Source organism: Rubrivivax sp. JA1026 (assembly GCF_011065555.1).
Taxonomy (GTDB): Bacteria; Pseudomonadota; Gammaproteobacteria; order Burkholderiales; family Burkholderiaceae_C; genus Rubrivivax; species Rubrivivax benzoatilyticus.
In genome coordinates, this window is the sequence record NZ_JAALCQ010000011.1 from 111,546 (window position 1) to 167,836 (window position 56,291).

Annotated in this window: 49 protein-coding genes and 1 tRNA gene (1 of these 50 only partly in view); 32 read left to right on the forward strand and 18 right to left on the reverse strand. The window is 73.0% G+C overall.

Going from position 1 to position 56,291, the window contains the following annotated elements:
- Positions 1-492 carry the 5' portion of a 5'-methylthioadenosine/adenosylhomocysteine nucleosidase gene (locus G5B56_RS17660; RefSeq protein ID WP_164964075.1) on the reverse strand. It extends 297 nt beyond the left edge of the window, so 492 of the gene's 789 nt are visible here — the first part of the coding sequence; it begins with the start codon at positions 490-492; the stop codon falls past the left edge of the window.
- Positions 493-582: 90 nt separating this feature from the next.
- Here G5B56_RS17660 and G5B56_RS17665 point away from each other — a divergent pair, with 90 nt between their 5' ends.
- Entirely contained in the window at positions 583-1,278 is a 696-nt protein-coding gene (locus tag G5B56_RS17665; protein ID WP_164964076.1) for a Crp/Fnr family transcriptional regulator, read from the forward strand.
- Here G5B56_RS17665 and G5B56_RS17670 read toward each other — a convergent pair whose 3' ends face one another.
- Both G5B56_RS17670 and G5B56_RS17675 read right to left on the reverse strand, forming a co-directional pair.
- Complete coding sequence (locus G5B56_RS17670) at positions 1,279-3,033, reverse strand: thiamine pyrophosphate-binding protein (protein ID WP_164964077.1); 1,755 nt, start codon at positions 3,031-3,033, stop codon at positions 1,279-1,281.
- Positions 3,034-3,045: 12 nt separating this feature from the next.
- Positions 3,046-4,632 carry an FAD-dependent oxidoreductase gene (locus tag G5B56_RS17675; RefSeq protein ID WP_164964078.1) on the reverse strand — a complete coding sequence of 529 codons (1,587 nt, stop codon included), beginning with the start codon at positions 4,630-4,632 and terminating at the stop codon, positions 3,046-3,048.
- A gap of 200 nt (positions 4,633-4,832) precedes the next feature.
- Between G5B56_RS17675 and G5B56_RS17680 the strand changes: the two genes are divergently transcribed.
- From G5B56_RS17680 to G5B56_RS17735, 12 genes are all read left to right on the forward strand, one after another.
- Positions 4,833-6,050, forward strand: coding sequence for a 2Fe-2S iron-sulfur cluster-binding protein (locus G5B56_RS17680; RefSeq protein ID WP_164964079.1), 1,218 nt, complete (start codon positions 4,833-4,835; stop codon positions 6,048-6,050).
- 1 nt (position 6,051) lies between these two features.
- On the forward strand, positions 6,052-6,630 hold the full coding sequence (locus G5B56_RS17685; RefSeq protein WP_164964080.1) for a hypothetical protein: 579 nt from the start codon (positions 6,052-6,054) through the stop codon (positions 6,628-6,630).
- Positions 6,627-7,514 carry a cytochrome c3 family protein gene (locus G5B56_RS17690; RefSeq protein ID WP_240920836.1) on the forward strand — a complete coding sequence of 296 codons (888 nt, stop codon included), beginning with the start codon at positions 6,627-6,629 and terminating at the stop codon, positions 7,512-7,514. The genes G5B56_RS17685 and G5B56_RS17690 overlap by 4 nt, the downstream gene beginning before the upstream one ends.
- 28 nt (positions 7,515-7,542) lie before the next feature.
- Entirely contained in the window at positions 7,543-7,938 is a 396-nt protein-coding gene (locus tag G5B56_RS17695; protein WP_164964081.1) for a copper chaperone PCu(A)C, read from the forward strand.
- 172 nt (positions 7,939-8,110) lie between these two features.
- A complete protein-coding gene (locus tag G5B56_RS17700; RefSeq protein WP_206023547.1) occupies positions 8,111-9,598 on the forward strand; it encodes a hypothetical protein in 1,488 nt (495 codons plus the stop codon).
- 44 nt (positions 9,599-9,642) lie between these two features.
- Entirely contained in the window at positions 9,643-9,894 is a 252-nt protein-coding gene (locus G5B56_RS17705) for a sulfurtransferase TusA family protein (RefSeq protein WP_164964082.1), read from the forward strand.
- Positions 9,873-10,160 (forward strand): hypothetical protein, encoded by a 288-nt coding sequence (locus tag G5B56_RS17710; protein WP_164964083.1) that lies wholly within the window; start codon positions 9,873-9,875, stop codon positions 10,158-10,160. The genes G5B56_RS17705 and G5B56_RS17710 overlap by 22 nt, the downstream gene beginning before the upstream one ends.
- Positions 10,157-10,666, forward strand: coding sequence for a hypothetical protein (locus tag G5B56_RS17715; RefSeq protein WP_164964084.1), 510 nt, complete (start codon positions 10,157-10,159; stop codon positions 10,664-10,666). Before G5B56_RS17710 ends, G5B56_RS17715 begins: the two co-directional genes overlap by 4 nt.
- Positions 10,667-10,679: 13 nt before the next feature.
- Entirely contained in the window at positions 10,680-11,858 is a 1,179-nt protein-coding gene (extI, locus tag G5B56_RS17720; protein ID WP_164964085.1) for a selenite/tellurite reduction operon porin ExtI, read from the forward strand.
- A gap of 8 nt (positions 11,859-11,866) precedes the next feature.
- Positions 11,867-13,300: a YeeE/YedE thiosulfate transporter family protein gene (locus G5B56_RS17725; RefSeq protein WP_206023548.1), complete on the forward strand. Its 1,434-nt coding sequence runs from the start codon at positions 11,867-11,869 to the stop codon at positions 13,298-13,300.
- Positions 13,264-14,502, forward strand: coding sequence for a multiheme c-type cytochrome (locus G5B56_RS17730; RefSeq protein WP_164964086.1), 1,239 nt, complete (start codon positions 13,264-13,266; stop codon positions 14,500-14,502). Before G5B56_RS17725 ends, G5B56_RS17730 begins: the two co-directional genes overlap by 37 nt.
- A gap of 12 nt (positions 14,503-14,514) precedes the next feature.
- The gene (locus G5B56_RS17735; protein ID WP_164964087.1) at positions 14,515-14,895 is read left to right on the forward strand and encodes a beta-lactamase hydrolase domain-containing protein; all 381 of its coding nucleotides are present in this window, start codon (positions 14,515-14,517) and stop codon (positions 14,893-14,895) included.
- 13 nt (positions 14,896-14,908) lie between these two features.
- Here G5B56_RS17735 and G5B56_RS17740 read toward each other — a convergent pair whose 3' ends face one another.
- The 8 genes from G5B56_RS17740 to G5B56_RS17775 all read right to left on the reverse strand — a co-directional run bounded on the left by G5B56_RS17740 (position 14,909) and on the right by G5B56_RS17775 (position 27,355).
- Positions 14,909-15,454: a DUF4124 domain-containing protein gene (locus tag G5B56_RS17740; RefSeq protein WP_240920837.1), complete on the reverse strand. Its 546-nt coding sequence runs from the start codon at positions 15,452-15,454 to the stop codon at positions 14,909-14,911.
- A gap of 718 nt (positions 15,455-16,172) precedes the next feature.
- Positions 16,173-16,247, reverse strand: a tRNA-Arg gene (locus tag G5B56_RS17745).
- Positions 16,248-16,284: 37 nt separating this feature from the next.
- The gene (locus G5B56_RS17750) at positions 16,285-20,586 is read right to left on the reverse strand and encodes a translocation/assembly module TamB domain-containing protein (RefSeq protein ID WP_164964088.1); all 4,302 of its coding nucleotides are present in this window, start codon (positions 20,584-20,586) and stop codon (positions 16,285-16,287) included.
- 210 nt (positions 20,587-20,796) lie between these two features.
- On the reverse strand, positions 20,797-22,608 hold the full coding sequence (locus G5B56_RS17755) for an autotransporter assembly complex family protein (RefSeq protein WP_029718708.1): 1,812 nt from the start codon (positions 22,606-22,608) through the stop codon (positions 20,797-20,799).
- Complete coding sequence (locus G5B56_RS17760) at positions 22,605-23,777, reverse strand: VWA domain-containing protein (protein ID WP_009856835.1); 1,173 nt, start codon at positions 23,775-23,777, stop codon at positions 22,605-22,607. Before G5B56_RS17760 ends, G5B56_RS17755 begins: the two co-directional genes overlap by 4 nt.
- 82 nt (positions 23,778-23,859) lie before the next feature.
- Positions 23,860-25,899, reverse strand: coding sequence for a S9 family peptidase (locus tag G5B56_RS17765; RefSeq protein ID WP_164964089.1), 2,040 nt, complete (start codon positions 25,897-25,899; stop codon positions 23,860-23,862).
- Entirely contained in the window at positions 25,896-26,486 is a 591-nt protein-coding gene (locus tag G5B56_RS17770) for a GNAT family N-acetyltransferase (RefSeq protein WP_164964090.1), read from the reverse strand. Before G5B56_RS17770 ends, G5B56_RS17765 begins: the two co-directional genes overlap by 4 nt.
- A 14-nt stretch (positions 26,487-26,500) precedes the next feature.
- Positions 26,501-27,355: a MoxR family ATPase gene (locus tag G5B56_RS17775; protein WP_164964129.1), complete on the reverse strand. Its 855-nt coding sequence runs from the start codon at positions 27,353-27,355 to the stop codon at positions 26,501-26,503.
- 301 nt (positions 27,356-27,656) lie between these two features.
- Between G5B56_RS17775 and G5B56_RS17780 the strand changes: the two genes are divergently transcribed.
- From G5B56_RS17780 to G5B56_RS17790, 3 genes are all read left to right on the forward strand, one after another.
- Positions 27,657-28,904, forward strand: coding sequence for an HD-GYP domain-containing protein (locus G5B56_RS17780; protein ID WP_164964091.1), 1,248 nt, complete (start codon positions 27,657-27,659; stop codon positions 28,902-28,904).
- Positions 28,905-28,986: 82 nt separating this feature from the next.
- A complete protein-coding gene (locus tag G5B56_RS17785) occupies positions 28,987-29,178 on the forward strand; it encodes a heavy-metal-associated domain-containing protein (RefSeq protein WP_009857498.1) in 192 nt (63 codons plus the stop codon).
- Positions 29,179-29,233: 55 nt separating this feature from the next.
- Entirely contained in the window at positions 29,234-30,808 is a 1,575-nt protein-coding gene (locus G5B56_RS17790; protein ID WP_009857497.1) for an ABC transporter substrate-binding protein, read from the forward strand.
- Positions 30,809-30,839: 31 nt separating this feature from the next.
- On the opposite strand, the gene G5B56_RS17795 is transcribed toward G5B56_RS17790, so the two are convergent.
- On the reverse strand, positions 30,840-31,271 hold the full coding sequence (locus G5B56_RS17795; protein ID WP_164964092.1) for a DUF1841 family protein: 432 nt from the start codon (positions 31,269-31,271) through the stop codon (positions 30,840-30,842).
- Between the two features lie 46 nt (positions 31,272-31,317).
- On the opposite strand from G5B56_RS17795, the gene G5B56_RS17800 reads away from it, so the two are divergent.
- From G5B56_RS17800 to G5B56_RS17815, 4 genes are all read left to right on the forward strand, one after another.
- Positions 31,318-31,893 carry a malonic semialdehyde reductase gene (locus G5B56_RS17800; RefSeq protein WP_164964093.1) on the forward strand — a complete coding sequence of 192 codons (576 nt, stop codon included), beginning with the start codon at positions 31,318-31,320 and terminating at the stop codon, positions 31,891-31,893.
- A gap of 58 nt (positions 31,894-31,951) precedes the next feature.
- Positions 31,952-32,569 (forward strand): ParA family protein, encoded by a 618-nt coding sequence (locus tag G5B56_RS17805; protein WP_164964094.1) that lies wholly within the window; start codon positions 31,952-31,954, stop codon positions 32,567-32,569.
- Positions 32,570-32,697: 128 nt separating this feature from the next.
- Positions 32,698-33,444 carry a response regulator transcription factor gene (locus tag G5B56_RS17810; RefSeq protein ID WP_164964095.1) on the forward strand — a complete coding sequence of 249 codons (747 nt, stop codon included), beginning with the start codon at positions 32,698-32,700 and terminating at the stop codon, positions 33,442-33,444.
- On the forward strand, positions 33,441-34,835 hold the full coding sequence (locus G5B56_RS17815) for a HAMP domain-containing sensor histidine kinase (protein ID WP_164964096.1): 1,395 nt from the start codon (positions 33,441-33,443) through the stop codon (positions 34,833-34,835). The genes G5B56_RS17810 and G5B56_RS17815 overlap by 4 nt, the downstream gene beginning before the upstream one ends.
- Here G5B56_RS17815 and G5B56_RS17820 read toward each other — a convergent pair.
- Positions 34,820-35,677, reverse strand: coding sequence for a ScpA family protein (locus G5B56_RS17820; protein ID WP_164964097.1), 858 nt, complete (start codon positions 35,675-35,677; stop codon positions 34,820-34,822). The genes G5B56_RS17815 and G5B56_RS17820 overlap by 16 nt on opposite strands.
- Before the next feature lie 7 nt (positions 35,678-35,684).
- Positions 35,685-35,891 carry a DUF3460 family protein gene (locus tag G5B56_RS17825; protein ID WP_009857490.1) on the reverse strand — a complete coding sequence of 69 codons (207 nt, stop codon included), beginning with the start codon at positions 35,889-35,891 and terminating at the stop codon, positions 35,685-35,687.
- A gap of 83 nt (positions 35,892-35,974) precedes the next feature.
- On the opposite strand from G5B56_RS17825, the gene G5B56_RS17830 reads away from it, so the two are divergent.
- The gene (locus G5B56_RS17830) at positions 35,975-37,441 is read left to right on the forward strand and encodes a CYTH and CHAD domain-containing protein (RefSeq protein ID WP_164964098.1); all 1,467 of its coding nucleotides are present in this window, start codon (positions 35,975-35,977) and stop codon (positions 37,439-37,441) included.
- The gene (locus tag G5B56_RS17835) at positions 37,438-37,713 is read left to right on the forward strand and encodes a sodium/substrate symporter small subunit (protein ID WP_009858690.1); all 276 of its coding nucleotides are present in this window, start codon (positions 37,438-37,440) and stop codon (positions 37,711-37,713) included. Before G5B56_RS17830 ends, G5B56_RS17835 begins: the two co-directional genes overlap by 4 nt.
- On the opposite strand, the gene G5B56_RS17840 is transcribed toward G5B56_RS17835, so the two are convergent.
- Positions 37,714-39,405, reverse strand: coding sequence for a SulP family inorganic anion transporter (locus G5B56_RS17840; RefSeq protein ID WP_009858691.1), 1,692 nt, complete (start codon positions 39,403-39,405; stop codon positions 37,714-37,716). It abuts the gene before it with no gap.
- A 278-nt stretch (positions 39,406-39,683) separates the two neighbouring features.
- On the opposite strand from G5B56_RS17840, the gene G5B56_RS17845 reads away from it, so the two are divergent.
- Genes G5B56_RS17845 through G5B56_RS17855 form a run of 3 tightly spaced genes read left to right on the forward strand, consistent with a single transcriptional unit; the run spans position 39,684 to position 42,591 of the window.
- Positions 39,684-40,070: a response regulator gene (locus tag G5B56_RS17845; protein WP_240920838.1), complete on the forward strand. Its 387-nt coding sequence runs from the start codon at positions 39,684-39,686 to the stop codon at positions 40,068-40,070.
- Positions 40,071-40,075: 5 nt separating this feature from the next.
- On the forward strand, positions 40,076-41,011 hold the full coding sequence (locus G5B56_RS17850; protein ID WP_230246581.1) for a transporter substrate-binding domain-containing protein: 936 nt from the start codon (positions 40,076-40,078) through the stop codon (positions 41,009-41,011).
- The gene (locus tag G5B56_RS17855; RefSeq protein WP_164964100.1) at positions 41,008-42,591 is read left to right on the forward strand and encodes an ATP-binding protein; all 1,584 of its coding nucleotides are present in this window, start codon (positions 41,008-41,010) and stop codon (positions 42,589-42,591) included. Before G5B56_RS17850 ends, G5B56_RS17855 begins: the two co-directional genes overlap by 4 nt.
- Here G5B56_RS17855 and metG read toward each other — a convergent pair whose 3' ends face one another.
- Positions 42,592-44,649 carry a methionine--tRNA ligase gene (gene metG, locus G5B56_RS17860; protein WP_164964101.1) on the reverse strand — a complete coding sequence of 686 codons (2,058 nt, stop codon included), beginning with the start codon at positions 44,647-44,649 and terminating at the stop codon, positions 42,592-42,594.
- Positions 44,650-44,816: 167 nt separating this feature from the next.
- Between metG and apbC the strand changes: the two genes are divergently transcribed.
- The 7 genes from apbC (at position 44,817) to G5B56_RS17895 (ending at position 53,828) form a co-directional block, all read left to right on the forward strand.
- On the forward strand, positions 44,817-45,914 hold the full coding sequence (apbC, locus tag G5B56_RS17865; RefSeq protein WP_164964102.1) for an iron-sulfur cluster carrier protein ApbC: 1,098 nt from the start codon (positions 44,817-44,819) through the stop codon (positions 45,912-45,914).
- Positions 45,915-46,031: 117 nt separating this feature from the next.
- Complete coding sequence (locus G5B56_RS17870; RefSeq protein WP_164964103.1) at positions 46,032-47,690, forward strand: OFA family MFS transporter; 1,659 nt, start codon at positions 46,032-46,034, stop codon at positions 47,688-47,690.
- 16 nt (positions 47,691-47,706) lie between these two features.
- Positions 47,707-48,666 (forward strand): LysR family transcriptional regulator, encoded by a 960-nt coding sequence (locus G5B56_RS17875; protein ID WP_164964104.1) that lies wholly within the window; start codon positions 47,707-47,709, stop codon positions 48,664-48,666.
- Between the two features lie 182 nt (positions 48,667-48,848).
- A complete protein-coding gene (locus G5B56_RS17880; protein WP_164964105.1) occupies positions 48,849-49,259 on the forward strand; it encodes an NAD(P)H-dependent oxidoreductase subunit E in 411 nt (136 codons plus the stop codon).
- On the forward strand, positions 49,256-50,728 hold the full coding sequence (locus G5B56_RS17885) for an NADH-ubiquinone oxidoreductase-F iron-sulfur binding region domain-containing protein (protein ID WP_164964106.1): 1,473 nt from the start codon (positions 49,256-49,258) through the stop codon (positions 50,726-50,728). Before G5B56_RS17880 ends, G5B56_RS17885 begins: the two co-directional genes overlap by 4 nt.
- Positions 50,725-53,589 carry a formate dehydrogenase subunit alpha gene (fdhF, locus tag G5B56_RS17890; protein WP_164964107.1) on the forward strand — a complete coding sequence of 955 codons (2,865 nt, stop codon included), beginning with the start codon at positions 50,725-50,727 and terminating at the stop codon, positions 53,587-53,589. Before G5B56_RS17885 ends, fdhF begins: the two co-directional genes overlap by 4 nt.
- A 17-nt stretch (positions 53,590-53,606) precedes the next feature.
- On the forward strand, positions 53,607-53,828 hold the full coding sequence (locus G5B56_RS17895; protein WP_164964108.1) for a formate dehydrogenase subunit delta: 222 nt from the start codon (positions 53,607-53,609) through the stop codon (positions 53,826-53,828).
- 5 nt (positions 53,829-53,833) lie between these two features.
- Here the strand turns inward: G5B56_RS17895 and G5B56_RS17900 are convergent, their stop codons facing one another.
- Both G5B56_RS17900 and G5B56_RS17905 read right to left on the reverse strand, forming a co-directional pair.
- Complete coding sequence (locus G5B56_RS17900; protein WP_164964109.1) at positions 53,834-54,481, reverse strand: hypothetical protein; 648 nt, start codon at positions 54,479-54,481, stop codon at positions 53,834-53,836.
- 63 nt (positions 54,482-54,544) lie between these two features.
- A complete protein-coding gene (locus G5B56_RS17905; RefSeq protein ID WP_009858704.1) occupies positions 54,545-56,095 on the reverse strand; it encodes a methyl-accepting chemotaxis protein in 1,551 nt (516 codons plus the stop codon).
- Positions 56,096-56,291: the final 196 nt, after the last annotated feature.

Genomic DNA, 56,291 nt, shown 5'->3' on the forward strand with positions numbered 1-56,291 from the left:
CACGGTTGGCGCGTGCAGCGAGAACTCCTGCACCAGCGCCTCGCCGAACAGCGCCAGCGGGTCGGCCAGCGCCGCGCGTGCGGCGGCGGCGGCGCGTTCGGCCAGCACGGTGTCGGCCGGGAAACGCGAGACGCCGGTCAGCGGCACCTCCCAGCGCGGGAAGAAGGGCGAGCCGTCCAGGTCGTGCTGCAGCAGCTCGGCCGAGACGACGACGTCGCCGACCGCGACACCGGGCGCCAGGCCGCCGGCGATGCCGGTCAGCACGACGGCGCCGACGCGGTAGTGCGAGATCAGCGCCGCGGTCGTCGCCGCCGCGGCCACCTTGCCGACACGCGACTGCACCGCGACCACCTCGTGGCCTTCGAGCGTGCCGTGCCAGAACTCGCGCCCGCCGATCGTGCGCGGCCGCGCGTCGGGCATCGCCGCGAGCAGATCGCGCAGTTCACGCTGCAGGGCGGCGACGAGGCCCAGCGGGGCGGGGGTGTCGGACATCGGGCTCGGGGTGGAGGCGGCGCGCCGATTGTCCCGGATGTCGCCCACGCGCCCGGTGCCGCGTGCCGCCTCGTGTACCGTGCGCCGACGATGTCCGAGCCCTCCACCGCCGCCGACTGGGCGCCGACGCTGCGCGCCGGGGCCTGGTTCGCCGCGCTGCCGGCCGACCTGGCCGACCACCTTTTGGCGCACGCCCGGGTGCTGGTGCTGGACGCCGGCACGCGGCTGTTCGCGCGCGGCGACGCACCCGACGGGCTGTACGCGGTGGTGCGCGGCGTCGTGCGCATCGGCGCGGTGGGCGAGGGCGCACGCGAGTCGCTGCTGGCGATGCTGGAGCCGCCGCAGTGGTTCGGCGAGATCGCGCTGTTCGACGGCGCGCCGCGTACCCACGACGCCTGGGCCGAGAGCGACTGCACGCTGCTGCGTGTGGCCCAGGACGATCTGACCCGGCTGCTGGCCGCGCGCCCGCAGCACTGGCAGAGCTTCGGCCGGCTGCTGACGAACAAGCTGCGGCTGACCTTCGCCGCCGTCGAGGAGCTGGCGCTGTTGCCGCCGACACCGCGGCTGGCGCGCCGGCTGGCGGCGATGGCCGGCGGTTACGGCGCCTGGGAGGGCCGCAGCAAGCGTGTGCTCGAGGTCTCGCAGGAGCAGCTCGGCCAGATGCTGGCGCTGTCGCGCCAGACGGTGAACCAGGCGCTGAAGGAGCTGGAAGCGGCCGGCGCCATCCGCCGTGGCCGCGCGACGATCGAGATCGTCGACCCCGGGCGCCTGCTCGCGGTGCGCTGATCAGGCCGGCGCGACGACGCGCCGCCAGGCGGCACGCGCCACCAGCCGCAGCTTGTTGCCGACGCTCATGCGCGCCAGGTTGGTCTTGACGATGCCGCGCGTGAAGCGGGTCTGCTTCGAGTAGTCGACGTGCACGTCGACGACCACCGGCCGGCCGGCGGCGGCCTGCTCGTGGGCGGCCTGCAGCACACGTTCGATGTCGGCATCGGTGTTCATGCGCAGATAGGCGGCACCGGCGGCCATCGCGATGCCTTCGATGCGGATCTCGGGCAGCACGGTGCAGGCCTTGCGGTTGTAGGGCAGTTGCTGGGCCTGCGAGATCTGCGACAGCTCGCCGTCGTTGAAGACGCAGACGACGACGCCCAGGCCGTGTTCGGCGGCGGTGCTGAGCTCGATGCCGGTCATCAGGAAGGCGCCGTCGCCGACGACGGCGACCACCGGCTGCTGCGGGTGCGTCAGCTGGATCGCCACCGCCGCCGGCACGCCGTAGCCCATGCAGTTGAAGTCGGTCGGCGTGACGAGGTGGCGCGCGCGCCGGCTCTGGAAGAGTTCGGCGGTCAGGAAGGTGTGGTTGCCGTCGTCGGTGACGACGAAACCGTCGTCGGGCAGCGTGGCGCGCAAGGCGTCGAAGAAACGCTGCGGGTTGACGCGCCCGCCGCCGTCGTGCGCCAGCCATTCGGCGCGGTAGGCCTGTTTGGCCGCGGCGATGCGGCCGGCCACCGACTCGGCGCGTGCCGCGCGCTTGGCGGCGCCTTCCGTGCCCAGCGCGGCGATCTTCGCCGCCAGCGCCGGCAGCACCTGGCGCGCGTCGCCTTCGATCGTGATCTCGGCCGGGTAGTTGGCGCCGAAGACTTCCGGGTTGATGTCGACGTGCACGAGCTTCCAGGTCGCGCGCAGGCCGTAGCTGCCGGTGGCGATCTCGCCGAAACGCGTGCCGACGGCCAGCAGCACGTCGCAGTCGGCAAACGCCTGCTCGGCCGCCGGCACCGCCGCCGGGCCGATGCCCATGCCGGCGTGCAGCCGGTGCGTGCCGGGGAAGGCGCTCAGCCCTTGCAGCGTCGTCGCCACCGGCGCGCCCAGCGCCTCGGCGATGCGCGCCACCGCGTCGCCGGCGTCGACCGCGCCCCAGCCGACGAAGAGCCCCGGGCGTTCGGCGGCCAGCAGCGCACGCGCGGCACGTTCGATCAGCGCGTCGTCGGGTGCGGCCGGCGGCGCGTCGGGCACGAAGGCCGGCAGCTCGTCGACCTCGCCGGGCAGCATCTGCAGGTCGACCGGGATCTCGACGAAGACCGGGCCGGGCTCGCCGCGTGTCGCGGTGCGCCAGGCTTCGTACAGCGTCGGCACGACGTCGCGGTGGCGCGTGACGCGCCAGGCGCCCTTGGTCACCGGCTTCACCCAGGCGAGCTGGTCGAGCTCGTGCAGCTGGTAGCGGAAACCGTGGCCCGTGTGCGTGCCGCCGGAGATCACCAGCATTGGGATGCCGTCGAGATAGGCCTCGCCGATGCCGGCCATCGCCAGCGCGGTGCCGGCGGCCGGCACGATCAGCAGCGCGCCGACGTGATCGTTGGTGCGGCTCACCGCGTCGGCCATGAAAGCGGCGTTGCCTTCGTGCGTGACGCGGATCGGCGTGACGACGGCCGAGCCGGCCAGCGCGTCGTAAGTCTCGGTGTTGTGCACGCCGGGGATGCCGAAGGTGTGGCGCACGCCCAGTTGCTCCAGCGCGTGGCGCACCAGTTCGGCGGCGGTCTTCTTCATCGTGCTCTCCTTTCAGGTGCCGAGGTGGCGCACGGCGGCGTTGGCGGTCAGCAGGCAGCCGGGCAGGAAAGTGCCTTCGAGCGACTTGCGCCCGCTGGCGTTGCCGCCGCCGAAACCCGCGGCCTCGCCGACCGCGTACAGCCCGGCGATCGGCGTGCCGTTCGTGTCCAGCACCCGGCTGGACAGGTCGGTCTGCAGCCCGCCCATCGACTTGCGTGTCAGCAGCCGGCAGCGGATGGCGATCAGCGGCCCGGCCGCGGGGTCGAGGATGCGCTGGTAGCGGCAGGTGCGCACGCGGTCGCCGCGCCAGCGCCGCAGGTGCTCGATGCGGCGCAGCTGGTCGTCGTCGTGCAGCGCCGGGCCGCGGGTGATCTGGGCGTCGTAGGGCGCGATCTGGGCCTGCAGCGTCGGGGCGTCCAGGCGCTCGTCGCCGGTGAGCGCGTTCATGCGCCGCGCCAGCTCGTCCAGCGTCGCGCCCTGCACGAAGTCCGGGCAGCGTGCGAGCAACTCGTCGACCAGCTCGGGCTGGCCACGCAGCAGCTGGCGCACGAAGCCGAGCACGCGGCGCTCGCGGATCTGCGGGTTGTGCTCGGCGCCCGAGGCGGCGAGCTCCTTGTCGGCGATGCGGCGGTTCAGCAGTTGCCAGGTCCAGGGCCAGCTTTCGCGCGCGATGCGTTCGACCATCGCCGCGGTGTCGTAGCCGGTGACGAACGGCTCGGGGCCGATGCGCCGGCCGTCCGGGCCCAGCCACAGCGCCGAGCGCGTCGGGATCAGGCTCAGGCCGTGGCCGTCGAACTGCGGGTTCGGATGGGCGACGCCGGCGGCGTAGTGCCACATGCGGTCCAGGTGCGCGAGGCGCGCACCGTGGCGCGCCGCGGCGTCGTGCAGCCGGCCGTCGGCATGCGGGTGCGAGCCGTTCAGCAGCTCGGCCGGCGCCGGGCCGGCGGACCACAACGCACGCACACGCGCCAGGTCGCCGGTCAGGCCGCCGGCGGCGACGACGACCGCATCGGCGTCGAAGCGGAACTCGCGGCCGGTGTTCTCGTCGACGCCGCGCACGCCGGTGATGCGGCCGTCGGTGTGCTCGAAGTCGTCGACGCGGTGCTGCAGCCGCCAGTCCAGCCGCGCCGCGTGGCGATGCTCGCGCAGCGCCGCGAGCTGGCTGTTGACGAGGTGGCGCGCCGTGCCCCAGAGCACGTGGTAACGCGGCAGGCTGTTGCCGGGTGTCGCCCAGCCGCGTTCGACCCACTGCACCGCCGGGATGAAACGCAGGCCGCGTGCGCGCAGCGCTTCGTAGACCTCGGGCACGCAGCGTTCGACGTAGTGCTCGGCCCAGCGCCGAGGCCATTCGTCCTCGGGACCGAAGCCGGCGAAGGACAGCCAGTCGGCCAGCGCCACCGCCGGGCCGTCGGGGATGCCGCTGCGGCGCTGCAGCGGCGTGCCGCAGAGCGCCATGCCGCCGAAGGCGTGCAGCCCCAGCCCGCCGGGCGCGGCGGCACGTTCGAGCAGCGTGACGGCATGGCCGGCGTCGAGCAGGCCGAGCGCGGTGGCCAGCCCGGCAGGGCCGACGCCGACGACGAGGCAGCGGGAGGAGGACATCGGCCCGCAGTCTGCGGTGCGGCGGCGGTGGCGTCTGTCCAAAGCACGACACGGCAGCAGCGAGGAGGGCAGGGGTTTCCCGGCCTCGACTTAAGGCCGGCTGAAGGGCGGGCTGCGATCTGTGGCCGGTCAAGCCGTGCCCGTCAGGACGCCCGACGATGGGACCCAACTCCAGCGGCGTCCGCGCGCCGCACCTGCCGATGACCGCTCTCGCCCTGTTCGGATGGATCGTCGCCGCCGCGCTGCTGCAGCTCGGCGTGGCGATCGCCGTCACGCTGTGGCGCCGCGCGCCGGTCACCACGACGGGAGGCGCCGCGACACTGCCGCCCGCCGAGCCGGCTGCGGTCGGCGCCTGGGCCGGCTGGCGCGAGTTCCGTGTCGTGCGCCGTGAGGTCGAGGACGCGGCGGCGCTGCAGTGCTCCTTCTACCTCGCACCGCTGGACGGCCAGCCGCTGCCGCCGTACCGCGCCGGGCAGTTCCTGACCTTCTCGCTGGTGCTCGACGAGCCGGACGGCCCGCGCACGCTGACGCGCTGCTACTCGCTGTCCGACGCGCCCGACCCGGGCCACTACCGCGTGACGATCAAGCGTGTGCCGGCGGCGCACGACGGGCTGTCGCCGGGCCGTGTCTCCAACCACTTCCACGAGTCGGTGCAGGTCGGCGACGTGCTGCGGCTGCGCGCGCCAGCGGGCCACTTCGTCTTCGACGCCGAGCCCGGTTTGCCGGTCGTGCTGGTGGCTGGCGGCATCGGCATCACGCCGCTGCTGGCGATGCTGCACGCCAGCCTGGCCGAGGACTCGGCGCGGCCGGTGCACCTGTTCTACGGCGTGCGCCGCAGCGCCGAGCTGGCTTTCGGCGCCCGGCTCGTGGCGCTGGCCGCCGCGCACCCGGCCTTCGTGTTGCACCGCGTGCTCGGCCAGCCGGCCGAGGGCGAACAGCCGGGCCGCGACTACGAACACGCCGGCCACGTCGACGTCGAGCTGCTGCGGCGCGTGCTGCCGCACGGCCGCCACCGCTTCTACGTCTGCGGCCCGCCGCCGATGATGAACGCGCTGGTGCCGGCGCTGGCCGCCTGGGGCGTGCCCGCCGAGGACCTGCGCTACGAGGCCTTCGGCCCGGCCTCGGTGGCCGCGGTCCCGGCCGCCGCCGCGGCGCCTGCGCCGGCCGTCGAGGTGAAGTTCCGCCGCTCGGGCCGCACGCTGGCGTGGGACGGGCGCGACGCCTCGCTGCTGGACTTCGCCGAGCGCCATGGCGTCGAGGTCGAATCCGGCTGCCGTTCCGGCGGCTGCGGCGCCTGCCAGACGCGGGTCGTCAGCGGCACGGTGCGCTACGCCCGCGAGCCCGACCACGACACCGCGCCCGGCCACTGCCTGCTGTGCGTCGGCAAGCCTTCGTCGGCCCTGGTGCTGGACGCCTGAGATGCAGGCCCGCCTGCTGCAACGCGAGGTGCTGCCGCTGGTCGCCGGGCTGGCCGGCCTGGCGCTGGTCGCGCTGGCCATCGACGCCGTGCTGCACGCGCTGGACGCGGTGTGGATCGGCCGCTATCTCGGCATCCCGGGCACGCTGCTGATCATCGGATCGACGGCCTACTCGCTGCGCAAGCGCCGGCTGATCGTGCGCGGCCAGCCGGCGCAGCTGCTGCGCCTGCACGAGGCGCTGGCCTGGACCGGCTCGCTGTTCGTGCTGGTGCACGCCGGCGTGCACTTCAACTCCGTGCTGGGCTGGCTGGCCGTGGTCGCGATGCTGATCAACGTCGGCAGCGGGCTCACCGGCAAGCTGCTGATCGACCGCTCGCGCCGCCGCCTGGACGAGGCCCGCCGGCGCATGAGCGCGAGCGGCCTGGACGAGGCCGAGCAGAACGAGCGCCTGTACTGGGACAGCCTGACCTTCGACATCGTGCGCCAGTGGCGGGTGGTGCACTTCCCGATCACGCTGGCCTTCACGGTGCTGGCGCTGGCGCACATCGTCGCCGTCTTCCTGTTCTGGGGGTGGGCGTGAAGCACCCGGTCGCGCTGGCCGTCATCGCCGTCAACCTCGTGGTGCTGATCGTGCTGGTCTTCGCCTATCCGCAGCTGATGGTCAGCCCGGGGCCGCTGTCCAAGGGCCACGCCGACCTCGCGACCGACTGCTGGTCCTGCCACGCCCCGTGGCGCGGCACGGCCGCCGCCCGCTGCACCGAGTGCCACGCGCCGGCCGACATCGGCGTGCGTACGACGGAGGGCGTGCCCATCGTCGCCGCGACGCCGCGCATCGCCTTCCACCAGGAGCTGGCGGTGCAGGACTGCGCCGGCTGCCACAGCGACCACCTCGGCCCGCGCCAGACCCGCCGCGACCGCAAGCCTTTCGCCCATGAGCTGCTGCGCCCGGCGGTGCAGCAGCGCTGCGACGGCTGCCACGCGGTGCCCAAAGGCCCGACCCACGACGGCCTGAAAGCGGGCTGCGCCGAGTGCCACGGCACACGCGACTGGACGGTGCGCAGCTTCGACCACGCGCTGCTCGGCCCGCAGGCCGATGCACGCTGCCAGAGCTGCCACACGGCGCCGCGCGACCGGCTGCACGCCCGCCTGGACGGCCGCTGCGCCACCTGCCACGGCACCGAGGCCTGGGAGCCCGCGACCTTCGACCACGACCGCCACTTCGTGCTCGACCGCGACCACGACGCCGAGTGCCGCACCTGCCACGTCGGCCAGGACTACAGCCGCTACACCTGCTACGGCTGCCACGCGCACAGCCCGGCCAGCATCCGCGCCGAGCACGTCAAGGAAGGCATTCGCAACTTCGACGACTGCGTGGAGTGCCACCGCAGCGCCGACGACAAGGGCCACGGCCGAGGCGGGCGCGAGAGCCGCGGCGAACGCCGGCGCGGCGGGGACGACGACTGAGGCGCGCCGCGCTGGACGGAGAACGACGATGCGAGTGTGGGCACGATGGGCCGCTGCGAGCGCGGCCCTGCTGATGGCGGCCGGCGCGGCCGCCGCCGATCTGCGGCTGGCCGACGGCTGGGCGCGCGCCAGCGGCCCGGCCGAGACGGCGACCGAGGCCTATGTCGAGATCACGCCCGACGCGCCGCTGCGCCTGGTCGGCGCGCGCTCGCCCTGGGCGGCCGAGGTGCGCGTGCTCGCGCCCGGCGGCGCGCTGCGGCTGCCGGCGGGGCGCACGACGGCGCTCGCGCCCGGCGGCCCGCGGCTGCGCCTGGACGGCCTGCGCTGGCAGGTGCGCGACGGCGACGTCATCCCGGTGTCGCTGGTTTTCGAGGACGCCGACGGCCGGCGCTTCGTGCGGCATTTCGGCGCGGCGGGGCGTTAGGCGCGCCCGGGGCGGACGCAACCGCCCAATCCGAATTTCGATCGGCGCAAACCGCGCTTCGGGGTCGAGGGGCCCATCCCTAGGATGAAAAAAGGACGGTGTCGCACGACGCCGGCCCGACGCGCCGCCCGCGAGGTCTGCAGGCGGCAGACATCACCGCAACCCCTCGAACATGATCACCGACACCACGACGCGGCGCGCTGCCGCATGGGCGGCTGCCGCGCTGGCCGCCACGCTGGCCGCCTGCGGCGGCGGCGAGAACGGCCTGGACAGCGGCACGAAGACGCTGAGCGTGGGCACGCCGGCGAGCATCGCCACCACCTCGGCCGACAGCTACGACGACAACCGCCACGGGCTGATCACCGCCAGGACGCTGCGCTCCTGGATCGACGACTGGCAGGCCAACAAGCCGGCCGGCATCACCGGCAAGCTGGTGATCCTGCAGGTCACCGCCGGGCCGAGCGGGCGCCAGTACATCAAGGGCGACGATCACGACGTCTTCGTCTACCTCGAGAACGGCTGGACCGAGGACCGCTCCAACGGCGTCATCCGCACGCCGACGATGGTGCTGTCGGGTGCCAAGGTCGACGACCTGCTGGCGCGCTACGCGATCGACCCGCGCAAGGACCTCGTCGTCTGCGCCCAGGGCGCCGGCAGCGCGTCCAACGCGATGAGCCAGGGCCGCTGCTGGTACACGCTGCGCTACTGGGGCGTCGACGCGCGCCACGTCGCGCTGCTCAACGGCGGCAACCAGACGCTGGGCGTGGACGACGGCTCGACCTGGACCGCCGAGCACTTCACCAGCACCGAAGTCAGCCCGCGCCTGAACAAGCGGGTCGCCAGCGTCCAGGATCTGGGCGTCGACAACACCGTGCTGCAGGCCTCGCTGGAGGACCTGATCAACGTGCTGCCGCTGGCCGACCACAACGTGCTCGACGACGGCGTCTTCCTCTGGGACGCACGCAGCCTGGCGCAGTACAGCGCCGGCCTGCGCGGCGCCACCGTCGACGACATCCCGGCCAACGACGCCACGGCGCTGGCGGCCAGCTTCCAGAACGGCGGCTCGCGCCAGGGCCACCCGCGCGGCGCGCTGCAGCTCGGCTACGACCAGCTGATCGGCGCCAGCACCGGCAAGTACAAGACCAAGGCCGAACTCGCGGCGCTGCTGGCCGGCGGCACCACGCCCTCGGGCCAGGGCTTCGTCGACGGCCAGCTGGCGCTGCTCGGCCAGGGCCGGGCCTACCAGCGTGGCGACGTCGTCTACACCTACTGCGAGACGGCGATGCGGGCGATGATCACCGCGGTCGCGTCCTCGGTCGTGCTGGGGCTGCCGACGCGGGTCTACGACGGCTCGATGATCGAGTGGAACTCGCTGACCCGCGCCCAGGACCGCAACGGCACCTGGCTGCTGCCGGCCGACTCGCGCTGGCGCACCGACGTGCTGTCCTGGTCCCGCGCCAACCCGGCCCAGGCCAACGTCGCGCCGCGCACCGACGCCGCGGCCTCGCCGTACATCGTCGACCCCTACGCCGCCGATGCCGGCGCCGCGATCGCCGCCGACAAGGCCTACCTGCGCGCCAAGCTGTCCCCGGGCACCGGCACCGGCGGCGGCGACAGCGGCGGCACGCCGTCGATCCCGTCCAACCCCTGCGGCGGCTGAACCGTCGGGGGCCGCGCGCCCCCGCCTCCGAGGATAGACGTCGCATGACGATCCGTTTCACGCGGCTGGAACCCGGCCGCTACCTGCTGGACGTGAAGGGCTACGTCTGCCCGCATCCGCAGATCTACACCCGCAAGGCGCTGGCGGAGATCGCCGCCGGCGACCGGCTCACCGTCGAGTTCGACAACCCCTCGTCGGGCGAGTCGATCGGCTACCTGTGCGAACAGGAAGGCGCGCGTGTGCTCGAGCGCCAGGAACAACGAGGGACTTTCCGATGGACGCTTCAAAAGGACTGAGGCGCGGGCTTGCCGCCGCGGCGCTGGCCGCCGCCGGCGCGGCACCGGCCTTCGCGGCCGAGGCCGCCCCAGCCCCGGCGCCGGCCGCTTCGGCGCCGGCCCTGCTGGCGGTGCAGATCACGCGCCAGCCGCCACCCGACTCGGGCCGGCTGAAGTTCCGCCAGGGGGTTGCCGCCGCCGGCTGCGGCTGTGCCGACAGCCTGTCGGAGCGCGACATCGCCCGCGGCGCGGCTGCGCCTGCGGCCGGCGAAGGAGCGTCCCGATGAGCCGCACCGTCCTCTTCCTGCGCCGCCCGCGGCCCTGGCTGGTGGTGCTGCTGGTGTTGCTCGGCTGGGCCGCGCTGGCCGAGTGGCGTGCCGCCGCGCCGCGCGAGCCGGTGGCCGCGGAGGCCGAGGCCGGCTGGGGCCACGAGGTGCTGCAGCCGGTGGCCGACGGCCGCGCCGACCGCTTCTCGCCGCTGGGCGTGGCCAACGCCTGCGGCCTGGGCGCGTCGAGCTGCTTCAAGTGCCACAACGGCGTGCGCGCCGCGGCGCCGAACAGCGAGGCCGCCAAGGGCCCGTGGCACCGTGACCACGCCAAGGTCAACTACTCCTGCGTCGGCTGCCATCAGGGCAACCCGCGGCTGCTGAAGCAGGACCTGGCACATGCGCGCCTGGTCGCCAACCCGCTGCAGTCCGACGCCGCCTGCACCGCCTGCCACCAGACCGGCACGCCGGCGCAGTGGCGTGCGCCCTATCTCCGGACGGCCGCGCCGTCCGTCCCCCGGTCCTGACCCCGACCCTGCCATGCAAGCCCACACCTCTTCCTCCTCCGGCGGGGCGCTGCGCGCCGCCGTGCTCGCCGCCGCGCTGGCCGCGGCACCGCTGGCCAGCCAGGCCGGCGTGACGATCGCCGTGCCCGGCAGCGAGGCCTACCTGAGCCTCGACTACGCGCTGCAGCTGTGGTCGCAGGGCCAGAGCTACACCTCGGCCACCGACAACGGCAACACCTGGGACAACTACATCCGCCGCAACCGGCTGACCTTCAGCGGCCAGTACAACGACTACGTCGGCTTCTACGCCCAGATCGAGGCCGGCAACGACGGCAAGGGCGGCAACGAGGACCGCAGCACCTACTTCCGCGACGCCTACGTCACCTTCGACTACAGCGACGCCGTGCGCGTCATCGCCGGCCGCTTCAAGAACGGCTTCTCGCGCGAGAACAACGAGGCCTGCCTGGAGCCGCTGACGCTGGACCGCTCGGGCATCTCGTACACGCCGTTCGCCGGCACGCGCGACAACGGCGTGGCGCTGTGGGGCAACCTCGCCGACGCCCGGCTGCAGTACCGCATCGTGCTGGCCGACGGCCGCGAGGGCGACGTCGTGCCGAAGAAGAAGCCGCGCGTCACCGGCCGCGTGCACTGGAGCCTGCTCGACCCCGAGTCGGACTACGGCTATCGCGGCACCTACCTCGGCACGCGCCGCGTGCTGACCTTCGGCGCCGCGGTCGACTGGCAGGCCGACGTCGCCTATGCCGACGCCGCGGCACGCTCGGACATCGTCGACTACCGCGCCTGGACCGTCGACGTCTTCGGCGAGCTGCCCACGCGCTGGGGCAGCTTCACCGGCTCGGCGGCCTACTTCGACTACGACACCGGCGACGCGATCTCGCGCGCGCCCGACGCGTCGCTGCCGGCGAACTCGCAGCTCAAGGCCTACTACCTGAAGGGCGGCTATCTGCTGCCGCAGAAGGTCGGTCCGGGGCGGCTGCAGTTCTACGGCCGCCGCGACCACGCCGACTACGCGGTCGCCGACGGTGCGCTCGACCACGACACCACCGGCGTCGGCGCCCACTACTACGTCGACGGCCAACGCCTGAAGCTGACGGTCGACTACTCGCGCACCACCTTCGACCGGCCGAGCGCGAGCAACGCGGCGCTGCAGGACAACTGGCAGACGACGCTGGGCCTGCAGCTGCTGTTCTGAACGTGGCCGTGCTCGACACCCCCGGCGCGAACGCCGCGCCGCGCGGGCGGCTCGTGGCGGCGCTGCTGCTCGGGCTGGCCGCGCTCGCCGCCGCGGTGGCCGTCGCCGCCGACGGCCACCTCGTCTACCTCGCCGTCTACGGCGCCTTCGGCCTGGCCTACGGCGCGGTGCTGCAGTACGGGCGCTTCTGCATGGCCTCGGCGGTGCGCGACCTGTTCGCCGTCGGCGTCGTGCGCATGGCCGTCGGCGTGCTGATCGCCGTCGTGCTGTACGCGCTGACGGCGGCGCTGGTGCGCGGCGCGGGCCTCGGCGCCGTGCATGCATCGGCGCTGGGCTGGCACGTGCCGATCGGCGGCGCGATCTTCGGCCTGGCGATGGTCTTCACCGGCGGCTGCGCGTCGAGCTCGCTCTACAAGTGCGGCGAAGGCAGCGGCAGCGCGCTGCTGGTCGTGGTCGCGATCTCGCTGTCGCAGGCCTGGTTCGTCAGCGCCGGCGGCTGGCTCGACACGCTGGTGCCGGCGTCCTGGGCGGCCGAGGCGGCGCGGCAGGCGCAGGCGATGCCGGCCGAACTCGACATCGGCCGCGGCGCATTCGACCAGTTCCTCGCCGGACACGTCTGGAAGCTGCAGGGCGCCACGCTGGCCGAGCGGCTGGGCGTCGAAGGGCGCTGGCTGCCGGTGCTGCTGGACACCACGCTGGTGGCGGTGCTGCCGGCGCTGGCGCTGCTGGTGCTGCTGTACCGCCTGCGCTTTCGCCGCGCCTGGCTCCAGCGCCGCGGCATCGCCGCGCCGGGCCTGGCCGACGAGCTGCGCGGCCTGGCGGCGATGCTCGCGTCCTCCCGCAACACCGCCGTCGCCGGCTTGCTGCTGGGCCTGCTGGCCGGGCTGCAGATGGCGGTGACGGGCGCGCTGCGCGAGCGCTGGGGCATCCTCAATTTCGGCGAGGCGTTGGCCGCGGCCGGGTTCACCCGCGGCCTGTCGCTGCAGGACACGGTCTTCGACCCGGGCTACTGGTACATCACGACGCAGGAGGCGCAGCTCGGCGGCTGGCTGCTCGAGCGCCTGGGCCGCCCGTCGATGGACAACCTGTTCTTCGGCCTCGACAACGGCCTGCCGCCGCCGTGGCTGAACGCGCCGCTGTGGATGTCGGCGGGCATCGTCGTCGGCGCCGCGGTGCGCGCCAACCTCGTCGGCGAGTTCAAGTGGAAGTGGCCGGGGCCGGAGGCCGCGCTGCTGGCGCTGGCCGGCGGCGCGCTGATGGGCATCGGCTCGCGCATCGGCATGGGCTGCAACATCGGCGCCTTCTTCGCCACCGTGACCAACGGCGACCCCAGCGGCTGGCTGTTCCTCGCCGGCATGACGGCCGGCGCCTTCGTCGGCGTGCGGCTGCTGCAGCGCTGGATCGAATGGCAGGCCTCGCGCCAGGGCGGCTGGGCGGCGTGATCCGGCGGCTGGCCCTGCTGGCGTTCGCCCTGGCCGCCGGTGCCGCCGCGGCGGCGGACGCCATCGACTCCTTCGTCGCGCGGCACTGGCAGCAGCCGCTGGCGCCGCAGGGCGCGCCGCCGGCCGGCTGGCCGGCGCGCGAAGCCTCGCTGGCGCCCGAGGACTGCGCCGCCTGCCACCCGCAGCAGCACGCCCAGTGGCGCGGCAGCCTGCACGCGCGCACGATGGGCCCGGGTCTCGACTGGCAGCTGCGGCTGATGACAGCCGACAAGGCCGAGCGCTGCCTGCGCTGCCATGCGCCGCTGGCCGAGCAGAAGGCGCTGCTGGCGCGCCGGCTGGGCTGGGCCAGCGCGCCGGCGGCGCCGCCGCCGGGCTACGTGCCGCCGGGGCTGGATCAGCAGGGTCTCGTCTGCGCCGCCTGCCATCTGCGCCGCCACCAGCGTTACGGCCCGCCGCGTGCGGCCGGGGCGCCCGAGCCGGCGCCGCCGCTGCCGCATGCCGGCTTCCGCGCCGAGACGGCGTTCCAGGACAGCCGCTTCTGCGCCGCCTGCCACCAGTTCCCGGCCGACGGCCCGCGCACGAAGGGCAAGCTGCACGAGGACACGCTGGCGCAGTGGCAGGCCAGCCCGGCGGCGCGTGAAGGCCGCGCCTGCCAGTCCTGCCACATGCCCGGGCGGCGCCACGAGTGGCGCGGCGTGCACGACGCGCGGATGCTGCGCGAGGGGCTGGCCGCCGACCTGGTGCTCAGGCGCCGCGCCGACGGCGGCGTGGACGCCGTCGCGACATTGCGCAACGCTGGCGCCGGCCACCTGCTGCCCACCTACATGGTGCCCAAGATCGAGGCCACGCTGCTGCGTGTCGACGCCGGTGGCGAGCGGGTGCTCGCGCGCCACGTCATCGGCTGGCAGATCGACCTGGCACTGGCCGAGGAAGCGTTCGACACCCGTCTGGCGCCCGGTGCCGTGGCAACGCTGTCGGCGAGTCTGGAGCGCGCCGACAGCCGCGGCGGGCGCGTCGAGCTGCGGGTCGCGGTTGCGCCGCGCGAGCACTACGAACGCATGTTCCGCTACGTGCTGGCGCAGCGTGCCAGGCTCGACGCCGGCACGCAGCAGACCTTGCAGGCGGCGCTGGACGAGGCCGTCGCCACGCGTTACGAAGCGCTGCGCCTGACGCGTGCGCTGCCCCCCGCCACCCGCCCCTGAGCGAGTCCCGCCATGACCGAGATCCACCGCCTGTCGCCCGACTACGCCGCCGCGTCGCACGAGGTCGACGCCGACTGGGCGGCCGTCGCCGCCGCGGGCTTTCGCAGCGTCGTCAACCACCGCCCCGACCACGAGGACGGCCCGCACCAGCCCAGCGCCGCCGAGATCGGCGAGCGCGTGCGGGCACACGGGCTGGCCTACGCGCACCAGCCGGTGGCCGACCTGGGCTTCGGCGCCGACGAGGTGCAGGCTCTGCGCGAGCTTCTGGCGACGCTGCCCGGGCCGGTGCTGGCCTTCTGCCGCTCGGGGCGGCGCTCGACGCGGCTGTACGAGGCCGTGCTCAACGGCCTGCCGCCGCCGGAGCCCGAGCCCGAGGTCGTGTGGCTGGCCTGAGCCGCACGGCGCTTCAGCGCCGGCAGCGTTCCATCTCGGCAATGCGCCGTTCGCGCAGTTCGCGCTGCCAGGCGCTCAGCGTGATCGAGCTCGCCGAGACCCGTTCGGCACGGATCTGCTGCTCGCTGTAGCAGGGCTCGCCACCGCCGCCGACGGCCCCGCCGGGGCCAGCGGCCGGGCGCTCCTGCAGGCCGACGACGATGCCGTCGCGTGTGTAGACGTAGCGCGAGCTGCCGTCGGCATATCGGTAGACGTGCTGGCGCGAGACGCTGTTGCCGAAGCGGTCGGTGTTCGTCAGCGCCGGCGGGCCGTAACGCTTGAACATCTCGTCCTCGGTCATGACGCCGGAGCGGTCGCGCGCCAGCTGGCGCGCGACGTCCGGGTCCGGGGCCATCGGCGAGTTGGCCGGTGTCGCGTCGACCGTGCGACCGCCGGCGGTGCACGGGTGCTGCTGGAACACCGGCCGGCCGCCCGGCCCGTCGCAGCGGTAAACGGTCTGGGCCGATGCGGCGCCGGCCAGCAGCGCCACGACGGCCGTGATGCCGTGTCGCATCGTCATCGTCCTCCTCGGGATGGATTGTCGGCCGCAAGCGACGCCATTCGACCCGCCGTGGCGCGGCGTGACGGCCCGCCGGGGGATGCCGTCCCCTGAAAGCGGGGGCGGCCGGCGGAGCGATGGCGGCTGCCGCGTGGCCGCGCGCCAATCGAGGCGATGAGCTGCCTGATCTTCCTGGCGAAACTCTTCGCCTTCGTCCTGGCCGCCGTGCTGATGCTGGCCCTGCTGATCAATGCCGTCAGCGCGATCGTCACGGTGGCCGCTTGGCTCAATGAGCGTCTCAGGAGGCCGGCGCGGCGCACGCGCCGCCAGCTGATGGAAGCCAACGGCTACTACCGCGGCCTGCGCTACGTCGACCTGCCGGAGCCGCTGCGGCGCGCGGCATCGATTTCGGGCGGGTCGTCCGGCCGAACACGCTACACCTGGGACGCGCCCGAAGACCCGATGTACCTGGAGTGCGACGCCCAGGGCGTCATCGTCGACCACATGCCGCCGCGTGCGCCGCCGGACCTGCTGCGCCACTTCTTCGAGACCCAGCCGCTGGACGGCTGGACGCTGGAGCGCATCGAACACGCGATCGGCCGGCCCACCGACAGCATCGACTGCGATCGTGGCCAGTGGATCTACTGGTGGCGGCTGCCTGACAAGGCGCGCATCGAGCTGTCGTGGAGCGATGCGAGCTGGCGGGCCGAGCTGTTCGACGGCGTGCACCGTCATCGGCTGGCGCCCCCGGCAGGAATCGAACCTGCATCTGAGACTTAGGAGGTCCCCGTTCTATCCATTGAACTACGGCGGCGCGGCGGGGGCGATTCTGCCATCGCCGGCCACCGGGTTCAGCGCGGCGCCGACGCCGCGGGCGATGAAGGCGCTGAAGCCGCCGGCGCCACCAGCCCGGTGGCCTGGCCGAGGCGGCGGCCGGCGCCGATCAGCGGCCGCGTGCCGGGCAGCTGCTCGTCGTCCAGGCGCCAGACCCAGATCAGGTCGAGCGCGTTGTCGGCGCCGCTCTGCGCGCGCAGCGTGAAGCGCTGGGCGATGCGGTAGACCAGCTGCCAGGTGCCGGTGGTGGCGTTGACGCCGCGTTCGTAGCCGACGTACCAGCGCCGCGACAGCTGCTTGCCCAGCGAGATGACGGTGTCGCGCACCTCGCCGCCGGCGGTGCTGCCGGCGGTCTCGCTCTGGTGCACGCTCAGCTCGTCGATGCCCAGGTTGCGCATCAGCGCGTCGGTCGGCGCCTCGCCTTCGCCGGCCATCAGCGCGACGGCGGCGCGCTGCAGCAGCGCGGCGTCGGCGCGGCCCAGGCCGTCGGAGGCGCGGCCGAGCACCAACCAGGACAGGCGCTCGGTGTCGGTCATCTCGGTCTCGGAGTACAGCCGCGCGCGCGGGCTCTGCGCCGTGCCGGTGATCAGCACGCCGACCTGCACGTCGGTGTTCTGGCGCAGCGCCAGGATGTCCAGCCGCGGGTTGTCGGGCGCGCCGGCGAACGCGACGATGCCGCGGTCGATGTCCAGCTTCTGGCCGTAGGCGGCGTAGGTGCCGTTCTCGGTGGCGACGTTGCCGTTGACGGCCAGGCGGCCGCCGGGCGTCGTCAGCCGCAGCTGGCCGCGCAGCTCGGTGTCCAGGCCGCGCCCGCGCACCCGCAGCTGGCGGCCCAGGTCGACATCCAGCGTGATGTCGACGTCGCGGCGCGTGCGCGGCAGCGCCTCGTCCTCCGGGGCCGCGGGCGCGTCGCCGGGGCGGCGCACGGTGACGTCGGCGTCCAGCGACGGCGCGTCGGCGCGCGTGGCGTCGAACAACCCTTCGTCGACCTGCACGCGGCCGTCCAGCGCCAGCCGCTGCGCGTCCAGCGTCAGCGTGGCGCTGCCGCTGCCGGTGAGCTGGCGGTCGATGCGGCCGAGCACGCGGAAGCGTTCGGCCACGGCCTTCAGCCGCGCGTTCGGCGTCTCGCCGAAGGCGGCGCCGCCGCTCAGCTCGAGCTGGCCGTCGCCGCCCTTGAAGCGGAAGGTCTCGATGCGCGCGTCGGTGCCTTCCAGCCGGATCGCCACCGTGCCGGGGCCGACGTTGACGCCCTGCAGCAGGTTGCGCACGCCCAGGTCGCGGCCTTCGATGACGCCGGTGTACTCGGGCGCGCCGAAGCGCCCGCCGATCGTCGCGTTGCTGTGCAGCCGCCCCGACAGGCGCCAGCCCGGCGGCACCCAGGCCGCCCAGACACCCAGGTTGGCGACCTCCACGTCGAGCACGCCGTCCAGCGGCGCGTCGGCCTCGGGCCAGCGGCTGGCCGGCGAGGTGCGCACGCCCAGCGCCGCGGCCATGCGGCCGATGTTGCCGCCGGCCAGCGCCTGGGTGAAGTACCACTGGCCGTCGTGCGCCGCCAGGCCCAGCCGGGCCGCGCTCAGGCCCAGCGCCTGGGTGCCGTTCTCGTCGGTGATCGTCAGGTCGCCGTCGCTGCGTTCGAGCACCACCTCGGCGTCGAAACGTTCGCCGGCGCGGATGTCGACGTGGGCCCCGGCGCGCAGGTCGCCGCCCCAGCCCATCGTCGGCTGCACGCGTTCGAGCAGCGGCGCCACGGCCACCGGCGCGACGTCCATGCGCAGCGCGAAACGCGGCGCCGCGCCGGCGGCCCAGTCGGCCTGCACGGCGTCCCAGCGCAGGTCGACGGCGCGCGCGAAGCGGATGCGCCCGGGTGCGGCCTGCAGCCGCTCGAGCGTGCCGCCGCGGCCGAACTGCAGTTCGGCGCCGAGGTCGCGGGCGTCGATCCAGTCGCTGCGCCAGTCGCTGCCGGGCGGCGCGATGGCGCCGCCGTCCCAGGTGCCGACACCCAGGCGTTCGATGCGCCCGGCCCAGCGCCCGCCGCCGCCGGCGCTGGCCGTCCAGGCGCCGGTGGCCTGCAGCTGGGCGCGGGTGCCCGACATCGTGCGCAGCCCGAACCAGCGTTCCAGCAGCGGCGGCGGCACCAGCGGCAGCGCGCCGGCCACCAGCAGGTGGTGCTCCTGCCAGGTGCCGCGCAGCTCGGCGCGCAGCTGGCGCGCGCTCTGGCGGCCCCAGCGCAGCCCGGCGACGTCGGCCTGCAGCTCCAGCGGCTGCTGCGCCAGGCCGCCGGTGGACAGCCGCCAGTCGGCGCTGGCGTCTGCGACCTCGAGTTCGTGCGACGCGAAACGCGCCAGCGTCAGCCGGCCCTGCGTCGACAGGTCGGGCCAGCGCCCGGTGGCGACGAGTTCACCGCGTGCGCTGCCCGACTGCGGTGCGAACGCGGCGCCGCCCGGCAGCAGCCGCGCCAGCGGCGCCAGCGTCTGCAGCGAGCCGGCGTCGAGCGCCAGCGTCCAGCGGTCGTCGCCGCCGCGGCCCGCCGGGCGGCCCTCGCCGCTGGCCGACAGGCGGTTGCCCGCTGCACCGGCTTCCAGCCGCACGCGGCTCGTGCCGCCACGCCCGCCGGCCTGCTCCAGCGCCAGGTCCAGCGTCACCGGCACGCCGGCCAGCACGGTGTCGGCGATCTTCAGCGTGCCGTGGCCGGCAGTGCGCTGCAGCAGCGCCGGGGCCGGCAGCGCCAGCGGCTCGGGCGGCAGCGAGAGTTCGAGTTCCCAGCGTCCGCTGACGCGGTGCGGCCCCTGGCGCCAGGCCGAACCGGGCTCGCCCGGCCACCACGGCACCGGGTCGAAGCCGGCGAGCGTGCCGCGTGTCGCGAGCTGCCAGCCGGCGTCGCCGCGGCGGGCGTCCAGCGCCAGCCGCGCGACGGCGTCACCGGCGCTGGCGTCCAGCTCCTTCAGCTCGATGCGGCCGGGGTCGGCGCGGCCGTCCAGCCGCAGCCGCACCGGCTGCGAGGCACCGTCGACGCGGCCGTCGAGCCGGGTGCGCAGCGCCGCCGACCAGGCCGGCGGCGGCGCCGCCCAGTCGTCCGGCGACGGCAGCCCGCCGAGCTCCAGCGCCAGCGGGCCCGACACCGTCATCGCCGGCGCGCGCCGGTCCAGCCGCTGCGGCGCGACACCGTCGAGCTGCGAGTCGAGAGCCAGCGCATGGCCGTCCCAGCGGCCGGTGGCGCTCCAGCGGCCCGCGGGCCGGCCGTCGGCGGCAAGCTGCAGCGCCAGGCGGCGCACGTCGACCTGCCGGTGCTCGGCGCTGCGGCCCTGCAGGTCGATCTCGATGCGCGCCAGCGGCAGCCGGCCGGCGTCCCAGCGGCCGGGCAGGGCGTTGTCCAGCGCGACGTCGACCCGCATCGGGCGTTCTCCGGCCGGCGGGGCGTCGAGCCTGGCGTGGCCGCTGAGCCGCGTTTCCGGGGCGCCAGCGACGAAGGCGCCGAAGTCCAGCGCCGTCGTCTTCGCGTCCAGTTGCGCCAGCACCCAGGGCGCGAACGGCAGCAGCGTCGTCGAGACCTCGGCCGACGGCGTCGCCTTGCCCGGCTGCGGCGTGCCGCGCAGCGTGCCGGCGAGCACGATGCGGTCCAGCGTGCCGCTGGCGCGGATCGTCGCGTCCAGCGGCGTGGTGGCGTCGATCGGCCGCGCCTCGGCCTGGCCGCCGAGCGCGAACGGGAGGTCGAAACCGAGCTGGGCGTGGCCGGCCAGTCGCACCTTGCCCCAGTCGAGCTCGGCGTCCTCGACGCGGTACAGCAGGTTCTGTTCGCCGACCCAGGCGCGCGCGCGCAGCCGGTGCAGCTGGAAGCCGTCGACGTCCAGCGTCTCGAGTTCGGCGCGGTCGGCGCGGATCTGCAGCGGGATGCCGATGCCCGAGGGCAGATGCGCGCCGTGGCCGCTGGGCGGCCCGGTGTCGACGATGACCTCGCGCGCGACGGCCTTCGTCGCGTCGATGCCGAACCAGGCGCGTGCATGCGGCCGCCACGACCAGCGCAGCCCTTCGCCGCGGAACCCGGTCACCGTCACCGACTGCCGCCCGGAGTCCCAGCGCACGACGACGCGGTCGGCCTCGAACACGTCGTCGAACAGCGCCCCGCGCGTGTCTTCGGCGGTGACGAACGGCAGCCGCGTGCCCAGCCACCGCGTGCCCGCGTCGCTGTGCAGCAGCCCCCAAACGCCCCCCACGGCCGCCCCCGCCGCCACCACCGGCGCCGCGACCAGCCAGGGCCACCAGCGGCGCCGACGCACAGGCGCCGGCGCTTCCTGCGGCGTGTCCGGACCTTGCTCAGTCATCCCGTGAACCCGGCGCAAAGGTGGCGGTCAGCGAGCCCATGCAAACGAACAAGCGCCGCGCGATCAAGCTTCCCGCCGCGGACCGGCTTTGCAGGCCGCGCCGGGCCCGTGGCCCGGCCCCTCGCCAGGCATGGCCCGTCCACCGGACGGTCCATGTCCGGGCGAGGCCCCCTCGGGGGGTAGCGAGCGAAAGCGAGCTCGGGGGCACCATCAATACGCTATGCCCACGCTGAAGTGCAGCCGCACCGAGTGCGTCTCCTGCCCCCAGGCCAGGTCGGCCTTCAGCGGCCCGACGGGGCTGCGCCAGCGCACGCCGATGCCGGTGCCGATCGCCGGGCTGAGGTTGGAGAAGCCGTTGGCGGCGCGGCCGGCGTCGACGAAGACCGCGCCCCAGACCGAGGGCATCGAGGCCGAGATCGGCCGCGCCAGCTCCAGGCTGGCGGTCATCAGCGAGGTGCCGCCGGCCTCGGCGCCGTTTTCGGTCGGCGTCAGGCTGCGGTAGGCGTAGCCGCGCACCGAGTCGTCGCCGCCGGCACGGAACAGCTGCGAGTCGGGCACCGCGACGGCGTCGCGCTTGACGACCTGGCCCAGTTCCAGCCGGGCGCTGCCGTACCAGGCGCGGCCAATCGGCAGGTAGCCGGTGAAGCGGCCGTACAGCCGCGAGAACGGCCCGCTGTCGCCGGCGCTGCCGTGGGCGTGGCCGACGCCGGTCTGCAGCGACACCGAAAAACCTTCGGTCGGCAGCACGACGCTGTCGAGCTCGCGCCAGACGCCGTGGTGGTTCAGCGAGTAGGCGATGGTGTTGGTGTGGATGCGCTGGCCGGTCGTCGTCCAGCGTGCCGAACGTTCGGCCTCGACGAAGACCAGCCGCTCCAGGCGCTGCGTGTCCTTGGTGCGGCCCAGGCGCACGCGCTGCGCGAGCACGACGTCCTCGTCGCCTTCCTCGCGGTCGACGGCGCCGCCGACCAGCTCGCGGTACAGGTTCTCGCCGGGGTGGGTGCTGACCTCGCCCGCGTAGGTCTGCTTCTTCTGCGCCAGCGAGAAGGTGTTGCTGGCCGACAGCGCATAACCGAAGACGCGCCGGTAGGCGTGTTCCAGCGAGGCCCGCGGCCCGGTGTTGGCGCTGATGCCGACGCCGAAGGTGTAGACCTGCAGCGGCGCCTCCTTCACGTGCACCAGCACGCGGGCCTGCCCGGCGCGCGAGACGTCCGGGTCCAGCGTGACCGCGGCGCTGTCGAAGAGCCCGGCCTTCTGCAGCCGCTCCTGGTAGTCCAGCAGCACGGCCTCGGTCAGCGGCGTGCCCGGCGCCAGCGCGGCCAGGTGCTCGACGGTCTCGCGTTCGTGCACGACGAGGCCGTCGACGACCAGCTCGCCGAAACGGAACAGCGGCCCGCTGTCGGCCACCAGATACAGGCTGACGCCGTGTTCGGCGGTCTCGACCTCGGCGGCGGTGGCCTTCCAGCTCGCGCCGGCATAACCGTCGGCGCGCAGCCGCGCCAGCGCGGCCGACTTGGCGGCCGTCCAGTCGGGGTTGCGGAAAGCCTGGCCGGCCGGCAGCGCCCAGGCGCGGCGCAGGTCCTCGAGCGCTTCGCGCGCATGCGGCTCGCCGGCTTCGGCGGCGGCGCCCAGCGCGCCCTCGACCTCGATCGTCACGCGCTGCACACGGGTGCGCGGGCCGGGCTGCAGCTCCAGCCGCACGTGGCGCTCGCCGACGTTGCCGACCGAGCGCACCAGGATCACCGTCGGGTCGAAGTAGCCCTCGGTCTCCAGCAGCTCGCGCACCTGGGCCGGCGCGCCGTCGATCAGCCGCGCCCACTCGCTGTCGTCCAGCGCCACGCCGGGCGCCAGCGTGGCGACGCGGGCGATGTCCAGGTGCTGCTCGAGCAGCGCCTTCAGCGCCGCCGGCGCCACGACCTCGATGCTCGCCTGAGGCTCGGCGGCCGCAGCGGTGGGCGCGTCGGCGGCCGCGATCGCGGCGCTGGCGGCCAGGGCCGCCGCCAGGCCCGTCAACACGCGCCTCATTTGCTCAGCAGCCGCATCGCGCCTTCGAGTCCGGACAGGGTCAGCGGGAACATGCGCTGGTTCATCAGCTGCTGCACGATCGAGATGCTCTGGCGATAGGCCCAGACGCCCTGCGGCTCGGGGTTGATCCACACGAAGCGCGGGAAGGCTTCGGTCAGCCGGCGCAGCCACTCGGCGCCGGGCTCCTCGTTCTGGTATTCGACGCTGCCTCCGGGCTGCAGGATCTCGTACGGGCTCATCGTCGCGTCGCCGACGAAGACGAGCTTCCAGTCCTTGTTGTAGGTGCGGATCAGGTCCCACGTGGGCGTCTTCTCGGAGTAGCGGCGCCGGTTGTTCTTCCAGACGAAGTCGTAGACGCAGTTGTGGAAGTAGAAGAACTCGAGGTGCTTGAACTCGCTCTTGGCAGCGCTGAACAGCTCCTCCACGCGATGAACGTGTTCGTCCATCGTGCCGCCGACATCCATCAGCAGCAGCACCTTCACGCGGTTGTGGCGCTCCGGGACCATGCGGATGTCCAGCAGCCCGGCGTTGGCCGCGGTGCCGTGGATCGTCGCGTCCAGGTCCAGCTCCTCGGCGGCGCCTTCGCGCGCGAAACGCCGCAGCCGGCGCAGCGCGACCTTGATCGTGCGCGTGCCGAGCTCGCGGCTGTCGTCGTAGTCCTGGTAGGCGCGCTGGTCCCAGACCTTCACCGCGCTGCGGTTGCGCCCCTTGTCCTGGCCGATGCGCACGCCCTGCGGGTTGTAGCCCCAGGCACCGAACGGGCTGGTGCCGCCGGTGCCGATCCAGCGGTTGCCGCCTTCGTGGCGCTCCTTCTGCTCCTCGAAACGCTTCTTCAGCGTCTGCATCAGCTCGTCCCAGCCCATCTTCTCGATGGCCGCCTTCTGCTCGGGCGTCAGCTCCAGCTCCAGCGTCTTGCGCAGCCAGTCCAGCGGCACGTCGCGGGTGAAGTCGGTCAGCAGCTCGACGCCCTTGAAGTAGGCGCCGAAGGCGCGGTCGAACTTGTCGTAGTGCGCCTCGTCCTTCACCAGCGTCGCGCGGGCGAGGTAGTAGAAGTCGTCGACCGAGCCGTCGACGACGCCGGCCTCGAGCGCCTCCAGCAGGGTGAGGAACTCCTTCACCGAGACCGGCAGCTTGGCGGCGCGCAGCGTGTAGAAGAAGTTGATCAGCATCGGCGGGAGGCGGCCAGTGCCCGGTGCGGCGGCCAGTGCGCGGATTGTCGCGCCGGCGCGCGCGGCCGGCGTGATGAAACGCTCAGCGCTTGCGCGTCTTGGCCGGACCCGGGTCGTGGCGCTCCAGCCAGCCGAAGAACTCGCCGTACCACTGCTTCGAGTTGCGCGGCTTCAGCACCCAGTGGTTCTCGTCCGGGAACCACAGCAGCCGGGCGTCGACGCCGCGGGCCTTCAGCGTGTTGTAGTAGGCCAGGCCCTGGGCGTCGGGCACGCGGTAGTCGAGCGCGCCGTGCACCACCAGCGTCGGCGTGGCCATCGCGCCAGCGGCGGCGTGCGGGCTCTGCGCGTGCACACGCGCCATGTCGTCCCAGTACCAGGCGCCCAGCTCCTTGGCGTGCCAGGTGTAGGCGTCGTCGGCGAACATCGCCGTCCAGTCGAAGCAGCCGGCGTGGCAGACGTAGGCGGCGTAGCGCCCGGCCGGCACGTGGCCGTTCATCCAGGCGACCATGAAGCCGCCGTAGCTGCCGCCGGAGGCGAAGACGCGGCGCTTGTCGGCCCAGGGTTTCTTCAGCAGCCAGTCGGTGGCGGCCTCGACGTCGACGGTCTCGAGCTGGCCCCAGCGGTGGGTGATGCTGTCCAGGAACGCGGTGCCGAAGCTCGACGAGCCGTGGTAGTTGACGCAGGCGACGACGTAGCCCTGGGCGGCGAAGACCTGGCTGTTCCAGCGGTAGTGCCAGGCGTCGCCGAAGGCGGTGTGCGGGCCGCCGTGGATCAGGTGCAGCAGCGGGTACTTCTTCTTCGCGTCGAAACCCGGCGGGTAGACCAGCCACATCTGCACGTCGTCGGGCTCGCCGCCCTCGACGCTGGCGGCGCCCTTGAACCAGACCTCCTCGACGCGGCCGCTCTGCAGGCGCGCCAGCAGCGCGTCGTTGATCGTCTCGATGCGCCGCGGCGCCTCGCCGGGCAGGCAGGCGTGCAGCCGCGCCGGGTGGGTGGCGCTGTCGGCCAGCGTCACCAGCGTGCCGGCGGCCTTGTCGAAGGCCTGCACGGTGCCGCCTTCGACGACGACCTCGGCGCGGCGGTCGGGCAGGTCGAAACGCCACAGGTGCTGGCGGCCGCGCTGCTCGGCGCGCAGCAGCAGCGCCTGGCCGTCGTCCTCCCAGGCCAGCGGCGCCTGCACGTCGTGGTCCCAGGCCTCGGACAGCACCTCCCAGCGTGCCTCGTCGCGGTACCAGACGGCGACCTGGCCGGGCATCGTGTGCTTGCGGCCCTGGTGGCTGGCGATGAAGGCGACGCGCTCCCCCTCGGGGCTGTAGCGCGGCGCCGAGCAGTCCCAGTCGGCGTCCTGCACGATGACGCTGACGCGGCCGGTCTTCAGCTCGAGTTCGGCCAGCGCGAAGCGGTTGTCGATGCGCTTCTCGGGCGCCGGGTCGAAGGCGAAGACCACACGCTTGCCGTCCGGCGAGACGTCGAAGCAGTCGGCGTCGGGGTCGTGGCGGCGGATCTCGTAGGGCGTGCCCTCGAACAGGTCACGCACCTTGGCGGCAGCGCCGTCGCGGCCCAGCTCCAGCAGGTGCAGGTGCGGCACGCGGCCCAGCGGCAACTGGTGGTCCCAGTAGCGGTACTGGGCCTCGCTCGTCGCGTAGCCGCTCTCCTTGCGCTCCTTGAAGGCCTTGGCGCGCTTGGCCTGCTCCTTCGTGCCCTTCGCGTCGGGCCAGACCCAGGAGACGAACAGCAGCCGGCGGCCGTCGGGGCACCAGCGGAAGGCCTCGATGCCGGTGGCCACCGTCGCCGCGCGCCGCGCCTCGCCGCCGTCGGGCGCGATGACGTAGAGCTGCGCCGTCTCGTCCTTCTCGCCCTGCTGCTCGCGCCGGGCGACGAAGGCGACGAGGTCGCCCTTGGGGCTCCACTTCGGCTGGCCGTCCTTGTCGCCGCAGGCGGTCAGCGCCCGCGCGGCGCCGCCCAGCGTCGAGAACAGCCACAGCGAGCTGGCGGACTTGTTGTCCTCCATCGAGTAGCGCGTGACCGCGGCCACGGCCTGCGCGCCGTCGGGCGACAGGCTGGGTGCGCCGATGCGCTCGAGCTTCCAGAGATCGTCGACGGTGATCGGCTTGGTCTTCATCGGGGTTGGGCGAGCAGCCAGTCGAGGTGGGTGCGGATCGTCGGCCATTCGGCCGCCGTGATGCTGTAGACCGCGGTGTCGCGCAGCGAGCCGTCGGCCAGGCGCTGGTGCGCACGCAGGATGCCGTCGAGCTGGGCGCCCAGGCGTTCGATGGCACGCCGGCTCTGCGTGTTCAGGCGGTGGGTGCGGAACTCGACGGCGATGCAGTCCAGGCGCTCGAACGCGTGCCCGAGCAGCAGCTTCTTGCATTCGGTGTTGAGCCCGGTGCGCTGTGCCGAGCGCGCGGTCCAGGTGCTGCCGATCTCGACACGCCGATGCACGGCGTCGATGTTCATGTAGCTCGTCATGCCGACGGCGCGGCCGGCGGCGTCGAAGACGGCGAAGGGCAGCATGCTGCCGGCGGCCTGCAGGCCCAGGCGGCGCTCGATCTCGGCGGCCATGCGCTCGGGCGCGGGCACGGCGGTGTACCAGAGCTTCCAGAGCTCGCCGTCGCGGGCGGCGTCGGCCAGCGCGGGCGCGTGTTCGGGCTGCAGCGGAACGAGTGCGGCCAGCCGGCCGCGCAGCGTGACGGGTTCGGGCCAGCTCATCGGCAGCGTCGGGCTCAGCGGTTGTGGCGCTGCATGAAGACCAGCTTCTCGAACAGCGAGACGTCCTGCTCGTTCTTCAGCAGCGCGCCGACGAGCGGCGGCACCGCCACCTGCTCGTCGCGGCTGTGCAGCGCCTCGGGCGGGATGTCCTCGGCGACGAGCAGCTTCAGCCAGTCCAGCAGCTCGCTGGTCGACGGCTTCTTCTTCAGCCCGGGAAGGTTGCGCACGTCGTAGAAGGTCTTCAGCGCCGCGGCCAGCAGCTCGCGCTTGAGGCCGGGGAAGTGCACCTCGACGATGCGCTGCATCGTCTCGGCGTCCGGGAACTTGATGTAGTGGAAGAAGCAGCGGCGCAGGAAGGCGTCGGGCAGCTCCTTCTCGTTGTTCGAGGTGATGAAGACCAGCGGCCGGTGCTTCGCGCGCACCATCTCGCGCGTCTCGTAGACGTGAAACTCCATGCGGTCGAGTTCGCGCAGCAGGTCGTTCGGGAACTCGATGTCGGCCTTGTCGATCTCGTCGATCAGCAGCGCCACCGGCGTCTCCGACGTGAAGGCCTGCCAGAGCACGCCCTTGACGATGTAGTTGCGGATGTCGCGCACCCGCGCCGACTCTTCCTCGCCGGCGAGCTGGCTGTCGCGCAGCCGGCTGACGGCGTCGTACTCGTACAGGCCCTGCTGCGCCTTCGTCGTGCTCTTCACGTGCCACTGCAGCAGCGGCAGGCCCAGCGCGCGCGCCACTTCCTCGGCCAGCATCGTCTTGCCGGTGCCGGGTTCGCCCTTGACCAGCAGCGGCCGCTGCAGCGTCACGGCGGCGTTGACGGCGAGCATCAGGTCCTGCGTCGCGACGTACTGGTCCGAACCCTGGAATTTCATCGTGTCCACGAGGCGATTGAAGGGGCGGGCCAGTATAAGCGGCGCCTATACGGCGCCCTCGCGCCGGGCGGCTTGCGGGGCGTCAAGCGGGTGCGCCGCATGCCGGGCCGGCGGCGTGCGGCCGCGCCGGGCACCCGGCCGCGCAACCGTGGCCGAATCCCGCTTCTGCCGATTTGTGCCGTCCGCGCCCTGCTGATCCGCGTCGTGCCGTGCCATTTGTGACAGATCATCGACACATTCGACGCCCCGTTGTGGTGCCGTCCGTCCATCGGCGGACGGTCGCGGGCGGTCAAGCGTGTCCATGCTGAAGAAGATTTCCGTTTCCGACCTGCGCCTGGGGATGCATCTGCACGGCTTCGAGGGCTCGTGGATGGACCATCCGTTCTGGCGCACGCGTTTCGTCATCGACGATCCGAAGACGCTGGCCCAGGCGCACCAGAGTGGCGTGCGCGAGTGCTGGATCGACACCTCGCTCGGCCTGGACGTCGCGCCGGCCGGCGTCGACGTCCGCCCGCGCCCGCCGGCGCCGCCGCCGCCGCCGGTGGCCGCCGCCGTGCCGTCGCCCGCGCCGCCGCCGCCGCGCCCGCCGACGACGACGATGGCCGAGGAACTGCAGGCCGCCGCGGCCGTCTGCAAGCGCGGGCGTGAAGCCGTGGTCTCGATGTTCAGCGACGCCCGGCTCGGCCGCGCCATCGACGGCGAGGCCTGCATGCCGCTGGTCGAGGAGGTCACCGAGTCGGTGTTCCGCAACCCGGGGGCGCTGGTCAGCCTGGCGCGGCTGAAGACCCACGACGACTACACCTACATGCATTCGGTCGCGGTCTGCGCGCTGATGGTGGCGCTGGGCCGCCAGCTCGGTGCCGACGACACCGAGTGCCGCCGCCTCGGCCTGGCCGGGCTGCTGCACGACATCGGCAAGGCGCTGATGCCGTCGGACGTGCTGAACAAGCCGGGCAAGCTGACCGACCGGGAGTTCGACGTCATGCGCTCCCACCCCGAGCGCGGCCACCACCTGCTGCAGGAAGCCCGCGGCGCCGGCAGCGACGCGCTCGAGGTCTGCCTGCACCACCACGAGCGCGTGGACGGCACCGGCTACCCGCACAAGCTCTCCGGCGACGCGCTGACGCGCGAGGCGCGCATGGGCGCGGTCTGCGACGTCTACGACGCGATCACCTCCAACCGCCCTTACAAGGCCGGCTGGGACCCGGCCGAGTCGATCGCGCGCATGGTGTCGTGGAAGGGCCACTTCGACGAGGCCATCCTCGCCGCCTTCGTGCGCAGCGTCGGCATCTACCCGACCGGCTCGCTGGTGCGCATGGAGTCGGGGCGCATCGGCATCGTCGTCGAGCAGAACCCCGGCAAGCCGGCGGCCCCGGTGCTGAGCCTGTTCTATTCGACGCGCGCGGCGATGCCGATCCCGCCGCTGCGCCTGGACCTGGCGCAGGCCGCCAGCGACCGCATCGTCGGCCGCGAGCCGGCGCAGAACTGGGCCGGCCGCTCGCTCGACGAGCTCTGGCTGCCGCCCGAGGCCGCACGCGCACGGCGTTGACCCCGTGGCCGCACGGCCGCCCGCAGCGGCGGCCGGCGCAGGCGTTACCCTTCGGGCCGGCACAACAGGAGGCTTGCCCGCCATGATCGAACTGACGCTCCCGACGATGACCTGCGGCCACTGCGTGAAGACCGTCACCGAGACGGTGCAGCGCGTCGACGCCGCCGCCCGCGTGGCCATCGACCTGCCGACGCATGCCGTGCGCATCGAGTCGGCCCGGCCGGCCGAGGCCTTCACCGCGGCGCTGGCCGAAGAAGGCTTCGAGGCGGCCTGAGCCGCCGCCGGCGCGCGCGGCGCGCCACCCCCTGCATCCAACTCCGGGAGAGACGATGAAATCGTGGATCACCTGCGCCCTGCTCGCCGCAGGGCTGGCCGCCGGCAGCGCCGGGGCGCAGACGCTGCGCTGGGCCAGCCAGGGCGACCCCCAGACGATGGACCCGCACTCGCAGAACGAGCTGCTGACCAACTCGATGAACGGCCAGGTCTACGAGGGGCTGGTCGGCCGCGACCGCAACCTGGGCCTGGTGCCGGCGCTGGCCACCGAGTGGAAGCAGACCGGGCCGCTGACCTGGCGCTTCAAGCTGCGGCCGAACGTGAAGTTCCACGACGGTTCGCCGTTCACCGCCGAGGACGTCGTGTTCTCGATGAACCGCGCCAAGGAGCCGACCTCGCAGATCAGCGTCTACGCCAACGCGGTGGGCACCGCGGTGGCGATCGACCCGCTGACGGTGGAGTTCCGGCTGCCGCAGGTCAACCCGATCTTCCTGCAGCACATCGCCGCGCCGCTGTGGATCATGAGCAAGTCGTGGTCCGAGAAGAACAAGGTCACCCGGCCGCTGGACTTCAAGAACAAGGAGGAGAGCTACGCCTCCTTCAACGCCAACGGCACCGGCCCGTACATGCTGGCCAGCCGCGCGCCCGGCATCAAGACGGTCTACAAGCGTTACCCGAACTGGTGGGGGCGCTTCGAGGGCAACGTCCAGCAGGTCGTCTACACGCCGATCGCCAACGACGCGACGCGGCTGGCGGCGCTGGTCTCCGGCGAGATCGACTTCGTCGTCGACCCGGCGCCGCGCGACGTGCCGCGGCTGCGCTCGACGCCGGGCGTGAAGATCGTCGACGGCCCCGAGAACCGGGTGCTGTTCATCGGCATGGACCAGCAGCGCGACGAGCTGCTGTACGGCAGCGAGAAGCGCCGCAACCCGTTCAAGGACGTGCGCGTGCGCCGGGCGCTGTACCACGCGATCGACATCGAGACGCTGAAGACCAAGCTGATGAACGGCCAGAGCGTGCCGACCGGCGGCATCACGCCGTCGCCGCTGGGTTCGTACAACGACCCGGCGATCGAGAGCCGCCTGCCCTTCGACCTGGCCAAGGCGCGTGCGCTGCTGGCCGAGGCCGGCTACGCCAACGGCTTCGAGGTCACGCTGGACTGCCCGAACAACCGCTACGTCAACGACGAGGAGATCTGCCTCGCGCTGGCGCAGATGTGGGCCAAGGTCGGCGTCAAGCTGCGTGTCAACGCGATGCCGCGCGCGGTCTACTTCCCCAAGCTGGAGAAGTTCGACACCAGCCTGTACATGCTGGGCTGGGGCGGCGCGATCACCGACGCCGAGGTGACGATCACGCCGGTGCTGCGCGCGCCGGGCGAGAAGGGTGTCGGCGCCTTCAACTACGGCCGGGTGAAGAACGACCGCTTCGAGGAACTCGCCAAGGCCTCCAGCGCCGAGCCCGACCCGAAGAAGCGCGAGGACCTCGTCAAGGCCGCGCTGCGCGAGTACACGCAGCAGGCGCACCTGCTGCCGCTGCACCGCCAGGTGATCCCCTGGGCCGCGCGCACCAACGTCGACGTCGTGCACCGCGCCGACAACTGGCTGGAGTTCGCCTGGGTCACGGTCAAGTGACCCACCCCCGAAGCGCCTTCGGCGCTGCGTCTCAGGTGGTCGCGCGGCGGCGCACGGCCTCGAGGTAGGCCTGGCCGTCGGGCGGCAGGCCGCTGCGCTGCGAAGCCCAGATCATCTCGCCCAGGCACTCCATGACCTCGTGGTGCGCGGCGTGCAGCGAGTTGCGCCGCGCCGCCAGCAGCGCGACGGCCTGGCGGATGCCGGTCGGCTGGTCGATGCTGCACTGCTCCTCGATCGACAGGTGCATCGACAGGTGCAGGAACGGGTTGGTGCGGCCGGCGTCGACGCGGTAGTCGGCCGCCAGCGCGGCCGGCAGGTCGGCGAGTTCGGCGTGATACTCGGCGTGCTCGGCGATCCAGCGTGTGGCGATCGCCTCCATCGCATCGACCGGGGCGCCGTCGCGGTACTTCGCGTAGGCGCCGCAGAAGAATCGTCTGACGTCGGCCTGATTCGGTTGGAACATCGCCGCATTGTCGCCGCGCGTCCTTGACCCGGTTTCCGACACGTCGATGAACATCACCACCGAACAGCTCTTCACCGCCGCCCGCACCCAGAACGGCTACCGCCCCGACCCCGTGCCCGACACCACGCTCGAGCAGCTCTACGAGCTGCTGAAGTGGGGCCCGACGGCGGTCAACGGCAGCCCGGCGCGTTTCGTCTTCGTGCGCACGCCCGAGGCGCGCGAGCGCCTGGCCGGGATCGTCAGCCCCGGCAACCGGCAGAAGGTGCTGGAAGCGCCGGTGACGGTGATCATCGGCATGGACCTGGCGTTCCACGACAAGCTGCCGCAGCTCTTCCCGCACGCCGACGCACGGGCCTGGTTCGCCGGCCACGACGCGCTGATCGCCGAGACGGCGCTGCGCAACTCCTCGCTGCAGGGCGCCTACCTGATCCTCGCGGCGCGTGCGCTCGGCCTGGACTGCGGGCCGATGAGCGGCTTCGACGCCGCCCGCGCCGACGCCGAGTACTGGGCCGGCACGACGGTGCGCACCAACTTCATCTGCACGCTGGGCCACGGCGACCCGGCCAAGGTCCACCCGCGGCTGCCGCGGCTGGCCTTCGCCGAGGCCTGCCGGCTGGTCTGAGGCGGGCGCCGCCGCGGCCGCTACCATCGCCGGCCAAACGGACAGCAGGAGGCACCGGATGCCGGTCATCGTCATCGCCAACCCCAAGGGCGGCGTCGGCAAGAGCACGCTGGCGACCAACGTCGCCGGCTGCCTGGCCGCGCACGGCGCGGCGGTGATGCTCGGCGACGTCGACCGGCAGCAGTCCTCGCGCCAGTGGCTGGCGCAGCGGCCGGCGGCGCTGCCGGCGATCCGCGGCTGGGACGTCGACCCGGGCGAGATCGTGCGCCCGCCCAAGGGCACGACGCACGTCGTGCTCGACACCCCGGCCGGCCTGCACGGCAAGCGCCTGGACGCGGTGCTGAAGATCGCCGACCGGATGCTGATCCCGCTGCAGCCGAGCCTGTTCGACATCCAGGCCACGCACGCCTTCGTGCAGGCGCTGCGCCAGCACAAGCGCGGCGCCGACCTCGCCGTCGGCGTGGTGGCGATGCGCGTGCGCGAGCACACACTGGCCCACGAGCAGTTGCAGCAGTACCTGCGCACGCTGCCGGTGCCGCTGGTCGCGTCGCTGCGCGACACGCAGAACTACGTGCAGCTCGCCGCCCGCGGGCTGACGCTGTGGGACGTGGCGCCCGGCCGCGTCGAGCGCGACCTGCAGCAGTGGGCGCCGCTGGTGGAGTGGCTGACCCGCTGAGGGCCTCGCTCGCGCCGGCCGTGCGGCGTCGTTCCCCGGGACGAGATACCCCAAAGAGTGGGTGAGCCCGCGCCTCGGGCGCCAGCCCAGAATCGCGCGGTTCGCATCCGCGACCTGGGGGGAGGGCCATGAAAGTCCTGCTGGTCGACGACCATCCTCTGATCCTCTCGGCCCTGCAGGCGGTCATCCGCGGGCTCGGCGACGACGTCGACGTGCACGGCGCGGCCACCGCCGAGGCCGCTCGCGAGGCCTTGCGCCAGGACGCCGACCGCGACCTCGTGCTGCTCGACCTGGCGCTGGGCGAGGACGACGGCTTCGAGGTGCTGGCCGAGTTCCGCGCCGCCTACCCCGAGCTGCCGGTGGTCGTGATCTCGGCCTCCGACCGTGCCAGCGACGTCATCCGCGCGATCGACCTCGGCGCGATGGGCTTCGTGCCCAAGCGTTCGTCGAACAAGGCGCTGTGCGAGGCGCTGCGCATGGTGATGTCCGGCGGCCTGTACGTGCCGCCCAACATGCTCGGGCTGGAGCCCCGGCCGGCGTCCGACGCGCCCGAGACCGTGCCCGGCGCGCTGCGCCTGGTGCCCGACGCGCCGCTGGGCGAGCGGGCGCGGCCCGAGCCGCACCAGGAGCCGCCGTCGCTGGCGCGCATCGGGCTGACGCCGCGCCAGGGCGAGGTGCTGGGCCTGCTGCTGAAGGGCCTGCCGAACAAGCTGATCGCGCGCGAGCTCGACCTGTCGGTCGAGACCGTCAAGGACCACGTCGCCGCGGTGCTGCGCGCGCTGGGCGTCAGCACGCGCACGCAGGCGGTTCTGGCGGTCAGCCAGATGATGCAGCGGCAGAACGGCTGGGTGCCGAAGGCGCCGCCGCGGCCATGACGGCCGTGGCCGCCGCCGTTCTCGTGCCGGCGCGGGTGGCGCCCGACGGCCGCGGCTCGCCCGCCGACCAGCTGCGCGCGCTGTACCACCTGGCGCCGGCGATGCTCGTCGGCTACGCCGTCGGCCTCGGCCTGGTGCTGATGACCTTCGGCGCGCTGTGCGACCGCCGCCTGCTGCTGGCCTGGGCCGGCGCGTTCTCGATCGTCTGGTCGCTGCGCCTGCTGCACTGCCTGCGCTGGCGCCGCCCCGATGCCGCCGACGACGAGCGGCTGATGTCCTGGCTGCGCAGCTGGAGCCTGCTGGTGCTCGCCCACGGCGCGCTCTGGGGGCTGGCCGCCTGGCTGTTCTGGGGCCTGGGCACGGACTATCACGCGACGGTGCTGCTGCTGGTGCTCTACAGCTTCTGCGTCGCCTCGGTGCAGATGCTCGCCACGCAGCCGCGCCTGTTCCTCGGCTACAACGCGCTGCTGCTCGGTGCCACGGTGCTGCGTGTGGCCACCGACACCGGGCGCGACAACCATCTGCAGCTGGCGGCGGTGATCGCGAGCCTGTTCGCCGTCACCTGGGTCATGGCGCGGGCCCACGGCGCCGCGCTGACCCAGGCGATCCGGCTGAAGAACCGCACCGCCGAGCTGGCCGCGCAGCTGCGTTTCGAGAAGGCCGAGGCCGAGGCGGCGCGGCGCGCGGCCGAGGCCGCCTCGCTGGCCAAGACACGCTTCTTCGCCGCCGCCAGCCACGACCTGCGCCAGCCGCTGCAGGCGATGTCGCTGTTCGTCGAGGCGCTGCGCCGGCGCCCGCAGGCGCCCGAGGCCGCGGCCCTGGTGCACGGCATCGACGCCTCGCTGGAGTCGCTGGACACGCTGTTCGGCGAGCTGCTGGACATCACGCGCATCGACGCCGGCGGCGTCGAGCCGCGGCCCGAGCGGCTGGAGATCCGGGCGCTGTACACGCGGCTGCGCCTGCATCTGGAGCCGCTGGCCGCGGAGAAAGGCCTCGCGCTGCGTTTTCGCGGCGAGCGCCACCTCGCCCACGCCGACCCGCTGCTCGTCGAGCGCGTGCTGCGCAACCTGCTCGGCAACGCGATCCGCTACACCGACGTCGGCGGCGTCCTGGTCGGCTGCCGCCGGCGCGGCGGCCGGCTGCTGCTGCAGGTCTGGGACACCGGCATCGGCATCGACGCGCAGAGCCTGCCACGCGTCTTCGAAGAGTTCTTCCAGGTGCGCGGCATGCGTGCCGCCCCGGTGCCCGACGGCCCCGGCCTGGGGCTGGGCCTGGCGATCGTGCGCCGGCTGTGCTCGCTGATGGGCAGCGAGGTCCGCGTGCGCTCGCGGCCGGGCCGCGGCTCGGTGTTCTCGTTCACGCTGCCGGCGGGCGCTCAGACCGGCTGGTAGGCCAGACGCACGTAGATCGGCGCGAAGGCCTCGGCCTGCGTCACCTCGACGAGGTGCTCGCGCGACAGCTCCAGCATCGCGATGAAGGTCACGACCAGCACCGGCGTGCCGCGCGTGACGTCGAACAGCTCCTGGAACTCGACGAAGCGCTTGCCCTGCAGCCGGCGCAGCACGATGGTCATGAACTCGCGCACCGACAGCTGCTCGCGCGAGATCGTGTGGTGCTGGTGCAGCCGCGCGCGCTTCAGGATGTCGGCCCAGGCGGCGCGCAGGTCGTCGGGCTCGACGTCGGGGAAACGCGGCGCCAGCGCCTGCTCGACGTAGACCTGGGCGCGCAGGAAGTCGCGGCCCATCACCGGCAGCGCGTCCAGGCGCGCGGCGGCGAGCTTGATCTGCTCGTACTCGATGAGCCGGCGCACGAGCTCGGCGCGTGGATCCTCGGGTTCGCTGCCGTCGGCGTTCTTCTTCGGCGGCAGCAGCATGCGCGACTTGATCTCGATGAGCATCGCCGCCATCAGCAGGTACTCGCTGGCGAGCTCGAGATTGCGCCGCCGCAGCTGCTCGACGTAGTCCAGGTACTGGCGCGTGACGTCGGCCAGCGGGATGTCGAGGATGTTGAAGTTCTGCTTGCGGATCAGGTAGAGCAGCAGGTCCAGCGGGCCTTCGAAGGCCTCGAGGAAGACCTCCAGCGCATCCGGCGGGATGTAGAGGTCCTGCGGCAGCCGGAACAGCGGCTCGCCGTACAGGCGGGCGACGGCCACCTGATCCACGACGTCCTGCGCGGCCGGTTCGGCTGCCGCTTCCGCGGTCGGCAGCGCCTCGGGCAGGGCGGGCGTGTCCAAGGGCGCTTCAGCGTCCCTTGGACTGGTAGACGTAGGGCTGCTGCGGCACGCGCGCCTGGCGCCAGGCCTGCTGCGCCTCGCGGTCGATCGCCTTGTCCCACAGCAGCGCACGGCCGGCGCGCTGTTCGTCCTCCAGCGTCGGGCGCTGCTCCTTCAGCTTGGCGATGAAGTCGGTGACGTCGGAGGTGTAGGGCTTGCGGAAGAACGGCGGCATGGTCGGTGCGGAAGCGACAATTCGGTCGATCCATGAGTTTACCGGCCGGGCCGCTTCCGCGCCCGCCACGCCCGAGGACAGGCATGAGGGAGATCGAGCTGAAGTTCCAGATTCCGGCCGCCGCGCGCGACCGGGTGCAGCGTGCCGTCGCGACGAAGACCGCGCGTGTGCTGCCGCTGGCCGCCGCCTACGCCGACACCGCCGACGAGCGCCTGGCGCGTGCCGGCTTCGCGTTGCGCCTGCGGCGCGAGGGCACACGCTGGGTGCAGACCCTCAAGGGCCGCGGCGACGGCCTGATGGACCGCCTGGAGCACGAGATCGAGCTGCCCGACACCGACGCCGCGCCGGTGCTGGACCCGGCGCGCCACGCCGGCACGCCGGCCGGCGACGCGCTGGCGCGGCTGCTGGCCGACGGTGCGCCGCTGGTCGAGCGCTACCGCACCGAGATCGTGCGCGTGGCGCGCCGCGTGCGCAGCGGTGCCGCCGTGGTCGAGATCGCGCTCGACGAAGGCCGCATCGTCGCCGGCGAGCGCAGCGCCGCGGTCTGCGAGATCGAGTTCGAGCTGCTGTCGGGCCCGCCGTCCGGGCTGCTGGCGCTGGCCGCGCAGTGGGTGGCGCGCCACGGCCTGTGGCTGGACGTGCGCACCAAGGCCGAACGCGGCACGCGCCTGGCGCGCGGCCTGGAGCGGGTGCCGGCGCTGCATGCCGAGCCGATGCGGCTGCCGCCGCGCCCGACGACGACCCAGGCCTTCGGCGCGATGCTGCAGTCGGCGCTGCAGCAGGTGCTGCCCAACGCCGCCGAGCTGGCCTCGGGCAGCGGCGACGCCGAGACGCTGCACCAGTTGCGGGTCGGCCTGCGCCGGCTGCGCAGCGCGCTGCGTGTGTTTGCGCCCTGGGCGCCCGACGAGGCCGCCGCGCGGGCGCTGGAGCAGGCGCTGGCCGAACCCTTCGCGGCGCTGGGCGCGGCGCGCGATGCCGACGTCGCCGCCGCCGGCCTGCTGGCCGAGCTGGCCGCGGCCGGCGCGCCGCCGCTGGCCTGGCCGCGTGCGGCCGATGCCGCCGCCCCGGCCGAGCTGCTGGCCGGCGCCGGCTTCACGACGCTGATGCTGCGCACGATGGCGCTGGCGCTGGTTGCGCTGCAGACGCCCGGCGCCGCGCTCGAGCCGGCTGCTGCCGCGCTGCTGGCGCCGGCCTGGCGCCGGGCGCGCGCCGACGCCCGCCGCTTCGCGCGGCTGGACGCGGCGCAGCGCCACCGGCTGCGCAAGCGCCTGAAGCGCCTGCGCTACGCGATCGAGTTCCTGCAGCCGGTGCTGCGTCCGCGGCGCACGCGTGCCGCGCTCAAGGCCCTGCGCCGGGCGCTGGAGGCGCTGGGCGAGGCCAACGACCGCAGCGTCGCCCGCCAGACGCTGGCCGCGCGCGCCGCGGCCGATCCCGCCGACCCGGCGCTGGCCTTCGCGCTCGGCTGGCTGGCCGGCCGCGACGAGGCGCTGCTCGCACGCGCGGCCGCGGCGCTCGCGCCGCTGGACGAGGTCCGGCGCTTCTGGCGATGAGCCCCGAACTCGAGCGCCGCCAGGCCGAGCGCCGGCGCCGCGACTGGCGGCGCAACCGGCGCCTGACTGGCTGGCTGCTGCTGGCCTGGTTCGTCGTGACCTTCGTCGTCGCGTTCTTCGCGCGCGAGCTCGACTTCGGCTTCTTCGGCGCGCCGTTCGGCTTCTGGGTCGCGGCGCAGGGCGCGCCGATCGTCTACCTCGTCATCGTCTGGGTCTACGCCATCGTCATGGACCGCCGCGACGACCAGCGCGGCGACCCGGGCGACGACTGATCAGCCGGCTTCCGAGACCTCCGGCGCCGGCGCCAGCGCCGCTGCGTAGGCCTCGGCCAGCGTCGCGGTGATGTTGGCCGCGCCGATCTCGGCCTCGAAGCCGGCGCGCCGGATCAGCGAGCGCGGCTGCTCGTTGACGGCGGCCAGCACCAGGCGCACGCCGCGGCGCTCCAGCTCGCGGTGCAGCTGCGACAGCGCGTCCAGCCCCGAGGTGTCCATCGAGATCAGCCGGTGCATCTCCAGCACCAGCGCCCGCGTGCCCGGCGGCTGCGCCGTCAGCGTCTCGATCTTGCCGACGGCGCCGAAGAACAGCGAGCCGAAGACCTCGACGACACGCACACCCTCCGGCGCGCCGGCGTCGGCCACCGGCTCGGCTCGGAACAGCGTGCTCATGCGGTAGATGAAGAACACGCAGGCCAGGATCAGCCCGACCTCGACGGCCACCGTCAGGTCGAAGATCACCGTCAGCGCGAAGGTGCCGACGAGGATCGTGCGGTACTGGACGCTGAACTGGCGCAGGCGCACGAACTCGCGCCACTCGCCCATGTTCCATGCGACGAAGGCCAGGATGCCGGCCAGCGCCGCCAGCGGCACGTGCAGCGCCAGCGGCGCGGCCAGCAGCACCACGGCCAGCACCGTCAGCGCGTGCACGATGCCGGCCACCGGCGTCTGCCCGCCGGCGCGCACGTTGGTCACGGTGCGCGCGATCGTGCCGGTGGCCGGGATGCCGCCGAACAGCGGCGTGACGAAGTTCGCCACGCCCTGCGCCATCAGCTCCTGGTTGGGGTCGTGGCGCGGGATCGGCGCCATGTTGTCGGCCACGCGGGCGCACAGCAGCGACTCGATCGAGCCGAGCAGCGCGATCGTCACCGTCGGGATCAGCAGTTGCTTGACGGTGGTCCAGCTGAACTCGGGCAGCTCGAAGCCGGGCAGCGACTGCGGGATGCCGCCGAAGCGGCTGCCGATGGTCTCCACCGGCAGGTCCAGCAGCACCGTGGCGACAGTGGCCGCGACCAGCGCGACGATCGTGCCCGGCAGGTGCGCCGACAGCCGCCGCAGCCGCGCCAGCAGCCCGCTCGGCGCGGTCGGCATCTTGTAGGACTTGGGCCAGAGCACGACGATCGCCAGGCTCGCCGCGGCCAGCGCCAGCGCCGCCGGGTTCAGCGTGTGGGCGTGGCGCGCCAGCACCGCGATCTGCGAGAAGAAGTCCGACGGCAGCTTGGGCGTGTCCAGGCCGAGGAAGTCCTTCACCTGCGACAGCCCGATCAGCACCGCGATGCCGTTGGTGAAGCCGATGACGATCGGCACCGGCACGTAGCGCACCAGCGCGCCGAGCTTGAACAGCCCCATCACGAACATCAGCACGCCGGCCAGCGAGGTGGCGATCAGCAGGTTGGCCAGGCCGTAGCGCTCGACGATGCCGTAGACGATGACGATGAAGGCGCCGGCCGGGCCGCCGATCTGCACGTGCGAGCCGCCGAGCGCGGCGATCAGGAAGCCGGCGATGATCGCCGTGAACAGGCCTTGTTCGGGCTTGACGCCCGAGGCGATCGCGAAGGCCATCGCCAGCGGCAGCGCGACGATGCCGACGGTGATGCCGGCGCCGAGGTCGGCGGAGAAGCGGCGGCGGTCGTAGCCCGTCAGGGCGTCGAGCAGGCGCGGGCGGAAGCGGTGCAGGCGGGAAGGGGACATGCGGACTCCGGGAAGCGTGGGACGGGAAGGGCTCCCGGTCCCGGAGGGCCGCCATGGTGCATGCGCGCGATGAAGCGGCGGCGGCGCGACGGCAGCGCGACCGGCGAATCGGCGGGCGTGGCGTCGGCAGGCTGCATGACCGACATCATGCCACCGCCCCTGCGCCATCCCGGGCATCATGCTTGCCGGTTGAGCGTGGTTGAGGTGCAATTTCCGCACTTCGCGCCGACGCGAGAACGTCGGGCACCTCGACCCGGCGCCGCGAAGAGGGGGTGAGCGTGGCCTGTCGAGTGATGCTGGTCGACGACAGCGAGGCCGATCTGCTGTTCACGCGGATCGTGCTCGAGCGTGCCGGGCAAGGGTTCGACGTCCTCTCCTTCGAGGAGGCGCGTGCGGCGCTGGACTATCTGCGTTCGGACGCGCCGCGGGTCGAGCTGATCCTGCTGGACATCAACATGCCCGGCATGAACGGCTTCGAGTTCCTCGACGCCTACGAGGCGCTGCCGGCGGTGCAGCGCAACGGCTCGGCGATCGTGATGCTCAGCTCGTCGGCCGACCCGTCCGACCGCGAGCGCGCCGCGGCCTACCGCTGTGTCGCGGGCTACGTCACCAAGCCGCTGGACCCGGCCGCCGCGGCGCGCCTGCGCCGGCAGGTGTCGGCTTGAACACGATGCCCGGCGGCGGCAGGCTGCTGGCCGTGTTCGCGCTGCTGGCCGGGTGGCTGTCCGCCGCGGCGGCCGCCGGGCCGGTCACCACGCCGGCGCAGCAGGACTGGCTGAAGGCGCAGGGCACGCTGCGCGCCGCACCCGAGCATGACTACGGCCCCTTCGTCTATGTCGACGACGACGGCCAGGTGGCCGGCCTGTCGGTGGACCTGCTGGCGCTGGTGCAGCGCCGCACCGGTCTCGAACTGCGCTGGCTGCCGGCCCGGCCGCTGGGCGAGCAGCTCGAGCGCGTGAAGCGGCGCGAGGCCGACCTGCTGACCTCGCTGCGCCCGAGCCCCGAACGCGCCGCCTTCCTGCTGTTCACCCGGCCTTACGTCAAGGTGCCGGCGATCCTGGTCGTGCGCGACGACCGGCCGGACAGCACGCTGGCGGCGCTCGAAGGGCGGCCGGTGGCCGTCGGCGCCGGCTACGGCGTCGAGCCGGTGGTCAGGGCGGCCTACCCGCGGGTGCGCTGGCTGCCGGTCAGCGACGACCTGCAGGCGCTGCGCGCGGTGGCCGAGCGGCGCGCCGATGCCGCCGTCGTCGACGCCGCGAGCGCGGCCTTCGTGATGCGCCGCCACGCGCTGGGCGGGCTGGCCAGCGCCGGCGAGGTGGGCTTCGAGTACGAGCTGAGCTTCGCGGTGCGCGCCGACTGGCCCGAGCTGCGCACGATCCTAGACGCCGGCATCGCCGCCGTGCCCGAGGCCGAGCGTGCCGCCGTGCTGCGGCGCTGGCTGGGGCCGCTGCAGCCCGGACAGATGGCCGGGCGAGCGCCGGTGGCCACGCGCCTGGGCATGCTGCTGGTGCTGTTCGCGGTGCTGGCCGGCCTGCTGGTCTACGCCCGCCGGGTGCGCGTGAAGCCGGTGCCGCCGCGGCCGCGTGGCGGGCGCCGCATCCCGTGAACGATCCCGGCGCGCACCGCTGGCGTCTGGCGGCCTGGCTGGTGCTGGCCTATGCGGTCGCGGCGCTGATCTCGATGCTGATCGCGCGCCAGCCGGGCTCGATCGCCTCGATCTGGTTCGCCAACGCGATCGGCGTCGCGGCGCTGGCCAACCGGCCGCGGGCCGACTGGCCGCTGCTGCTGGCCGCCGCCGGCATCGCCAACCTCGGCGCCAACCTGCTGCAGGGCGACACGCTGCTGCTGGCGGCGAGCTTCGTGCCGCCCAACCTGCTGGAGATCGTGCTCGGCGCCTGGGGGCTGCAGCGTGCGCGCCTGCCCGAGCGCGGCCTGCGCTCGGCCCCGGCGCTGGCGACGCTGCTGGTCGTCGGCGGGCTGCTGCCACAGGCCGTCAGCGCCACGCTGGGCACGGCACTGCTCGCGCCGCAGGGGCTGGACGCGATCGAAGGCGTCTGGCTGCGCTGGTACGAGGGCGGGGTCATCGGCGCGATGTCGGTGCTGCCGCTGGCCTTCCTGGTCTGCCGCGACGGCGCGGCCTCGGTGGCCGTCGGCCGGGACGACGCCTGGCTCGTCGTGCTGCTGCCGCTGGCCGTCGGCGTCTCGCTGCTGGCGCTGGCGCAGCTGCCGTTCCCGTTCATCTACCTGACGCTGCCGCTGCTGCTGGGCGTGTTCGTGCTGTCCTATCCGGCGCTGCTGGCGCTGACGCTGGCGGTGTCGCTGACGGTCGCGCTGGCGCTGGGCACCGGCGTCTTCGTGCCGCCGCCGAGGCTGGCGGCCTGGCAGACGATCTACGTCTACCTCGCCTACGCCGCGGCGCTGGTGCCGCCGCAGCTGCTGGCCGCGGCCCAGGCCGACCTGCGCGACGCCCAGCAGCGGCTGGAGGCGCGCTCGCAGCAGCTGCGCCGTGCCAACGACGGGCTGGAGCAGTTCGTGCGGATCGCCTCGCACGACCTGCGCGAGCCGCTGAACACCGTCGTGCAGTTCGGCAGCCTGATCGAGCAGGACGAGGCCCAGCACCTGAGCGAGCCCGGCCGGCGCTACCTGGGGCTGATGCTGCAGTCGACGCGGCGCATGCGCACCCTGCTCGACGACGTGCTGCAGTACGTGCGCATGCAGCGCGGCGAGCCGCCGCCGACGCAGGCCGTCGCGCTCGGCCCGCTGCTCGACGAGGTGCTGCTGGCGCTGGCGGCGAGCATCCGCGAACGCGGTGCCGACGTGCACGTCGCGCCGCTGCCGGCGGTGCGCGGCAACCCGGCGCTGCTGTCGCTGCTGTTCCAGAACCTGCTGTCCAACGCGCTGAAGTTCGTGCCGCCCGAACGCACGCCGCAGGTGCGCGTCAGCGCCGGGCTGGAGGGCGGCCTGGCCTGGATCAGCGTCGCCGACAACGGCATCGGCATTGCCGCGGCCGACCAGGACAAGCTGTTCCAGCCCTTTCGCCGCCTGAACCTGCGCCGCCACTACGACGGCACCGGCCTGGGCCTGGCGCTGGCGCGCCAGATCGCCGAGGCCCACGGCGGCACGATCGAGCTCGAGTCCGAGCCCGACCGCGGCGCCTGCTTCAGCGTGCGCCTGCCGCTGGCCTGATCAGCGGATGCGCATGCCCGGCTGGGCGCCGGGCCAGGGTTCGAGCACGAAGACACCCGGCTGGGCCTTCTCGTCGGCGTGGCTGGCGGCCAGCACCATGCCTTCGCTGACGCCGAACTTCATCTTGCGCGGCGCCAGGTTGGCGACGACCACCGTCAGCTTGCCGGCCAGCTGCTCGGGCTTGTAGGCCGCGGCGATGCCGCTGAAGACGTTGCGCGTGCGGCCTTCGCCGACGTCCAGCGTCAGGCGCAGCAGCTTGCTGCTGCCCTCCACCGCCTCGGCGGCGACGATGCGGGCGACACGCAGGTCGACCTTGACGAAGTCGTCGATGGTGATCTCGGCGGCCAGCGGCTCGCCGCCCGGCACCGGCGCGGCCGGGGCCGGCGGCGGCTCGAACAGCGCCTCGAGCTTCTTCGGGTCGACCCGCTGCAGCAGATGGCTGAAGGCGCCGATCGTGTGGCCGCCCAGCGCGCGCGCGGCGTCGCCCCAGGCCAGCGGCGCGATGCCGAGGAAGGCCTCGACACGCGCGGCGGTGGCCGGCAGCACCGGCTTCAGGTACAGCGTCAGCAGGCGGAAGGCCTCGATGCAGACCGTGCAGACGTCGTGCAGCCGTGCCTCGGCGCCTTCCTGCTTGGCCAGCTCCCAGGGCTTGTTCTGGTCGACGTACTCGTTGACGCGGTCGGCCAGCAGCATCACCTCGCGCAGCGCCTTGCCGTATTCGCGCGTCTCGTAGTGCTCGCGCACGACCTCGGCGTGGGCGCGCAGGCCGTCGAGCAGTGCGCGGCCCTCGACGCCGACGTCGGCCGACAGGCGGCCGCCGAAACGCTTGGCCAGGAAGCCGGCGGCGCGGCTGGCGATGTTGACGTACTTGCCGACCAGGTCGGCGTTGACGCGGGCGACGAAGTCCTCGGGGTTGAAGTCCAGGTCCTCGACACGCGCGTTGAGCTTGGCGGCGATGTAGTAGCGCAGCCACTCGGCGTCCAGGCCCAGCTCCAGGTAGCGCAGCGGGCTGATGCCGGTGCCGCGGCTCTTGCTCATCTTCTCGCCGCTGACCGTCAGGTGGCCGTGCACGTAGACGCGGTCGGGCGTCTTGCGGCCGCTGAACTTCAGCATCGCCGGCCAGAACAGCGTGTGGAAGGTGACGATGTCCTTGCCGATGAAGTGCACCTGCTCCAGGTCGGGCTGGGCGAGGTAGGCGTCGAAGGCGGCGCCGGCGTCGCCCGGCACGTTCTTCACGAACCAGTTCTTCAGCGAGGCCAGATAGCCCACCGGGGCATCCAGCCAGACGTAGAAGTACTTGCCCGGCGCGCCGGGGATCTCGATGCCGAAGTAGGGCGCGTCGCGGCTGATGTCCCAGTCGCCCAGGCTCACCTGGCCGGCCTCGTCGCGCGTGAACCACTCGCGCACCTTGTTCGCGACCTCGGGCTGCAGGCGGCCGTCCTGGGTCCAGCTCTCCAGGTACTCGACGCAGCGCGGGTCCGACAGCTTGAAGAAGAAGTGCTCGCTGGTGCGCAGCACCGGCGTCGCGCCGGACAGCGCCGAGTACGGGTTCTTCAGGTCGGTCGGCGCGTAGACGGCGCCGCAGACCTCGCAGTTGTCGCCGTACTGGTCCTTCGCGCCGCACTTCGGGCATTCGCCCTTGATGAAGCGGTCGGGCAGGAACATGCCCTTTTCGGGGTCGAAGAACTGCTCGATCGTGCGGACCTCGATCAGGTCGTTGGCCTTCAGCGCGAGGTAGATCGACTGCGCGAGTTCGTGGTTCTCAGGGCCGTCGGTCGAGTGCCAGTTGTCGAACTGGATGTGAAAGCCGTCGAGGTACTGCTTGCGGCCGGCGGCGATGTCGGCGACGAACTGCTGCGGCGTCTTCCCGGCCTTCTCGGCGGCGATCATGATCGGCGCGCCGTGGGCGTCGTCGGCGCAGACGAAACGCACCTCGGCGCCGCGCATGCGCTGCAGCCGCACCCAGATGTCGGCCTGGATGTACTCCATCACGTGGCCGATGTGGAACGGGCCGTTGGCGTAGGGCAGCGCGGTGGTGACGAAGAGCTTGCGGGTCATCGGGAGCGGGCGTGCCGGCGAGCGCACGCGTGGGCGGGCAAAGGCGGGAATTCTACGGACCGGCGCCTGCCGCCGGCCCGCCGCTTGCCCGCGCCGGCCGCGCGGGTGCGCCGCGGGCGCTAGACTGCCGCGCCTTTGTCCCCCAGCCCTCCCGCCTGCCCTCCGCCATGGCCACCGTCACCGAAGCCGCGCTGCTCGAAGCGCTGAAGACCGTCGTCGACCCGAACACCGGCCGCGACCTGGTCTCGACGAAACAGATCCGCAACCTGCGCATCGCCGGTGGCGAGGTCGCCTTCGACGCCGAGCTCGGCTACCCGGCGAAGAGCCAGGTCGCGGCGCTCGCGGCGGCGCTGGAGGCGGCGGCGTGCAGCGTGCCGGGCGTCGAACGCGCCCAGGCGGCGGTGTCGACGAAGATCGTCGCCCACGCCGTGCAGCGCGGCGTGCCGCTGCTGCCGGGCGTGAAGAACGTCATCGCGGTGGCCTCGGGCAAGGGCGGCGTCGGCAAGAGCACGACGAGCGTCAACCTGGCGCTGGCGCTGGCCGCCGAAGGCGCCTCGGTCGGCATCCTCGACGCCGACATCTACGGCCCCAGCCAGCCGACGATGCTGGGTGTGGCCGACGGCCAGCCGGCCAGCGTCGACGGCAAGACCATGGACCCGCTGGTCGGCCACGGCATCCAGGTGATGTCGATCGGCTTCCTCGTCGACCCCGACCAGGCGATGATCTGGCGCGGCCCGATGGCCACCCAGGCGCTGGAGCAGCTGCTGCGCCAGACCAACTGGAAGGACCTGGACTACCTCGTCGTCGACATGCCCCCGGGCACCGGCGACATCGCGCTGACGCTGGCGCAGCGCGTGCCGGTCACCGGCGCGGTGATCGTCACGACGCCGCAGGACATCGCGCTGCTCGACGCCAAGAAGGGCCTGACGATGTTCGAGAAGGTCGGCGTGCCGATCCTGGGCATCGTCGAGAACATGGCCGTCTACTGCTGCCCGAACTGCGGCCACACCGAGCACATCTTCGGTGCCGAAGGCGGCAAGCGCATGGCGGCGCAGTACGGCGTCGACTACCTCGGCGCGCTGCCGCTGGCGATGGCGATCCGCGAGCAGGCCGACGGCGGCCGCCCGACGGTCGTCGCCGAGCCCGATGGCGAACTGGCCGGCCTGTACAAGCAGATGGCCCGCCACGTCGCGGTGCGTGTGGCGCAGAAGGCCAAGGACTTCTCGGCCAAGTTCCCGACGATCACGGTGTCCCAGAGCACCTGATCCGTCCCGGCCCGCCCCGGCCGGTTTCCCAGGGGCGCGTCGTCCACCGCCCGGCCTGTCGAAGGCCGGGCCGTCCCGCGCGGCCCGAGGCGCGCGCCTTGCTTCCTCCGTTCCCCGATGTCGACCGACTCCCTGAACGCCGGCCGCGGCTGGCTGGACAAGCAGCGCACCGTCGCGCCCCCGGGCTTCAACCGCTGGCTGGTGCCGCCGGCGGCGCTGGCCATCCACCTGTGCATCGGCATGGCCTACGGCTTCTCGGTCTTCTGGCTGCCGCTGTCCAAGGCGATCGGCATCACGAAGCCGCTGGCCTGCGGGCCCGAGGTCGGCTTCTGGCAGGAGCTGTTCGTCAGCCACTGCGACTGGAAGATCAGCACGCTGGGCTGGATGTACACGCTGTTCTTCGTGCTGCTGGGCAGCTCGGCGGCGCTGTGGGGCGGCTGGCTGGAACGTGTCGGCCCGCGCAAGGCCGGTGTCGTCAGCGCGCTGTGCTGGTGCGGCGGCATGCTGCTGTCGGCGGCCGGCGTGCACTGGCACCAGTTCTGGCTGATGCTGCTCGGCTCGGGCGTCATCGGCGGCATCGGCCTGGGGCTGGGCTACATCTCGCCGGTCAGCACGCTGATCAAGTGGTTCCCCGACCGCCGCGGCATGGCCACCGGCATGGCGATCATGGGCTTCGGCGGCGGCGCGATGATCGGCTCGCCGCTGGCCGCCGAGCTGATGAAGGCCTTCGCGACGCCCACCGACGTCGGCGTCGCCGCGACCTTCGTCGTCATGGCCACGATCTACTTCGTCTTCATGATGGGCGGCGCGCTGGCCTACCGCATCCCGGCGGCCGACTGGGCGCCGGCCGGCTGGCAGCCGCCGCCGAAGGCCGAGCCGGGCACGGCGGCGATGGTCACGCACGGCCACGTGCATGCCCGCCGCGTCTGGCGCATCCCGCAGTTCTGGCTGGTGTGGATGGTGCTGTGCATGAACGTCTCGGCCGGCATCGGCGTCATCGGCATGGCCAGCCCGATGCTGCAGGAGGTGTTCGGCGGCCGGCTGGTCGGCGTCGACGCACGCTTCGGCGATCTGGACACGGCGCAGCTGGCGGCGATCGCCGGCGTCGCCGCCGGCTTCACCGCGCTGCTGTCGCTGTTCAACATCGGCGGGCGCTTCTTCTGGGCGAGCCTCTCGGACCGCATCGGCCGCAAGGCGACCTACGTCGTGTTCTTCGTGCTCGGCGCGGTGCTCTACCTCAGCGTGCCGTACAGCGCCGGCGCCGGCAGCCTGCTGCTCTTCGTCGCCGCGTTCTGCGTCATCCTCAGCATGTACGGCGGCGGCTTCGCCACCGTGCCGGCCTACCTCGCCGACCTGTTCGGCACGCAGATGGTCGGCGCCATCCACGGCCGGCTGCTGACCGCCTGGGCGACCGCCGGCATCCTCGGGCCGGTGGTCGTCAACTACATGCGCGACTGGCAGCTGGCGCAGGGCCTGCCGCGCGAGCAGGTCTACAACCAGACGATGGTCATCCTGGCCGGCATGCTGCTCGTCGGCCTGGTCTGCAACCTGCTGGTGCGGCCGGTGAACCCGAAACACTTCATGTCCGAGGCCGAACTGGCTGCCGAACGCCGCCAGGCCCATGACCGTGCCCAGGCCGCCGAGACCGGCGCCGGCACGATGAGCTTCCACCGCAGCTCCACGCTGCTGGTCGCGCTGGTCTGGGCGGCCGTGGGTCTGCCGCTGGCCTGGGGCGTGTACCGTACGGCGCTGAGCGTCGCGCGTTTCTTCCACTGAGCGCGGGCGCCGTTCGATGAACCTGCTGGACGCCTACCGCTACCTCGTCGCGCTGGAGCAGCACCGCCACTTCGGCCGTGCCGCGGCGGCCTGCCACATCACGCAGCCGGCGCTGTCGAACGCGCTGCGCACGCTGGAACAGCACTTCGAGGTCGCGATCGTGCGCCGCGGCCGGCAGTACGAAGGCCTGACGCCCGAGGGCGAACGGGTGCTCGCCACCGCGCACCGGCTGCTGCACGAGCAGGAGCTGCTGCAGCAGGACCTGCGCGCCGGCGCCGGCCGGGCGCAGGGGCGGCTGGTGATCGGCGCCGTGCCGACGGCGCTGCCGGTGGCCGCGCGGCTGGCCGCACGCCTGGTCGAGCGCCATCCGGGCGTGCAGCCGCAGATCCGCTCGCTGGCCTCGCAGGAGATCGAGCTCGGCCTGGAGACGCTGGCCATCGACCTCGGCCTGGGTTATGTCGAACGTGCGCCGTCGCGGCTGGAGACGGTGCCGCAGTACGTCGAGCGTTATTACCTGCTGCAGCGCGCCGCGGTGCCCGGCGACGCGCTGAGCTTCGGCCCGGCGTTGCCCTGGGCCGAGGCGGCGGCACAGCCGCTGGCGCTGCTGTCGCCGGAGATGCACAACCGCGCCATCCTCGACGGCGTGTTCCGCGAGCTGGGCTGCACGCCGCAGCCGGCGATCGAGACCAACTCGGTGCTCGCGCTGCTCGTCGCGGTGCAGGCCGGCGGTGTCGCTGCGGTGCTGCCCGGCGCGCTGGTCAGCACGCTGACGGCGCACCGCGAGCTCGAGGCGCGGCCGCTGGTCGCGCCCGAGGTGCTGACGCCGATCGGGCTGATGCTGGCCGTCGGCGCACGCCGCTCGCGCGCGCTGGACGCGGCGCTGGAGCTGGCGCGTGACCTCGTCTGGCTGGAGCACGTGCGCGGCCACAGCGGCACGCTGGAAGCCGCTGCGCGGCTGCGCCGGGTCGTGGGCTGAACGCCGCCGGCGTGCGTCGCCGGGCTCAGGACATTCCCTAGGCCGTGTTCGGCACGCGGTCGGCGCGTGTCGCGCTTCTCCCTCGTGAGCCGAGGCCCGCGCCCGCCGGCGATTCGACCTGCGAATCGCGCGGTTCGTGTTTCCCATTGGACGACGCGGCAGCTTGCGCCAGATCATGGTGCATGACCCAGGACATTGTTGCCTCCACGATCGCGCGCCACCAGGGTCGGGAAGGCCCGCTGCTGCCGATCCTGCACGAGCTCCAGCACACGCTCGGCTACATCCCGCGTGAAGCGCTGCCGCGGATCGCCCAGGCGCTGAACCTCTCGCGCGCCGAGGTCCACGGCGTCGTCAGCTACTACCACCACTTCCGCACCGAGAAGCCGACGGCGCCGGTGCTGCAGGTCTGCCGCGCCGAGTCCTGCCAGGCGATGGGCGCCGACCGGCTCTGGGAGCACGCCCAGGCGCACGGCGGCTGCCAGGTCGAGGCGGTCTACTGCCTCGGGCTGTGCGCGTCGTCGCCGGCGGCGATGCTGGGCGAGGAGCCGCTGGGCCGGCTGACGCCCGAGAAGCTCGACGAGGTGCTGGGTTGAAGCGCCGCCTCTACATCCCCGAAGACAGCGGCGCGCTGGCCGTCGGTGCCGACGCCGTCGCGCGCGCCGCCGAAGCCGCCGGCTCCGAGGTCTGGCGCACCAGCTCGCGCGGGCTGTTCTGGCTGGAGCCGCTGGTCGAGGTCGACAGCGCCGAAGGCCGCATCGGCTACGGCCCCTGCACGCCGGCCGACGTCGCGGCCATCGTCGCCGGCACGCCCGACCATCCGAAGGCGCTGGGCCGGATGGACGCGCTGCCCTATCTGCAGCGCCAGCAGCGCCTGACCTTCGCACGCGCCGGGCTGACGCGGCCGCTGTCGATCGCCGACTACGAGGCCCACGGCGGCGGCGCCGGCTTGCGTGCCGCGCGTGCGATGGCGCCCGAGGCGATCATCCAGGCCATCGTCGACAGCGGCCTGCGCGGCCGCGGCGGCGCGGCGTTCCCGGCCGGCATCAAGTGGCGCACCGTCGCCCAGGCGGCGGGCGAGCTGAAGTACGTGGTCTGCAACGGCGACGAAGGCGACTCGGGCACCTACGCCGACCGCATGCTGCTCGAAGGCGACCCCTTCCTGCTGATCGAAGGCATGGCGATCGCGGCACGCGCCGTCGGCGCCTCGCGCGGCTACGTCTACGTGCGCTCGGAGTACCCGCGTTCGGTCGAGATCTTCGGCCGCGCGATCGAGGTCGCACGCGCTGCCGGCTGGCTGGACGGCTTCGACATGGAAGTGCGCATGGGCGCCGGCAGCTACGTCTGCGGCGAAGAGACGGCGATGCTGGAGAGCCTCGAAGGCCGGCGCGGCGTCGTGCGCGCCAAGCCGCCGCTGCCGGCGATCGCCGGGCTCTTCGGCCGACCGACGGTCATCAACAACCTGCTGACGCTGGCCGCGGTGCCGACCATCCTCGCCGAAGGCCCGGCCTGCTACCGCGACTTCGGCGTCGGCCGCTCGACCGGCACGATGCCCTTCCAGCTCGCCGGCAACCTGCGTTTCCCCGGCCTCGTCGAACGCGCCTTCGGCGTCACGCTGCGCGAGCTGCTGTTCGACTTCGGCGGCGGCACCGCCAGCGGCCGGCCGGTCAAGGCGGTGCAGGTCGGCGGCCCGCTGGGCAGCTACGTGCCCGAGGAACACTGGGACGTGCCGCTGGACTACGAGGCTTATGCCGTCGTCGGTGCGGTGCTGGGCCACGGCGGCCTCGTCGTGCACGACGACACGGCCGACATGGCGCGCCTGGCGCGCTACGCGATGGCCTTCTGCGCCCAGGAGAGCTGCGGCAAGTGCACGCCCTGCCGCATCGGCTCGACGCGCGGCGTCGAGGTCATCGACAAGCTGCTCGCCGGCGACGACCGCCAGGAATCGCTGCTGCGCGACCTGTGCGACACGATGAAACACGCCAGCCTGTGCGCGATGGGCAGCATGACGCCGCTGCCCGTGCTGTCGGCCCTGAACCACTACCCGGAGGATTTCCGGCGATGAACACGATCGAGACACCCGACCGCGGCACCCCGGCGCGCGACAGCGCCACCACCGTCACGCTGACGATCGACGGCCGCGCCGTCAGCGTGCCCGCGGGCACGTCGGTGATGCGCGCCGCGTCGGAGGCCGGCATCGAGATCCCGCGCCTGTGCGCCACCGAAGGGCTTGAAGCCTTCGGCTCGTGCCGGCTGTGCATCTGCGAGATCGACGGCCGCCGCGGCTACCCGTCCTCGTGCACGACGCCGGCCGAGGCCGGCATGAACGTGCGCACCCAGACGCCGAAGCTCGCCGAGCTGCGCCGCGGCGTCATGGAGCTCTACATCAGCGACCACCCGCTGGACTGCCTGACCTGCGCCGCCAACGGCGACTGCGAGCTGCAGACCCAGGCCGGCGTCGTCGGCCTGCGCCAGGTGCGCTACGGCTGGGACGGCGCCAACCACCTGAAGGCGGCCCAGGACGAGTCCAACCCGTACTTCGCCTACGACCCGAGCAAGTGCATCGTCTGCAACCGCTGCGTGCGCGCCTGCGAGGAGGTGCAGGGCAGCTTCGCGCTGACGATCTCCGGCCGCGGGTTCGCCTCGCGCGTGGCCGCCGGCATGGACGAGCCTTTCCTCGAAAGCGAATGCGTCAGCTGCGGTGCCTGCGTGCAGGCCTGCCCGACCGCGACGCTGCAGGAAAAGAGCGTCATCGAGATGGGCCTGCCCGAGCACGCGGTGGTGACGACCTGCGCCTACTGCGGCGTCGGCTGCGGCTTCAAGGCCGAGATGCAGGGCAACCGCGTCGTGCGCATGACGCCGTGGAAGGACGGCCGCGCCAACGAGGGCCACGCCTGCGTCAAGGGCCGCTTCGCCTGGGGCTACGCGACGCACAAGGACCGCGTCACCAAGCCGATGATCCGCGCGAAGATCACCGACCCCTGGCGCGAGGTCGGCTGGGACGAGGCCATCGCCTACGCCGCCGGTGAGTTCCGCCGCCTGCAGACCGAACACGGCCGCGGCGCGGTCGGCGGCATCACCTCGTCGCGCTGCACCAACGAGGAGGCCTACCTCGTGCAGAAGCTGGTGCGCGCGGCCTTCGGCAACAACAACGTCGACACCTGCGCGCGCGTGTGCCACTCGCCCACCGGCTACGGCCTGGGCCAGACCTTCGGCACCTCGGCCGGCACCCAGACCTTCAAGTCGGTCGCGCATTCGGACGTCGTGCTCGTCATCGGCGCCAACCCCAGCGACGCGCACCCGGTCTTCGCCTCGCGGCTCAAGCGCCGGCTGCGCCAGGGCGCCAAGCTGATCGTCGTCGACCCGCGGCGCATCGACCTCGTCGCCTCGCCGCACGTCAAGGCCGAACACCACCTGCAGCTGAAACCCGGCACCAACGTCGCGGTGCTCGACGCGCTGGCCCACGTCATCGTCACCGAGGGCCTGGTCGACGAGGCCTTCGTCGCCGAGCGCTGCGATGCGCGCAGCTTCGGCCAGTGGCGCGACTTCGTCGCCCGGCCGGAGAACTCGCCCGAGGCGCTGGAAGCCGTCAGCGGCGTGCCGGCAGCCGCTGTGCGCAGCGCCGCGCGGCTGTACGCGACGCGCGGGCTCAACGCCGCGATCTATTACGGCCTCGGCGTCACCGAACACGCGCAAGGCTCGACCGCGGTGATGGCGATCGCCAACCTGGCGATGGCCACCGGCAACGTCGGCCGCGAAGGGGTCGGCGTCAACCCGCTGCGCGGCCAGAACAACGTGCAGGGCTCCTGCGACATGGGCAGCTTCCCGCACGAGCTGCCGGGCTACCGCCACATCAGCGACAGCACGGTGCGCGCCGAGTTTGACGCCGCCTGGGGCGTGACGCTGGACCCGGAGCCGGGGCTGCGCATCCCGAACATGTTCGACGCCGCGCTCGGCGGCAGCTTCAAGGGCCTGTACGTGCAGGGCGAGGACATCGTGCAGTCCGACCCCAACACCCAGCACGTCGGCGCCGCGCTCGAGGCGCTGGAATGCCTGGTGGTGCAGGACATCTTCCTCAACGAGACCGCCAAGTACGCCCACGTCTTCCTGCCGGGTTCGAGCTTCCTCGAGAAGGACGGCACCTTCACCAACGCCGAACGCCGCATCAGCCGCGTGCGCCGCGTGATGCCGCCGCTGGCGGGCCTGGCCGACTGGGAGGTGACGGTGCGCCTGGCCAAGGCGCTGGGCTACCCGATGGACTACGCCCACCCCGAGGCGGTGATGCAGGAGATCGCGGCGCTGACGCCGAGTTTTGCCGGCGTCAGCTACGAGAAGATCGAGCGCCTGGGCAGCGTGCAGTGGCCGTGCAACGAACGCACCGAAGAAGGCGGCACCTCGGTGATGCACGTCGGCGGCTTCGTGCGCGGCAAGGGGCGTTTCGTCATCACCGCCTACCAGCCGAGCGACGAGCGCGCCAACCGGCGCTTCCCGCTGCTCCTGACCACCGGGCGCGTGCTCAGCCAGTACAACGTCGGCGCGCAGACGCGGCGCACCGCCAACACCGCCTGGCACGGCGAGGACCGGCTGGAACTGCACCCCAGCGACGCCGAGCTTCGGGGTGTCGTCGACGGCGACTGGGTCGGCATCACCAGCCGCGCCGGCGAGACCGTGCTGCGCGCACGCGTCACCGAGCGGGTCGCGCCGGGCGTGGTCTACACGACCTTCCACTTCCCCGAGTCGGGCGCCAACGTCATCACGACCGACAGCTCCGACTGGGCGACCAACTGCCCCGAGTACAAGGTGACGGCCGTCGAGGTGACCAAGGTGACGCAGCCCAGCGAGTGGCAGCGCCGCTACCGCAGCTTCAACGAAGCCCAGCTGCGCGCCCACGCCGAGCGCGAGACCGCCGCCGCGGCGGCCAAATGAGGGCAGGGGAGACGACGATGAACAGCGAACAGATCGTCCAGATGGCCAACCGCATCGCTGCGTTCTTCGCGGCGATGCCCGAGCACGCCGAGGCGGTGGACGGCGTCGCCGGCCACATCCGCAAGTTCTGGGAGCCGCGCCTGCGCGAGCAGCTCGGCGCGCTGATCGCCGGCGGCGACACGGCGGCGCTGCACCCGCTGGTGCTGGAAGCCTGGGAGCAGGTCGCGGTGCGCGCCTGAGCGCGTCAGCGCCGCATCGCGCGGAACTGGGCCCAGGCGACCAGCGCGATCAGCGGCAGCGACAGCTCGATCGTCTCTTCCAGCGAGCCGATCAGCAGCCCCGTTTCGGGGGCGAACACGATGCCCCAGTCCTCGGCCAGCAGGTTCTCCATGCGGTCGATGACCTTGGTGATGAACATCGTCACGGCAAAGATCACGACGCTGCTGGCCACCGGGTCGCGCCGGCGCCAGTGGTGCAGCAGCGGCCCGGCCTGGCGCAGCAGCAGCGTCAGCACCGCGGCCGCCACCAAGGCCACCGCGATGAACGCGAGCAGACGTTGCTGCCACGGTGCGTCACCCAGGTAGTAGCTGACCTTCAGCACGCTCTTGCCGGTGAGCGCCTTGTGCCAGTCCATCTCGCGCGCCCCGAAGGCCGCGAACAGCACCCCGAGCGCGACGCGGGTCGCGGGCTCGATGCGCCGCGTCAGCAGGAAGATCAAGCTGCAGACGAAATACAGCGCTGCATTCGTGCCTTCGATCGGCCCGTTCTCGGCGATCAGCCAGCGCAGCGTCTCGGGGCTCAGCAGCAGCCAGAACAGGGTCGCCGCGACGGCAGTGACGGCCGGCCACCAGACGGCCGACCAGCGGCCGCCGCGGGGCGATTCCTCAAACATTGTTTCGTGACCTGACGGTGAAACCCCTCATTTTAGGGGCGGCCCGGTCAGGCCTGCCGGCTGTCAGCCGGCCGCCAGCCGGAAGCGTCCGGCGACGTCGACGAGCTTGGCGGCCTGCTGGCGCAGGCTGTCGGTGGCGGCGGCGTTCTCCTCGACCAGCGCCGAGTTTTCCTGCGTCGCGCGGTCGAGGTCGGCGACGGCGTCGTTGACCTGACCGATGCCCTGGGTCTGCTCGGCGCTGGCGGCGCTGATCTGGGCCATCAGCCGGGCGACGTTCTGGACCTCGGCGACGACCTCGTGCATCGCCGCGCCGGCATCGCCGACCAGACGCACACCCGAATCGACGGTCTCGACGCTGGCGCCGATCAGGCTCTTGATCTCGCGTGCCGCGGTGGTGCAGCGCTGGGCCAGGCTGCGCACCTCGCTGGCGACGACCGCGAAGCCGCGGCCCTGCGCGCCGGCGCGTGCCGCCTCGACTGCGGCGTTGAGCGCCAGGATGTTGGTCTGGAAGGCGATGCCGTCGATGACGCCGATGATCTCGGCGATGCGGCGTGAGCTGGTGCTCACGTCTTCCATCGTGCGCACGGCGCGTTCGATGGCCTCGCCACCGCGGCCGGCGGTGCTGCCGGCGGTGGCCGCGGCCTCGTTCGCCTGGCGCGCGGTGGCGGCGTTCTGGGCCACGGTGCCGGCCAACTGCTCCATCGACGCGGCGGTCTGCTGCAGGCTGCTGGCCTGCGATTCGGTGCGCCGGCTGAGGTCGGCGGTGCCGCCGGCGATCTGGGTGGAGCCGGCGGCGATGCTCTCGCAGCCTTCGCGCACGTGGCCCACCAGCCCGGCGAGGTTGTCGTTCATGCGCTGCAGCGCGGCCAGCAGCTGGCCGGCCTCGTCGTGGCGCGTGACGGCGATGCGTCCGCTCAGGTCGCCGGCGGCCACCGTTTCGGCGAAGGCCACCGCCTCGTGCAGCGGCCGCACGATCGAGCGCCCGACAAGCAGCGCGACAGCGCCGCCGAGCAGCGCCCCCAGCGCCGCCAGCCCGAGCATCACCCAGCCGTCGCGTGCGGTCTGGCTGCGCACCGCCTGGGCGGCGGCGATCATCTGGTCGCGTTCGTGGGCGACGAGTGCATCCAGGGCTTCGTAGTAGCGCGCCTGCAGCGCCGCCAGTTCACCGTGCATCAGCGCCCGCGCTTCGCCGGATCGGCCGGCGCTGTCGAGCTCGCCGACCTGGTTGAGCGTGCGGATGTAAGGCTCGCGCGCGGTTTTCAGCGCCGTCAGCAGCGTGCGGCCGTCACCCGCCACCGTGGCGTCCAGTGCCGCCAGCGTCTTGGCGTTCTGCTGGGCCATGCCGGCCAGCCGCTCGAGCTCGGTGCGTGCGGCGGCGGGGTCGCTCTGCAGCATCGCGTCGCGCAGGGCCTGGGCGCCGCGCAGCGCGTTGTTCTTCAGCACGCTCACGTGGTCAACGGTGACCATGCGCGCGTCGACGATGCCGCTCAGCGCCTCGTTGGCGCGTTCCAGCTCGTGGCGCGCGAACAGCGCCATCGCGACGGCCAGCACCCCCACCAGCACGAAGCCCGCCGCGAGCCGGGTCCCGATCGACCAGTTCCGGATCCAGTTCATTTCTTGTTCTTCCCTTCGCCTGTCAGCAGGCGTCTGTCCGCCTATCGGTTGCTGGGTATCCGAAATGAGCAAAACAATGAAATCAACCCTGAGGCGGATCAAAGACACGAGGGTTTACCCTCGGTCGTGTGTTCCCGTTCGCTTCTTGGTCGGCCCCGGGCTCGACACCGGCGGGGGCTCTGCTGCGCCTGCCGCC

Coding starts and splice junctions, on each gene's coding strand:
- G5B56_RS17880 (WP_164964105.1), top strand. CDS start 48,849: ATGACCCAGGACATTGTTGCCTCCACGATCGCGCGCCACCAGGGTCGG.
- G5B56_RS17735 (WP_164964087.1), top strand. CDS start 14,515: ATGACCGAGATCCACCGCCTGTCGCCCGACTACGCCGCCGCGTCGCAC.
- apbC (WP_164964102.1), top strand. CDS start 44,817: ATGGCCACCGTCACCGAAGCCGCGCTGCTCGAAGCGCTGAAGACCGTC.
- G5B56_RS17810 (WP_164964095.1), top strand. CDS start 32,698: ATGAAAGTCCTGCTGGTCGACGACCATCCTCTGATCCTCTCGGCCCTG.
- G5B56_RS17825 (WP_009857490.1), bottom strand. CDS start 35,891: ATGCCGCCGTTCTTCCGCAAGCCCTACACCTCCGACGTCACCGACTTC.
- G5B56_RS17775 (WP_164964129.1), bottom strand. CDS start 27,355: ATGAAATTCCAGGGTTCGGACCAGTACGTCGCGACGCAGGACCTGATG.
- G5B56_RS17790 (WP_009857497.1), top strand. CDS start 29,234: ATGAAATCGTGGATCACCTGCGCCCTGCTCGCCGCAGGGCTGGCCGCC.
- G5B56_RS17675 (WP_164964078.1), bottom strand. CDS start 4,632: ATGTCCTCCTCCCGCTGCCTCGTCGTCGGCGTCGGCCCTGCCGGGCTG.
- G5B56_RS17870 (WP_164964103.1), top strand. CDS start 46,032: ATGTCGACCGACTCCCTGAACGCCGGCCGCGGCTGGCTGGACAAGCAG.
- G5B56_RS17700 (WP_206023547.1), top strand. CDS start 8,111: ATGATCACCGACACCACGACGCGGCGCGCTGCCGCATGGGCGGCTGCC.
- G5B56_RS17875 (WP_164964104.1), top strand. CDS start 47,707: ATGAACCTGCTGGACGCCTACCGCTACCTCGTCGCGCTGGAGCAGCAC.
- G5B56_RS17760 (WP_009856835.1), bottom strand. CDS start 23,777: ATGCTGATCAACTTCTTCTACACGCTGCGCGCCGCCAAGCTGCCGGTC.
- G5B56_RS17740 (WP_240920837.1), bottom strand. CDS start 15,454: ATGACGATGCGACACGGCATCACGGCCGTCGTGGCGCTGCTGGCCGGC.
- G5B56_RS17780 (WP_164964091.1), top strand. CDS start 27,657: ATGCTGAAGAAGATTTCCGTTTCCGACCTGCGCCTGGGGATGCATCTG.
- G5B56_RS17730 (WP_164964086.1), top strand. CDS start 13,264: ATGGCAGGCCTCGCGCCAGGGCGGCTGGGCGGCGTGATCCGGCGGCTG.
- G5B56_RS17715 (WP_164964084.1), top strand. CDS start 10,157: ATGAGCCGCACCGTCCTCTTCCTGCGCCGCCCGCGGCCCTGGCTGGTG.
- G5B56_RS17805 (WP_164964094.1), top strand. CDS start 31,952: ATGCCGGTCATCGTCATCGCCAACCCCAAGGGCGGCGTCGGCAAGAGC.
- G5B56_RS17900 (WP_164964109.1), bottom strand. CDS start 54,481: ATGTTTGAGGAATCGCCCCGCGGCGGCCGCTGGTCGGCCGTCTGGTGG.
- G5B56_RS17830 (WP_164964098.1), top strand. CDS start 35,975: ATGAGGGAGATCGAGCTGAAGTTCCAGATTCCGGCCGCCGCGCGCGAC.
- G5B56_RS17895 (WP_164964108.1), top strand. CDS start 53,607: ATGAACAGCGAACAGATCGTCCAGATGGCCAACCGCATCGCTGCGTTC.
- G5B56_RS17795 (WP_164964092.1), bottom strand. CDS start 31,271: ATGTTCCAACCGAATCAGGCCGACGTCAGACGATTCTTCTGCGGCGCC.
- G5B56_RS17695 (WP_164964081.1), top strand. CDS start 7,543: ATGCGAGTGTGGGCACGATGGGCCGCTGCGAGCGCGGCCCTGCTGATG.
- G5B56_RS17800 (WP_164964093.1), top strand. CDS start 31,318: ATGAACATCACCACCGAACAGCTCTTCACCGCCGCCCGCACCCAGAAC.
- G5B56_RS17785 (WP_009857498.1), top strand. CDS start 28,987: ATGATCGAACTGACGCTCCCGACGATGACCTGCGGCCACTGCGTGAAG.
- G5B56_RS17665 (WP_164964076.1), top strand. CDS start 583: ATGTCCGAGCCCTCCACCGCCGCCGACTGGGCGCCGACGCTGCGCGCC.
- G5B56_RS17840 (WP_009858691.1), bottom strand. CDS start 39,405: ATGTCCCCTTCCCGCCTGCACCGCTTCCGCCCGCGCCTGCTCGACGCC.
- G5B56_RS17705 (WP_164964082.1), top strand. CDS start 9,643: ATGACGATCCGTTTCACGCGGCTGGAACCCGGCCGCTACCTGCTGGAC.
- G5B56_RS17685 (WP_164964080.1), top strand. CDS start 6,052: ATGCAGGCCCGCCTGCTGCAACGCGAGGTGCTGCCGCTGGTCGCCGGG.
- G5B56_RS17710 (WP_164964083.1), top strand. CDS start 9,873: ATGGACGCTTCAAAAGGACTGAGGCGCGGGCTTGCCGCCGCGGCGCTG.
- metG (WP_164964101.1), bottom strand. CDS start 44,649: ATGACCCGCAAGCTCTTCGTCACCACCGCGCTGCCCTACGCCAACGGC.
- G5B56_RS17850 (WP_230246581.1), top strand. CDS start 40,076: ATGCCCGGCGGCGGCAGGCTGCTGGCCGTGTTCGCGCTGCTGGCCGGG.
- fdhF (WP_164964107.1), top strand. CDS start 50,725: ATGAACACGATCGAGACACCCGACCGCGGCACCCCGGCGCGCGACAGC.
- G5B56_RS17905 (WP_009858704.1), bottom strand. CDS start 56,095: ATGAACTGGATCCGGAACTGGTCGATCGGGACCCGGCTCGCGGCGGGC.
- G5B56_RS17670 (WP_164964077.1), bottom strand. CDS start 3,033: ATGAAGAAGACCGCCGCCGAACTGGTGCGCCACGCGCTGGAGCAACTG.
- G5B56_RS17755 (WP_029718708.1), bottom strand. CDS start 22,608: ATGAGGCGCGTGTTGACGGGCCTGGCGGCGGCCCTGGCCGCCAGCGCC.
- G5B56_RS17750 (WP_164964088.1), bottom strand. CDS start 20,586: ATGACTGAGCAAGGTCCGGACACGCCGCAGGAAGCGCCGGCGCCTGTG.
- G5B56_RS17680 (WP_164964079.1), top strand. CDS start 4,833: ATGACCGCTCTCGCCCTGTTCGGATGGATCGTCGCCGCCGCGCTGCTG.
- G5B56_RS17765 (WP_164964089.1), bottom strand. CDS start 25,899: ATGAAGACCAAGCCGATCACCGTCGACGATCTCTGGAAGCTCGAGCGC.
- G5B56_RS17770 (WP_164964090.1), bottom strand. CDS start 26,486: ATGAGCTGGCCCGAACCCGTCACGCTGCGCGGCCGGCTGGCCGCACTC.
- G5B56_RS17835 (WP_009858690.1), top strand. CDS start 37,438: ATGAGCCCCGAACTCGAGCGCCGCCAGGCCGAGCGCCGGCGCCGCGAC.
- G5B56_RS17815 (WP_164964096.1), top strand. CDS start 33,441: ATGACGGCCGTGGCCGCCGCCGTTCTCGTGCCGGCGCGGGTGGCGCCC.
- extI (WP_164964085.1), top strand. CDS start 10,680: ATGCAAGCCCACACCTCTTCCTCCTCCGGCGGGGCGCTGCGCGCCGCC.